General features: G+C 59.1%; 52 protein-coding genes (2 of these 52 cut by a window edge). 32 read left to right on the forward strand and 20 right to left on the reverse strand.

Features of this window, described 5'->3' with window-relative positions; all coding sequences use genetic code 11:
* The 8 genes from lptF to pdxJ all read left to right on the forward strand — a co-directional run.
* Positions 1-89, forward strand: the 3' portion of a protein-coding gene (gene lptF, locus ACA048_RS05055) for an LPS export ABC transporter permease LptF (RefSeq protein ID WP_497628191.1). Its footprint begins 1,030 nt before the window's first position; the window shows 89 of its 1,119 coding nt (coding positions 1,031-1,119); its start codon lies beyond the left edge, outside the window; its stop codon occupies positions 87-89.
* On the forward strand, positions 82-1,143 hold the full coding sequence (gene lptG / locus ACA048_RS05060; RefSeq protein ID WP_497628192.1) for an LPS export ABC transporter permease LptG: 1,062 nt from the start codon (positions 82-84) through the stop codon (positions 1,141-1,143). The genes lptF and lptG overlap by 8 nt, the downstream gene beginning before the upstream one ends.
* 171 nt (positions 1,144-1,314) lie before the next feature.
* The gene (gene lepA / locus ACA048_RS05065; protein ID WP_497628193.1) at positions 1,315-3,114 is read left to right on the forward strand and encodes a translation elongation factor 4; all 1,800 of its coding nucleotides are present in this window, start codon (positions 1,315-1,317) and stop codon (positions 3,112-3,114) included.
* Positions 3,115-3,119: 5 nt separating this feature from the next.
* Positions 3,120-3,974 carry a signal peptidase I gene (gene lepB, locus ACA048_RS05070; RefSeq protein WP_497628194.1) on the forward strand — a complete coding sequence of 285 codons (855 nt, stop codon included), beginning with the start codon at positions 3,120-3,122 and terminating at the stop codon, positions 3,972-3,974.
* Between the two features lie 184 nt (positions 3,975-4,158).
* Positions 4,159-4,848, forward strand: a complete 690-nt coding sequence (rnc, locus tag ACA048_RS05075) for a ribonuclease III (RefSeq protein WP_027924885.1) — start codon at positions 4,159-4,161, stop codon at positions 4,846-4,848.
* On the forward strand, positions 4,841-5,743 hold the full coding sequence (gene era / locus ACA048_RS05080; protein WP_007944847.1) for a GTPase Era: 903 nt from the start codon (positions 4,841-4,843) through the stop codon (positions 5,741-5,743). Before rnc ends, era begins: the two co-directional genes overlap by 8 nt.
* 175 nt (positions 5,744-5,918) lie before the next feature.
* A complete protein-coding gene (gene recO / locus ACA048_RS05085; RefSeq protein WP_497628195.1) occupies positions 5,919-6,608 on the forward strand; it encodes a DNA repair protein RecO in 690 nt (229 codons plus the stop codon).
* Between the two features lie 47 nt (positions 6,609-6,655).
* Positions 6,656-7,399: a pyridoxine 5'-phosphate synthase gene (gene pdxJ / locus ACA048_RS05090; protein ID WP_497628196.1), complete on the forward strand. Its 744-nt coding sequence runs from the start codon at positions 6,656-6,658 to the stop codon at positions 7,397-7,399.
* Positions 7,400-7,541: 142 nt separating this feature from the next.
* Here the strand turns inward: pdxJ and mltF are convergent, their stop codons facing one another.
* Positions 7,542-9,002 (reverse strand): membrane-bound lytic murein transglycosylase MltF, encoded by a 1,461-nt coding sequence (mltF, locus tag ACA048_RS05095; RefSeq protein ID WP_497628197.1) that lies wholly within the window; start codon positions 9,000-9,002, stop codon positions 7,542-7,544.
* Between the two features lie 274 nt (positions 9,003-9,276).
* Here mltF and purL point away from each other — a divergent pair, with 274 nt between their 5' ends.
* Together purL and ACA048_RS05105 are read left to right on the forward strand one after the other, a co-directional pair.
* Positions 9,277-13,173, forward strand: a complete 3,897-nt coding sequence (purL, locus tag ACA048_RS05100) for a phosphoribosylformylglycinamidine synthase (protein WP_497628198.1) — start codon at positions 9,277-9,279, stop codon at positions 13,171-13,173.
* Positions 13,174-13,193: 20 nt separating this feature from the next.
* Positions 13,194-13,505 carry an NGG1p interacting factor NIF3 gene (locus ACA048_RS05105; protein WP_497628199.1) on the forward strand — a complete coding sequence of 104 codons (312 nt, stop codon included), beginning with the start codon at positions 13,194-13,196 and terminating at the stop codon, positions 13,503-13,505.
* A gap of 567 nt (positions 13,506-14,072) precedes the next feature.
* Here ACA048_RS05105 and nagE read toward each other — a convergent pair.
* From nagE to ACA048_RS05140, 7 genes are all read right to left on the reverse strand, one after another.
* Positions 14,073-15,788: an N-acetylglucosamine-specific PTS transporter subunit IIBC gene (gene nagE / locus ACA048_RS05110; RefSeq protein ID WP_497628200.1), complete on the reverse strand. Its 1,716-nt coding sequence runs from the start codon at positions 15,786-15,788 to the stop codon at positions 14,073-14,075.
* Between the two features lie 46 nt (positions 15,789-15,834).
* A complete protein-coding gene (gene ptsP / locus ACA048_RS05115) occupies positions 15,835-18,351 on the reverse strand; it encodes a phosphoenolpyruvate--protein phosphotransferase (RefSeq protein WP_497628201.1) in 2,517 nt (838 codons plus the stop codon).
* A 136-nt stretch (positions 18,352-18,487) separates the two neighbouring features.
* Positions 18,488-19,510 (reverse strand): SIS domain-containing protein, encoded by a 1,023-nt coding sequence (locus ACA048_RS05120; RefSeq protein ID WP_497628202.1) that lies wholly within the window; start codon positions 19,508-19,510, stop codon positions 18,488-18,490.
* A complete protein-coding gene (gene nagA / locus ACA048_RS05125; RefSeq protein WP_497628203.1) occupies positions 19,491-20,597 on the reverse strand; it encodes an N-acetylglucosamine-6-phosphate deacetylase in 1,107 nt (368 codons plus the stop codon). Before nagA ends, ACA048_RS05120 begins: the two co-directional genes overlap by 20 nt.
* A 17-nt stretch (positions 20,598-20,614) precedes the next feature.
* The gene (locus ACA048_RS05130; RefSeq protein WP_497628204.1) at positions 20,615-21,346 is read right to left on the reverse strand and encodes a GntR family transcriptional regulator; all 732 of its coding nucleotides are present in this window, start codon (positions 21,344-21,346) and stop codon (positions 20,615-20,617) included.
* Positions 21,347-21,699: 353 nt separating this feature from the next.
* Positions 21,700-22,203 (reverse strand): L,D-transpeptidase family protein, encoded by a 504-nt coding sequence (locus tag ACA048_RS05135; protein WP_497628205.1) that lies wholly within the window; start codon positions 22,201-22,203, stop codon positions 21,700-21,702.
* Between the two features lie 46 nt (positions 22,204-22,249).
* Complete coding sequence (locus ACA048_RS05140) at positions 22,250-22,801, reverse strand: NUDIX hydrolase (RefSeq protein WP_497628206.1); 552 nt, start codon at positions 22,799-22,801, stop codon at positions 22,250-22,252.
* 304 nt (positions 22,802-23,105) lie between these two features.
* Here ACA048_RS05140 and ACA048_RS05145 point away from each other — a divergent pair, with 304 nt between their 5' ends.
* The 5 genes from ACA048_RS05145 (at position 23,106) to purT (ending at position 26,601) form a co-directional block, all read left to right on the forward strand.
* Positions 23,106-23,705: a CoA pyrophosphatase gene (locus ACA048_RS05145; protein ID WP_452625070.1), complete on the forward strand. Its 600-nt coding sequence runs from the start codon at positions 23,106-23,108 to the stop codon at positions 23,703-23,705.
* Positions 23,706-23,770: 65 nt separating this feature from the next.
* Complete coding sequence (locus ACA048_RS05150; protein WP_007954617.1) at positions 23,771-24,295, forward strand: gamma carbonic anhydrase family protein; 525 nt, start codon at positions 23,771-23,773, stop codon at positions 24,293-24,295.
* A complete protein-coding gene (locus tag ACA048_RS05155) occupies positions 24,292-24,507 on the forward strand; it encodes a DUF1289 domain-containing protein (RefSeq protein WP_497628207.1) in 216 nt (71 codons plus the stop codon). Before ACA048_RS05150 ends, ACA048_RS05155 begins: the two co-directional genes overlap by 4 nt.
* Before the next feature lie 187 nt (positions 24,508-24,694).
* A complete protein-coding gene (locus tag ACA048_RS05160) occupies positions 24,695-25,162 on the forward strand; it encodes a preQ0 transporter (protein ID WP_497628208.1) in 468 nt (155 codons plus the stop codon).
* A gap of 257 nt (positions 25,163-25,419) precedes the next feature.
* Positions 25,420-26,601 (forward strand): formate-dependent phosphoribosylglycinamide formyltransferase, encoded by a 1,182-nt coding sequence (gene purT, locus ACA048_RS05165; RefSeq protein WP_497628209.1) that lies wholly within the window; start codon positions 25,420-25,422, stop codon positions 26,599-26,601.
* Positions 26,602-26,691: 90 nt separating this feature from the next.
* Here the strand turns inward: purT and ACA048_RS05170 are convergent, their stop codons facing one another.
* From ACA048_RS05170 to ACA048_RS05180, 3 genes are all read right to left on the reverse strand, one after another.
* Positions 26,692-28,008, reverse strand: a complete 1,317-nt coding sequence (locus ACA048_RS05170; protein ID WP_497628210.1) for an MFS transporter — start codon at positions 28,006-28,008, stop codon at positions 26,692-26,694.
* A 162-nt stretch (positions 28,009-28,170) separates the two neighbouring features.
* The gene (locus tag ACA048_RS05175) at positions 28,171-29,406 is read right to left on the reverse strand and encodes a transporter associated domain-containing protein (RefSeq protein ID WP_497628211.1); all 1,236 of its coding nucleotides are present in this window, start codon (positions 29,404-29,406) and stop codon (positions 28,171-28,173) included.
* Between the two features lie 12 nt (positions 29,407-29,418).
* A complete protein-coding gene (locus tag ACA048_RS05180) occupies positions 29,419-30,231 on the reverse strand; it encodes a cytochrome C assembly family protein (RefSeq protein ID WP_497628212.1) in 813 nt (270 codons plus the stop codon).
* 195 nt (positions 30,232-30,426) lie between these two features.
* On the opposite strand from ACA048_RS05180, the gene ffh reads away from it, so the two are divergent.
* From ffh to ACA048_RS05235, 11 genes are all read left to right on the forward strand, one after another.
* A complete protein-coding gene (gene ffh / locus ACA048_RS05185) occupies positions 30,427-31,803 on the forward strand; it encodes a signal recognition particle protein (protein WP_034149000.1) in 1,377 nt (458 codons plus the stop codon).
* 250 nt (positions 31,804-32,053) lie between these two features.
* Positions 32,054-32,305: a 30S ribosomal protein S16 gene (gene rpsP, locus ACA048_RS05190; protein WP_045059142.1), complete on the forward strand. Its 252-nt coding sequence runs from the start codon at positions 32,054-32,056 to the stop codon at positions 32,303-32,305.
* A gap of 5 nt (positions 32,306-32,310) precedes the next feature.
* Positions 32,311-32,847 (forward strand): ribosome maturation factor RimM, encoded by a 537-nt coding sequence (gene rimM / locus ACA048_RS05195; protein ID WP_007944873.1) that lies wholly within the window; start codon positions 32,311-32,313, stop codon positions 32,845-32,847.
* A gap of 2 nt (positions 32,848-32,849) precedes the next feature.
* Positions 32,850-33,602, forward strand: coding sequence for a tRNA (guanosine(37)-N1)-methyltransferase TrmD (trmD, locus tag ACA048_RS05200; protein WP_123365748.1), 753 nt, complete (start codon positions 32,850-32,852; stop codon positions 33,600-33,602).
* Between the two features lie 45 nt (positions 33,603-33,647).
* Positions 33,648-33,998, forward strand: a complete 351-nt coding sequence (rplS, locus tag ACA048_RS05205; RefSeq protein WP_003175895.1) for a 50S ribosomal protein L19 — start codon at positions 33,648-33,650, stop codon at positions 33,996-33,998.
* A gap of 143 nt (positions 33,999-34,141) precedes the next feature.
* Complete coding sequence (xerD, locus tag ACA048_RS05210) at positions 34,142-35,038, forward strand: site-specific tyrosine recombinase XerD (RefSeq protein ID WP_497628213.1); 897 nt, start codon at positions 34,142-34,144, stop codon at positions 35,036-35,038.
* Between the two features lie 252 nt (positions 35,039-35,290).
* On the forward strand, positions 35,291-36,022 hold the full coding sequence (gene dsbC / locus ACA048_RS05215) for a bifunctional protein-disulfide isomerase/oxidoreductase DsbC (RefSeq protein ID WP_497628214.1): 732 nt from the start codon (positions 35,291-35,293) through the stop codon (positions 36,020-36,022).
* A 133-nt stretch (positions 36,023-36,155) separates the two neighbouring features.
* On the forward strand, positions 36,156-37,460 hold the full coding sequence (locus tag ACA048_RS05220; RefSeq protein WP_452625077.1) for a homoserine dehydrogenase: 1,305 nt from the start codon (positions 36,156-36,158) through the stop codon (positions 37,458-37,460).
* 67 nt (positions 37,461-37,527) lie between these two features.
* A complete protein-coding gene (gene thrC / locus ACA048_RS05225; RefSeq protein ID WP_497628215.1) occupies positions 37,528-38,937 on the forward strand; it encodes a threonine synthase in 1,410 nt (469 codons plus the stop codon).
* A 120-nt stretch (positions 38,938-39,057) separates the two neighbouring features.
* On the forward strand, positions 39,058-40,410 hold the full coding sequence (locus tag ACA048_RS05230; protein ID WP_497628216.1) for a transporter substrate-binding domain-containing protein: 1,353 nt from the start codon (positions 39,058-39,060) through the stop codon (positions 40,408-40,410).
* Between the two features lie 162 nt (positions 40,411-40,572).
* Entirely contained in the window at positions 40,573-40,860 is a 288-nt protein-coding gene (locus ACA048_RS05235) for a DUF3509 domain-containing protein (protein WP_497628217.1), read from the forward strand.
* A 248-nt stretch (positions 40,861-41,108) separates the two neighbouring features.
* On the opposite strand, the gene ACA048_RS05240 is transcribed toward ACA048_RS05235, so the two are convergent.
* A complete protein-coding gene (locus tag ACA048_RS05240; protein WP_497628218.1) occupies positions 41,109-42,308 on the reverse strand; it encodes a CaiB/BaiF CoA transferase family protein in 1,200 nt (399 codons plus the stop codon).
* Positions 42,309-42,455: 147 nt separating this feature from the next.
* Between ACA048_RS05240 and ACA048_RS05245 the strand changes: the two genes are divergently transcribed.
* The 3 genes from ACA048_RS05245 to ACA048_RS05255 all read left to right on the forward strand — a co-directional run bounded on the left by ACA048_RS05245 (position 42,456) and on the right by ACA048_RS05255 (position 46,133).
* Entirely contained in the window at positions 42,456-42,998 is a 543-nt protein-coding gene (locus ACA048_RS05245) for a YaeQ family protein (RefSeq protein ID WP_461996538.1), read from the forward strand.
* 66 nt (positions 42,999-43,064) lie between these two features.
* Positions 43,065-44,774: a single-stranded-DNA-specific exonuclease RecJ gene (gene recJ / locus ACA048_RS05250; RefSeq protein WP_497628219.1), complete on the forward strand. Its 1,710-nt coding sequence runs from the start codon at positions 43,065-43,067 to the stop codon at positions 44,772-44,774.
* Positions 44,775-45,026: 252 nt separating this feature from the next.
* On the forward strand, positions 45,027-46,133 hold the full coding sequence (locus ACA048_RS05255; RefSeq protein WP_497628220.1) for an NADH:flavin oxidoreductase/NADH oxidase: 1,107 nt from the start codon (positions 45,027-45,029) through the stop codon (positions 46,131-46,133).
* Between the two features lie 190 nt (positions 46,134-46,323).
* Here ACA048_RS05255 and ACA048_RS05260 read toward each other — a convergent pair whose 3' ends face one another.
* Positions 46,324-47,949 (reverse strand): glucan biosynthesis protein D, encoded by a 1,626-nt coding sequence (locus ACA048_RS05260; protein WP_497628221.1) that lies wholly within the window; start codon positions 47,947-47,949, stop codon positions 46,324-46,326.
* Positions 47,950-48,340: 391 nt separating this feature from the next.
* Between ACA048_RS05260 and ACA048_RS05265 the strand changes: the two genes are divergently transcribed.
* A complete protein-coding gene (locus ACA048_RS05265; RefSeq protein ID WP_497628222.1) occupies positions 48,341-48,526 on the forward strand; it encodes a hypothetical protein in 186 nt (61 codons plus the stop codon).
* A gap of 78 nt (positions 48,527-48,604) precedes the next feature.
* Here ACA048_RS05265 and ACA048_RS05270 read toward each other — a convergent pair whose 3' ends face one another.
* On the reverse strand, positions 48,605-49,114 hold the full coding sequence (locus ACA048_RS05270; protein WP_497628223.1) for a BRO-N domain-containing protein: 510 nt from the start codon (positions 49,112-49,114) through the stop codon (positions 48,605-48,607).
* 179 nt (positions 49,115-49,293) lie between these two features.
* Between ACA048_RS05270 and ACA048_RS05275 the strand changes: the two genes are divergently transcribed.
* Both ACA048_RS05275 and ACA048_RS05280 read left to right on the forward strand, forming a co-directional pair.
* Positions 49,294-50,031, forward strand: a complete 738-nt coding sequence (locus ACA048_RS05275) for a ComF family protein (protein WP_497628224.1) — start codon at positions 49,294-49,296, stop codon at positions 50,029-50,031.
* A gap of 5 nt (positions 50,032-50,036) precedes the next feature.
* Positions 50,037-50,594: a hypothetical protein gene (locus ACA048_RS05280; RefSeq protein WP_497628225.1), complete on the forward strand. Its 558-nt coding sequence runs from the start codon at positions 50,037-50,039 to the stop codon at positions 50,592-50,594.
* A gap of 110 nt (positions 50,595-50,704) precedes the next feature.
* Here ACA048_RS05280 and ACA048_RS05285 read toward each other — a convergent pair whose 3' ends face one another.
* From ACA048_RS05285 to ydcS, 6 genes are all read right to left on the reverse strand, one after another.
* Positions 50,705-52,189: an APC family permease gene (locus ACA048_RS05285; protein WP_497628226.1), complete on the reverse strand. Its 1,485-nt coding sequence runs from the start codon at positions 52,187-52,189 to the stop codon at positions 50,705-50,707.
* Between the two features lie 253 nt (positions 52,190-52,442).
* Positions 52,443-53,867, reverse strand: a complete 1,425-nt coding sequence (locus ACA048_RS05290) for a gamma-aminobutyraldehyde dehydrogenase (protein ID WP_497628227.1) — start codon at positions 53,865-53,867, stop codon at positions 52,443-52,445.
* Between the two features lie 176 nt (positions 53,868-54,043).
* Positions 54,044-54,868 carry an ABC transporter permease gene (locus tag ACA048_RS05295; RefSeq protein WP_497628228.1) on the reverse strand — a complete coding sequence of 275 codons (825 nt, stop codon included), beginning with the start codon at positions 54,866-54,868 and terminating at the stop codon, positions 54,044-54,046.
* Positions 54,858-55,805, reverse strand: a complete 948-nt coding sequence (locus tag ACA048_RS05300) for an ABC transporter permease (protein WP_452625090.1) — start codon at positions 55,803-55,805, stop codon at positions 54,858-54,860. Before ACA048_RS05300 ends, ACA048_RS05295 begins: the two co-directional genes overlap by 11 nt.
* 1 nt (position 55,806) lies before the next feature.
* Positions 55,807-56,844 (reverse strand): ABC transporter ATP-binding protein, encoded by a 1,038-nt coding sequence (locus ACA048_RS05305; RefSeq protein WP_497628229.1) that lies wholly within the window; start codon positions 56,842-56,844, stop codon positions 55,807-55,809.
* Between the two features lie 229 nt (positions 56,845-57,073).
* Positions 57,074-57,671, reverse strand: the 3' portion of a protein-coding gene (gene ydcS / locus ACA048_RS05310; RefSeq protein WP_497628230.1) for a putative ABC transporter substrate-binding protein YdcS. 554 nt of this gene lie beyond the right edge of the window; only the last 598 of its 1,152 coding nucleotides appear in the window; its start codon lies off the right edge, out of view; it ends in the stop codon at positions 57,074-57,076.

Genomic DNA, 57,671 nt, shown 5'->3' on the forward strand with positions numbered 1-57,671 from the left:
TGATCATCGGTCTCGGGCTGCTTTACTGGGAGCCGTTGCGCTTGAAAATGGCGAGTCGCCGCAGCGCACTGGAGGTGGCTCGTGGTTAAGCTCGATCGCTACATCGGTAGCAGCGTATTTATGGCAATCCTGGCGGTACTGGGGATTATTCTCGGCCTGGCGACGCTGTTCTCCTTCATCGACGAGATGAGCGAAGTCAGCGACACCTATACCCTGTTGGATGCGTCCAGTTACGTCTTGCTGACGGCCCCGCGCCGTCTTTACGACATGTTGCCAATGGCGGCACTGATCGGATGCCTGATTGGCCTCGGCAGTCTGGCCAGCAACAGTGAGCTGACCATCATGCGCGCCGCCGGCGTGTCGATCGGTCGAATCGTCTGGGCGGTCATGAAGCCGATGCTGGTCCTGATGGCAGTGGGGGTACTGATCGGCGAATACGTTGCGCCGGCCACTGAAGTCACTGCTCAGGCCAATCGCTCGCTGGCTCAGGGCAGCGGTGATGCGCAAAGCGCCAAACACGGCCTTTGGCACCGCCAGGGTGACGAGTTCATTCACGTCAACTCCGTGCAGCCCAATGGCCTTCTGTATGGCGTGACCCGCTATCGCTTCGACAATGAGCGACACATGCTGTCGTCAAGCTTTGCCAAGCGTGCCGAGTTCGACAAGGATCACTGGCAACTCAGCGACGTCACGACCACGGTGTTCCATGACAAGAGCACCGAAGTGGTCGTCACTCCCGTCGAGCGCTGGGAAATTGCCCTGAGCCCTCAGTTGCTGGACACCGTGGTAATGGCGCCTGAGTCGCTGTCAATCAGCGGTCTGTGGAGTTACATCCACTATCTGGCTGACCAGGGCCTGAGCAATGGCCGCTACTGGTTGGCATTTTGGGTCAAGGTGTTGCAACCTCTGGTAACTGCCGCGCTGGTACTGATGGCGATTTCCTTCATCTTTGGTCCCTTGCGCTCTGTGACCCTCGGTCAGCGTGTGTTCACCGGCGTTCTGGTGGGCTTCACCTTCCGTATCGTTCAGGATTTGCTGGGGCCTTCGAGCCTGGTGTTCGGTTTCTCGCCGCTGTTTGCGGTGCTCATTCCGGCTGGTGTTTGTGGCCTGGCCGGTGTCTGGCTGTTGCGCCGGGCCGGTTGATTAAGGGTTTTTCCTGGCCTTTCCGGTCACTCAAAACGCCCCTGTCGCAAGACCGGGGCGTTTTTGTACCTGCCGTCTGACCTGCAAACGTGACGCTTGCGCCGTGGATCAGGTACAATTCCCGGCTATTTTTCGGCGGGCTATGCCTGCAGCCTTTTTGAGTGTTGATCCGTGAGTGATTTGAGTCATATCCGCAATTTCTCCATCATCGCCCACATTGACCATGGCAAGTCGACGCTGGCTGATCGATTCATCCAGATGTGCGGCGGCCTTGCCGAGCGCGAAATGGAAGCCCAGGTGCTGGACTCCATGGACCTGGAGCGTGAACGCGGGATCACCATCAAGGCCCACAGCGTCACCCTTTATTACACCGCTCGCGATGGCATCAAGTACCAGCTGAACTTCATTGACACCCCCGGCCACGTTGACTTCACCTACGAAGTCAGCCGGTCGCTGGCGGCCTGTGAGGGTGCTTTGCTGGTGGTCGATGCCGGTCAGGGCGTTGAAGCGCAGTCGGTTGCCAACTGCTACACGGCGATCGAGCAGGGCCTGGAAGTCATGCCGGTCCTGAACAAGATCGACCTGCCACAGGCCGATCCGGACCGCGTTAAAGAAGAAATCGAAAAAATCATCGGCATCGATGCCACCGACGCGGTCGAGTGCTCTGCCAAGACCGGTCTGGGCGTCGATGAAGTGCTCGAGCGCCTGGTCGCCACCATTCCTGCACCGACCGGCAACTACGAAGATCCGCTGCAAGCGTTGATCATCGATTCGTGGTTCGACAACTACCTGGGCGTTGTTTCCCTGGTACGCGTGCGCCACGGTCGTGTGAAGAAGGGCGACAAGATCCTGGTCAAATCCACCGGCAAGATCCACCTGGTGGACAGCGTCGGTGTATTCAACCCGAAACACACCCCTACCGCTGACCTGAAGGCCGGTGAAGTGGGCTTCATCATTGCCAGCATCAAGGACATTCACGGTGCGCCAGTGGGCGACACCCTGACCTTGAACTCGACGCCAGACGTCGACGTGCTGCCAGGGTTCAAACGCATTCAGCCGCAGGTTTACGCCGGTCTGTTCCCGGTCAGCTCCGACGACTTCGAAGACTTCCGTGAGGCCCTGCAAAAGCTCACGCTCAATGACTCGTCCCTGCAGTACACCCCGGAAAGCTCCGACGCCCTGGGCTTCGGCTTCCGTTGCGGGTTCCTCGGCATGCTGCACATGGAAATCATCCAGGAGCGCCTGGAGCGCGAGTACGACCTGGACCTGATCACCACAGCGCCGACAGTAATTTTCGAGCTGTTGCTGAAAACCGGTGAAACGATTTACGTCGATAACCCGTCGAAGCTTCCAGACCTGTCCTCGATCGAAGACATGCGTGAGCCGATCGTGCGGGCCAATATTCTTGTGCCGCAAGAGCACCTGGGCAACGTCATTACCCTGTGCATCGAAAAGCGTGGCGTGCAGCACGACATGCTGTTCCTCGGTACTCAGGTTCAAGTGACCTACGATTTGCCGATGAACGAAGTGGTCCTGGACTTCTTCGACCGTCTGAAATCGACCAGCCGTGGTTATGCGTCGCTGGATTACCATTTCGACCGTTATCAATCGGCTAGTCTGGTGAAACTGGACGTGCTGATCAACGGTGACAAGGTCGACGCCCTGGCGCTGATCGTGCACAAGGATAACGCGCACTACAAAGGTCGCCAGTTGACCGAGAAGATGAAAGAACTGATTCCGCGCCAGATGTTCGACGTCGCGATCCAGGCCGCCATTGGCGGGCAGATCATTGCGCGGACCTCCGTCAAGGCACTCAGAAAGAACGTATTGGCCAAATGCTACGGCGGTGACGTTAGCCGTAAGAAGAAACTGCTTGAAAAGCAAAAGGCCGGTAAAAAACGCATGAAGCAAGTCGGCAACGTGGAAATTCCACAAGAAGCCTTCCTTGCAGTGCTCAGGTTGGATAGTTAGGTCCTATGTCACTAAATTTCCCGCTGTTGCTGGTCATCGCCGTGTTCGTCTGCGGCCTGTTGGCGTTGCTCGATCTGGTTTTCCTGGCACCGCGTCGGCGTGCTGCCATTACCTCCTATCAGGGCAGCGTCAGCCAGCCTGATGTGGTGGTGGTCGAGAAACTGAACAAAGAGCCGCTGCTGGTCGAATACGGCAAGTCGTTCTTCCCGGTGTTGTTCATCGTGCTGGTGCTGCGTTCGTTCCTGGTGGAACCGTTCCAGATTCCTTCCGGCTCGATGAAACCGACCCTGGATGTTGGCGACTTCATTTTGGTGAACAAGTTTTCTTACGGGATCCGCCTGCCGGTGATCGACAAGAAAGTCATCGAAGTGGGTGATCCACAACGCGGCGATGTAATGGTGTTCCGCTACCCGAGCGATCCGAACGTCAACTACATCAAGCGAGTCGTGGGCCTGCCGGGTGACAAGATTCGTTATACCGCTGACAAGCGTCTGTTCGTCAACGGCGAGTCGATTGCTGAGCAGATGATCGGCTCCGAGCCGGGCACGTTGGGCAGTGCTGAGCTCTATAAGGAAAAACTCGGCGCTGCCGAGCACCTGATCCGCAAGGAAATGAGCCGCTATCGCGCGACCCCGGATCATTCGTGGATCGTGCCGGCCGGGCACTACTTCATGATGGGTGACAACCGCGACAACTCCAACGACAGTCGCTTTTGGGATGATCCAAGTATTCCCAAGGATCTGCTGGGCATGGTTCCCGACAAGAATATCGTCGGCAAGGCCTTCGCAGTCTGGATGAGCTGGCCGGAACCTAAACTCAGTCACCTGCCGAATTTCTCGCGGGTTGGCCTGATCAAGTAATCACACACGGCGCTGTTGAACACAGCGCCGAATGCTTTTCTGGAGCCGACACAATCGGTACCGCAAGCATGAAGCCAATGATATTCAGGACGTTATTTTTGAACACAGCGTTAATTGTCCCAGGCCTGCGCCGACTCTCGGCGATGGCGGTGGAATCCAACCACGAACTCAGCGTGGGTAAACCGTGAGCGTCTCATTAAGCCGTCTCGAGCGTCAGCTCGGCTACACCTTCAAGGATCAGGAACTGATGGTCCTGGCCCTGACTCACCGCAGCTTTGCCGGGCGTAACAACGAACGCCTGGAATTCCTCGGTGATGCCATCCTCAATTTCGTCGCTGGCGAGGCGCTGTTCGATCGCTTCCCGCTGGCGCGTGAAGGCCAGTTGTCGCGTTTGCGCGCGCGCCTGGTGAAAGGCGAGACCCTGGCCGTGCTGGCCCGCGGTTTTGATCTGGGCGACTACCTGCGCCTGGGCTCCGGTGAGCTGAAAAGCGGCGGTTTTCGTCGCGAGTCGATTCTGGCCGATGCCCTGGAAGCGCTGATTGGTGCGATCTACCTCGATGCCGGCATGGACATGGCGCGCGAGCGCGTGCTGGCCTGGTTGGCCGGTGAGTTCGAAGGCCTGACATTGGTCGACACCAACAAAGATCCAAAAACCCGCCTGCAGGAATTTCTGCAATCGCGTGGTTGTGAGCTGCCACGTTACGAAGTGGTGGATATCCAGGGTGAGCCGCATTGCCGGACGTTCTTCGTCGAATGTGAAATCACCTTACTGAATGAAAAAAGCCGAGGTCAGGGTGTGAGTCGTCGTATTGCCGAACAGGTAGCGGCCGCCGCAGCACTGATTGCCCTGGGTGTGGAGAATGGCAATGACTGATTCAACTGCAACTCGCTGTGGCTATGTTGCCATCGTCGGCCGTCCCAACGTGGGCAAGTCCACGCTGCTGAACCACATCCTGGGTCAGAAACTGGCGATCACCTCGCGCAAACCGCAAACCACCCGTCACAACATGCTGGGCATCAAGACCGAAGGTGCCGTGCAGGCGATCTACGTCGATACCCCAGGCATGCACAAGGGTGGCGAAAAAGCGCTGAACCGCTACATGAACAAGACTGCGTCGGCGGCGTTGAAAGACGTTGACGTGGTGATCTTCGTCGTGGACCGCACCAAGTGGACTGACGAAGACCAGATGGTCCTCGAGCGCGTCCAGTACGTGACCGGCCCGTTGATCGTGGCGCTGAACAAGACGGATCGCATCGAAGACAAAGCCGAACTGATGCCGCACCTGACCTGGTTGCAGGAGCAGCTGCCGAACGCGCAGATCATGCCGATCTCGGCCCAGCACGGGCACAACCTCGAAGCGCTGGAGCGTGTGATTGCCGGTTACCTGCCGGAAAACGATCACTTCTTCCCGGAAGACCAGATCACCGACCGCAGCAGCCGCTTCCTCGCCGCTGAACTGGTGCGTGAGAAAATCATGCGCCAGATGGGCGCCGAGTTGCCGTACCAGATCACCGTGGAAATCGAAGAGTTCAAGCAGCAGGGCAAAACCCTGCATATCCATGCCTTGATCCTCGTTGAACGTGATGGCCAGAAGAAAATCATCATTGGCGACAAGGGCGAACGCATCAAGCGTATCGGCACTGAGGCGCGCAAGGACATGGAGCTGCTGTTCGACTCCAAGATCATGCTCAACCTTTGGGTGAAAGTGAAAGGCGGCTGGTCCGATGACGAGCGCGCATTGCGTTCGTTGGGTTACGGCGACCTGTAATCGCTTAACACTGGGTACACAAAGATCGAATGTGGGAGCGGGCTTGCTCGCGAATGCGGTGTGACAGACAACGAAGATGTTGAATGTTAAGCCGCCTTCGCGAGCAAGCCCGCTCCCACATTGGTTAGCGCTGTTTTCACTGGCTGTATTCTCCCTCTAGAGATACTCGACGCCCATGTCCCAAACCCCACCCACCGCCCAACCCGCCTACGTCCTCCACTCCCGCGCCTACCGCGAAAACAGTGCGTTGGTGGATTTCCTCACGCCTCAAGGTCGGCTGCGGGCGGTGTTGCGCAGTGCACGGGGCAAGGCCGGGACATTGGCGCGGCCGTTTGTACCCCTGGAAGTCGAGTTCCGGGGGCGCGGTGAGTTGAAGAACGTCGGGCGGATGGAAGCCGCCGGTGTTTCCACCTGGCTCAGTGGTGAGGCGTTGTTTAGCGGCCTGTACCTCAATGAGCTGTTGATTCGCCTGCTGCCCGCCGAAGACCCGCATCCCGCAGTATTCGATCACTACGCCGCCACCTTGCTCGCACTGGCCGAAGGCCGTCCGCTGGAGCCGTTGTTGCGCTCGTTCGAATGGCGCTTGCTGGATGACCTCGGTTACGGCTTTGCACTGACTACGGACATCCATGGCGAGCCTATTGCCCCGGACGGTCTTTACCGCTTACAGGTGGATGCGGGTCTGGAACAGGTCTATCTGCTGCAACCCGGTTTGTTCAATGGCACCGAACTGTTGGCCATGGCCGATGCCGACTGGACCGCACCCGGTGCGCTGTCCGCCGCCAAGCGTTTAATGCGCCAAGCGTTGGCTGTTCACCTGGGCGGTCGTCCGTTGGTCAGCCGCGAGCTGTTTCGCAAGCCGTAGTCTCCCCGTATGCTGTGCGCCGAATCTTTAAATTCAGGAGCGCTTCCGTGACCACCAGCAATCGCATTCTTCTTGGCGTGAACATCGACCACGTTGCCACCCTGCGTCAGGCCCGGGGTACTCGCTATCCGGATCCGGTCAAGGCAGCACTGGACGCGGAAGAGGCGGGCGCTGACGGCATCACCGTGCATTTGCGCGAAGACCGTCGGCACATCCAGGAACGCGACGTTCTGCTGCTCAAGGACGTGCTGCAAACCCGCATGAACTTTGAAATGGGCGTCACCGAAGAAATGATGGTGTTCGCCGAACGCATCCGCCCGGCGCACATTTGCCTGGTCCCGGAAACCCGTCAGGAACTGACCACAGAAGGTGGTCTGGACGTGGCAGGGCAGGAAGCGCGGATCAAAGCCGCCGTGGCTCGCTTGTCAAAGATTGGCTGCGAAGTGTCGCTGTTCATCGACGCGGATGAGCGGCAGATTGAAGCGTCCCGCCGTGTTGGCGCGCCGGCTATCGAACTGCATACCGGTCGTTACGCCGATGCCAAGACGCCAACTGACGTGGCTGAAGAGCTCAAGCGTGTGGCCGATGGTGTTGCGTTTGGCCTGGCTCAGGGGCTGATCGTCAACGCCGGGCACGGTTTGCACTACCACAACGTCGAAGCCGTGGCGGCGATCAAAGGCATCAACGAACTGAACATTGGCCACGCGCTGGTGGCGCATGCTTTGTTTGTTGGCTTCAAGTCGGCGGTATCTGAAATGAAAGCGCTGATCCTGAACGCCGCAAAAGCCTAAGCCGAACAAAAATCAAAATGTGGGAGCGGCGGTGCGACGATTCGACTTGCTCGCGAAAGCGGTGTGACAGTCGACATAAATGTTGAATGTTAAACCGCTTTCGCGAGCAAGCCCGCTCCCACATTTGATTTAGGTATTCCTGTTAGAGCGGCGCAGGTTCTTGAGCCGGCTTGGTCTTGTCGATCCCCGGCACATGCAGGTTGCCTTCGGCCACTTGATCACCTTCAAGCTGTGGCTGCGTGACCCACGTCAGGATGTCGTAGTAACGACGGATGTTCGCTACGAAATGCACCGGCTCGCCGCCCCGGGCGTAGCCATAACGCGTCTTGCTGTACCACTTCTTCTCAGACAGGCGCGGCAGGATCTTCTTCACGTCCAGCCACTTGTCCGGGTTCAGTCCTTCCTTCGTCGCCAGTTTGCGCGCGTCATCCAGGTGACCGCTGCCAACGTTGTAGGCCGCCAGGGCAAACCAGGTGCGGTCCGGTTCCTGAATCGACTCGTCCAGTTGATCCTTGATATAGGCCAGGTATTTGGCGCCACCCATGATGCTTTGCTTGGGGTCGAGGCGGTTGGACACACCCATCGCCTGCGCGGTGTTCTGGGTCAGCATCATCAGGCCGCGCACGCCGGTCTTGGACGTGACCGCCGGTTGCCACAACGATTCCTGATAACCGATGGCGGCCAGCAGGCGCCAGTCGACTTTTTCTTTCTTGGCGTATGCCTTGAAGTGCTGTTCGTACTTGGGCAGGCGCTGCTGCAAGTGCTGGGCGAACGTGGTGGCGCCCATGTAACCAAGAACGTCGACATGCCCGTAATAACGGTCTTTGAGGCGCTGCAGGGTGCCGTTTTTCTGCACCTTGTCGAGGTAGTCGTTGATTTCGTTTAGCAGGCTGTTGTCTTCGCCAGCGGCCACGGCCCAGCTCTGGTTGCTGGCGTCACCGAGGTCGAAGGCGACCCGTATGTTGGTGAAGTACACTTGGTTCATCGCGACTTCGTTGGAGTCGACCAGGGTCAGATCGATCTGGCCTTCATCGACCATGCGCAGCAGGTCGACGACTTCAACCGCGTCGGATTCTTCATACTCAATGCCGGGGTATTTCTTTTTCAGCTCCGCCAACTGTTCGGCGTGGGTGCTGCCTTTGAGCACCATGATCTTCTTGCCGACCAAATCACCGGCGTCGGTTGGCCGCGATTGGCCGTTGCGGTAGATGATCTGAGGGGTGACTTCCAGGTAGGAGTGGGAAAACCTGACCTGTTTTTTACGTTCTTCGCTGCCGACCAGACCGGCCGCAGCGAGTACCGGGCCGTTAGTCTTGCCGACCTGGCTGTACAGGTCGTCGAGGTTGTCGGCGGTCTCGATCTTGAGTTCCACCCCCAGATCGTCGGCGAAACGCTTCACCAGCTCGTATTCGAAGCCGGTTTCACCGTTGCGATCCTGAAAGTAGGTGGCGGGGCTGTTTCGGGTAACCACGCGCAGCACGCCATCCTCCTTTACGCGCTCCAGCGTGTTGGGTTTATCAACACAGCCATTGAGCAGCAGGAAGAGTCCGGTTGCGATCAGCCATTTGGCGTACCGCGGACGCAAAGCCGTTGGGGAAAACATCTGCGCAGTATACGCAAAGGACCACGAGCGCCATATCTCGACAGCGAAGGGCTTGTCTGCTAGGCAATTGAAAAGCGCTCCGGAGCCCGCAGGAATGGGCCTTGACAGCATTTTTTGAGCGGAAAAAATAACCCTTTTTGATTGCCGTTTTCAGGCCCGGATCTGCGGTCCGACACCCAGGTGCAGCCGCCTGTACCGTTTCGGGTGATGTCGCGGGCGGTTTAGGCTAGAATGCACGGCCTCAAAGCACACCCCTCCCGAGGCTGTCCCGAAGATGTTGATCCTGCGCGGCGCTCCTGCCCTTTCTGCCTTTCGCCACAGCAAACTCCTTGAGCAACTGAGCCAGAAGGTCCCGGCTGTCAGCGGCTTGTATGCTGAATTCGCTCACTTCGCCGAAGTTACCGGCGTCCTGACCGGCGACGAACAGCAGGTGCTCGCGCGCCTTCTGAAGTACGGCCCAAGTGTTCCGGTACAAGAGCCGACCGGTCGTCTGTTCCTGGTGTTGCCGCGTTTCGGCACCATCTCGCCGTGGTCCAGTAAAGCCAGCGACATCGCTCGCAACTGCGGCCTGAGCAAGATCCAGCGCCTGGAGCGCGGCATCGCCTTCTACGTCGCCGGCCAGTTCAGCGACGCCGAAGCACAGTTGATTTCCGATACCCTGCACGACCGCATGACGCAGATCGTTCTGGCCAACCTTGAACAAGCCTCCGGCCTGTTCAGCCACGCCGAACCGAAGCCGCTGACTGCAATCGACGTGCTGGGTGGCGGTCGCGCCGCGCTGGAAAAAGCCAACACCGAGCTGGGCCTGGCCCTGGCCGAAGACGAAATCGATTACCTGGTCAACGCCTTCGTCGGCTTGAAGCGCAACCCGCACGACATTGAACTGATGATGTTCGCCCAGGCGAACTCCGAGCACTGCCGTCACAAGATCTTCAATGCCAGTTGGGACATCGACGGTCAGAACCAGGAAAAAAGCCTGTTCGGCATGATCAAGAACACCTACCAGATGCACAGCGAAGGTGTTCTGTCGGCTTATAAGGACAACGCTTCGGTGATCGTCGGCAACGTCGCCGGCCGTTTCTTCCCGGACCCTGAAACCCGCCAGTACGGCGCGGTGCAGGAACCGGTGCACATCCTGATGAAAGTCGAAACCCACAACCACCCGACCGCGATTGCCCCGTTCCCGGGCGCATCCACCGGCAGTGGCGGTGAGATTCGTGACGAAGGCGCGACCGGCCGTGGTGCCAAGCCAAAGGCTGGCCTGACCGGTTTCACCGTGTCCAACCTGCAAATCCCTGGGTTCGAACAGCCGTGGGAGGTGCCGTACGGCAAGCCTGAGCGCATCGTGACCGCGCTGGACATCATGATCGAAGGCCCACTGGGTGGCGCCGCGTTCAACAACGAATTCGGTCGCCCGGCCCTGACCGGTTATTTCCGCACCTTCGAACAGTCGATCACCACCCCGCGTGGCGACGAAGTTCGCGGTTACCACAAGCCGATCATGCTGGCGGGCGGCATGGGTAACATCCGTGCCGAACACGTGCAGAAAGGCGAGATCACCGTTGGCTCCAAGCTGATCGTGCTGGGCGGCCCGGCGATGCTGATCGGTCTGGGCGGCGGCGCAGCTTCCTCCATGGCCACCGGCACCAGTTCGGCCGACCTGGACTTCGCTTCCGTACAGCGCGAAAACCCTGAGATGGAACGTCGCTGCCAGGAAGTCATCGACCGTTGCTGGCAGTTGGGTGATAAAAACCCGATCAGCTTCATCCACGACGTCGGCGCGGGCGGTCTGTCCAACGCTTTCCCGGAACTGGTCAACGACGGCAACCGTGGTGGCCGCTTCGAATTGCGCAACATTCCAAACGACGAGCCGGGCATGGCCCCGCACGAAATCTGGAGTAACGAATCCCAGGAACGCTACGTTCTGGCAGTCGGCCCGGCGGACTTCGAACGCTTCCAGGCGATCTGCGAACGTGAGCGTTGCCCGTTCGCCGTGGTCGGCGAAGCCACTGCCGAGCCGCAACTGACCGTCACTGACAGCCACTTCGGCAACAGCCCGGTGGACATGCCGCTGGAAGTGCTGCTGGGCAAAGCCCCGCGCATGCACCGTTCGGCCGTTCGCGAAAACGAACTGGGCGACGATTTCGATCCGTCGACGCTTGAGATTGCAGACTGCGTCGAGCGCGTTCTGCATCACCCGGCCGTGGCGAGCAAAAGCTTCCTGATCACCATCGGCGACCGCACCATCACCGGCCTCGTGGCCCGTGACCAAATGGTCGGCCCGTGGCAGGTTCCGGTAGCCGACGTTGCCGTCACCGCCACCAGCTTCGACGTCTACACCGGTGAAGCCATGGCCATGGGCGAGCGTACTCCGCTGGCACTGCTGGACGCCTCGGCGTCGGGCCGCATGGCCATCGGCGAAACCCTGACCAACATCGCCGCTTCGCGCATCAACAAGATCTCCGACATCAAACTGTCGGCGAACTGGATGTCCGCTGCCGGTCACCCGGGTGAAGACGCGCGTCTGTACGACACCGTGAAAGCGGTCGGCATGGAGCTTTGCCCTGAGCTGGGCATTACCATTCCGGTGGGCAAGGACTCCATGTCCATGGCCACGCGCTGGAGCGACGAAGGCGTCGACAAGACTGTCACTTCGCCGATGTCCCTTATCGTGACCGGTTTCGCGCCAGTGGCTGACATCCGTCAGACCCTGACCCCGGAACTGCGCATGAACAAGGGCACCACCGACCTGATCCTGATCGATCTGGGCCGCGGCCAGAACCGCATGGGCGCCTCGATCCTGGCCCAGGTGCACGGCAAGCTCGGCTCGCAAGCGCCGGACGTTGATGATTCCGAAGACCTCAAAGCGTTCTTCGCAGTGATCCAGGGCCTGAATGCCGACGGTCACCTGCTGGCGTACCACGACCGTTCCGACGGTGGTTTGCTGACCAGCGTGGTGGAAATGGCCTTCGCCGGCCACTGCGGTCTGAGCCTGAACCTCGATGGCCTGGCAGAAACTTCCGCCGACATCGCGGCGATCCTGTTCAACGAAGAACTGGGTGCTGTGATCCAGGTTCGTCAGGACGCCACCCCGGACATCCTCGCGCAATTCAGCGCTGCCGGTTTGGGCGAGTGCGTGTCGGTGATCGGTCAGCCAATGAACAACGGCCAGATCAACATCACCTTCAACGGCGAAACCGTGTTCGAAGGTCAACGTCGTCTGCTGCAACGTCAGTGGGCTGAAACCAGCTATCAGATCCAGCGTCTGCGTGACAACGTCGACTGCGCCGAACAAGAGTTCGACGTGCTGCTGGAAGAAGACAACCCGGGCCTGAGCGTCAAGCTCAGCTTCGACGTCAACCAGGACGTCGCCGCGCCTTACATCAAAAAAGGCATCCGCCCACAGGTTGCCGTTCTGCGTGAGCAGGGCGTCAACGGTCAGGTGGAAATGGCGGCCGCTTTCGACCGCGCCGGTTTCAACGCAATCGACGTGCACATGAGCGACATTCTGGCCGGCCGTGTCGACCTGAATGAGTTCAAAGGTCTGGTGGCGTGCGGTGGTTTCTCCTACGGCGACGTGCTCGGTGCCGGCGAAGGCTGGGCCAAGTCCGCGCTGTTCAACAGCCGCGCTCGCGATGCGTTCCAAGGCTTCTTCGAACGTAACGACAGCTTCACCCTCGGCGTGTGCAACGGTTGCCAGATGATGTCCAACCTGCACGAGCTGATCCCGGGCAGCGAGTTCTGGCCGCACTTCGTGCGTAACCGCTCCGAGCAGTTCGAAGCGCGCGTGGCGATGGTGCAGGTCCAGGAGTCGAACTCGATCTTCCTGCAAGGCATGGCCGGTTCGCGCATGCCAATCGCCATCGCTCACGGTGAAGGCCATGCCGAATTCGCCAGCGAAGAAGCGTTGCTGGAAGCCGATCTGTCGGGTTGCGTGGCGATGCGTTTCGTCGATAACCACGGCAAGGTCACCGAAAAATACCCGGCCAACCCGAACGGCTCGCCGCGCGGGATCACCGGTTTGACCAGCCGCGACGGTCGCGTAACGATCATGATGCCGCACCCGGAACGTGTGTTCCGCGCCGTGCAGAACTCGTGGCGTTCGGAAGAATGGAACGAAGACGCACCGTGGATGCGTATGTTCCGTAATGCGCGGGTGTGGGTAAATTAAGAGCGGGTGAACTAAGCGTCGTGTACAAGCTCAGCTTTTTTGTTCCAATCAGTCACGTCGAAGACGTGAAGAGTGCCGTATTCGCCGCCGGTGGCGGACGGATCGGCGCTTACGATCATTGCGTCTGGCAAGTGCTCGGCCTTGGCCAGTTTCGCCCGTTGGATGGCAGTCAGCCGTTCATTGGTGAAGCGGGGCAGGTCGAACAGGTTGAGGAATGGAAGCTTGAGCTTGTGGTCAGCGATGAGTTGATTCGGGCGGTGGTGGTGGCTTTGAAAGAGAGTCATCCCTACGAGACACCGGCATACGAAGTGTGGCGGTTGGAGGATTTTTGATCTTCTGGCTGCTGAAATGAGAAACCCGCTGAATTTGCGTTCAGCGGGTTTTTTGTTGGCTGCGATGGCGGCCTTTGGGCCGACCATGCTGTTTTTTTGTATACATATCCGTTGCTGCGGTAACGGCCGCTAATGGTTTCGCTCTTACAGCGACTCCCTTTGGCAAACGCCCCAAAGGAAGCAAAGGTCTCGCCCCGAGCGTCCGGCCCCTCGCTAAGGCTCGGCGTTCCTTCGCTCCGGTATCCATCCGGGGACACTGCCCTCCGGTCTGCTTCGCTACGACCTACATGCAGCGTGTTCGACTGCGTCGAACGGCGCTACGCGCCACTCCCCGGATGCACACCTCCACTCAGCTTCCCGAAGGGGCGGGCAGATCAAGATCAAGAGCTGCAGGCGAGCTAACGCTCGGCCTGATGAGTGGTGAGAAGCAACGGCTATATGCCGATCTATTGTAGGAGCCTGGCTTGCCAGCGAAGGCGGCCTAACAACCGACCAATCGCCATCAGATGTACCCAACTTAAAATGTGCGAGCCTGCTCGCGAAGACTGACTATCAGGCGCCAACGATCTAAACCTTGGCACTCACCTCACTACGATTCACCAACGCCTCCAGCGCATCACTCAAACTCGATGCCTTGTCGCCAATCAGCAGATGCCAAATGCCGCCTTCAAGTTGGCTGACACCCTGACACCCCAGCGCCTTCAGATCACATTCCGACAACGCCTTGCCATCCGCCAGTTGCAACCGGATCCGGGTCATGGCGATGCAGTCCATCTGCAACACGTTCTCGCCGCCACCCAACGCATTCAGCCATTGCTGCGCTTCCAGCGTGGCCACCGCCGCAGGTTTCGGCGCATCAATAACAGCAGCAGGGGAAGACACGATCGCGCGCCCCAACGCCGGCATTGCCAGGCGAATATCATCGGCAATGCTGTCCGCCATCGGCCCGACCACCACCTGCAAACTCCCGCCTTTACCTGGACGCACTACTGCCATCGCCCCCAGCGCTTTCAACTCGGCATCGTTGGCTTTGTTGCGATCCACCATGTCCAGCCGCAACCGAGTGGTGCACGCACCCACCGTGATCAGATTCTGCGCGCCACCCAGCGCCTTGATATAAGCCCCGGCGCGTTCGTTCTCGGCGATCACAATCTTGTCGCCCGCTGGCACTTCTTCACGCCCCGGCGTCTTGAGGTTGAAACGGCGGATACAGAAATCAAACACCACGTAGTAGATCACCGCATACGCCAACCCCACCGGAATCACCAACCAGCCATTGGTGGATTTGCCCCAGCCGAGAATCATGTCGATGAAGCCGCCAGAGAAGGTGAACCCGAGGTGGATATTCAGCGCGTTGGTGATCGCCATCGACAACCCTGTCAACAGTGCATGCAGCAAAAACAGAAACGGCGCGAGGAACATGAAGGCGAATTCAATCGGCTCGGTCACACCGGTCAAAAACGACGTCAGGGCCATCGACAGGAAGATCCCGCCCATGACCTTGCGCCGTTCCGGCAGGGCGTTGCGGTACATCGCCAGGCAGGCGGCGGGCAGGCCGAAGATCATCATCGGGAACATGCCGGTCATGAACTGGCCGCCCTTCGGATCACCGGCGAAGTAGCGTGACAGGTCGCCAGTGACTAAGGCTCCCGTGGTCGGGTCGGTGAAGTTGCCGAAGACGAACCACGCCATGTTGTTGAGGATGTGGTGCAGGCCGGTGACGATCAGCAGACGGTTGAACACGCCGAAGACGAAAGCGCCGAAGCTGCCGCTCTCCATCATCAATGCGCCGAAGCTGTTGATGCCTTGCTGGATCGGTGGCCAGATCAAGCCGAAGATCACGCCCAGGCCGACAGCGGCAAACCCGGTGACAATCGGCACAAAGCGCCGACCGCCAAAGAACGCCAGATACTCCGGCAGCTTGATGTCCTTGAAGCGGTTGTACAGCGCGCCGGCCATCAAGCCGCTGACGATCCCGGCGAGCATGCCCATGTTGATGCTTGCATCCAGCACCTTGAGGGTGGAGGTCATCACCAGGTAACCAATCACCCCGGCAAGGCCAGCGGTGCCGTTATTGTCCTTGGCGAACCCGACCGCGATGCCGATGGCGAAGATCATCGCCAGGTTGGCGAAGATGACCTGGCCGGCATCGTGGATGATCGCGATGTTCAGCAGGTCGGTGTCGCCCAGACGCAGCAGCAACCCGGCAATCGGCAGGATCGCGATCGGCAGCATCAGTGCGCGGCCGAGGCGCTGCAGGCCTTCGATGAAGTGTTGGTACATGGCGGTTCTCCCTGTGTTCTTTTTGTTTTAGAGCTGTAGTTGTTGTTCAGCTCAGAGGCCATTGCTGGTGACAGGCATGACGCACTGCCGCCGCGCTGCTCAGCTTGAGCAGGTCGTGGCTGATGCGTCGGCATTCGGCAGCGTCGAGGTGGCGCACGCGGTCTTTGATTTCGCCGATTTGCACCGGGCTCACCGACAACTCGCTGACCCCCAGGCCGATCAACACAGGCGTCGCCAGCGGGTCGGAGGCAAGTGCACCGCAGACGCCAACCCAACGGCTATGCACCGCCGCACCCGCGCAGGTCTGTGCGATCAAACGCAGCAGCGCCGGGTGCATGGCGTCGACGCGTGAAGCGAGGCCCGCGTGGTCGCGGTCCATGGCCAGGGTGTATTGCGACAAGTCGTTGGTGCCGATGGACAGAAAGTCTGCGTGTTCGGCCAAGTGCTCGGCCATTAATGCGGCGGCCGGAATTTCGATCATCACGCCCAACTCCGGGCGTTCACTCACGCCGAGTTCTGAACACAACGCCTCGAGGCACTTGCGAATGTGCAGCAGCTCGTCGACCTCGGTGACCATTGGCAACAGAATCCGGCAGCGCGACAGCGGGCTGACGTGTAGCAGTGCGCGCAGTTGCTGATCGAGCAGTTCCGGGCGCACTTGAGCCAGGCGAATGCCGCGCAAGCCAAGCACCGGATTGGCCTCGACCGGCAGGGGCAGGTAGTCGAGTTGCTTATCGCCGCCGACGTCGATGGTGCGGATGATCACTGATTTGTCGCCCATGGCATCGAGCACGGCCTGATAGGCGAGGCGTTGTTCCTCTTCATCTGGCGCGGTGTTGCGATCCACGAACAGAAACTCGGTGCGCAGCAGGCCAACACCATCGGCGCCATTGGCCAGCGCGTCGGTGGCTTCAACGCTGGAAGCGACATTGGCGGCCACCTCGATGTGCAAGCCATCGAGTGTCAGCGCTCGGGTGTGCGCTTGAGACTGTTGAAGCGCGCGACGTTGCTGATGGTTGAGTTGCGCCTGATGCACGTCGACCAGACGTTCGGCAGTCGGCGTCAGTTCGAGGCGACCACCGTCAGCGTCCAGCACCACCGATTGACCTTGCTCCAGATTCAGCAGCGCCGAGCCCAGTGCAACCACACAGGGCAAGCCTTTGCCGCGCGCAAGAATCGCCACGTGAGACGTCGCGCCACCCTCGGCCATGCACAACCCTGCGACGCCTTGCTGGCTGAGTTGCAACAGGTCGGACGGGGTCAGTTCATGCGCGGCGACAATGGCGCCGGCGGGCACATCGTAATGCCAGGCTTCGCCGAGCAAGGCGCGCAATACGCGTTGTTTGAGGTCGCGCAGATCATTGGCACGCTCGGCCAACAAGGGGCTGCCGAGTTGTTGCAGCACTTCGCACTGGGCGTCGATCGATTGGCTCCAGGCATGGGTCGCGGCGATGCCCTGATCGATGGACGTGTTTGCCGCGTCCAGCAGCGCCGGGTCTTCAAGCAGTGCCAGATGCGCAGCGAAAATCGCTTCTTCGTCGGTGTTCTTGTGCTTTTTTGCCTGAGCCAGGGTCTGGCCGATTTCGCTGCGCACGAGGGTCAGCGCGGTATCGAGGGCCTGCTGTTGGTGCTGGGGATCATGACTGCCTGCATCAACCGGCAGACTGATGGCGTTCAATCGAAACAGTGGCCCGCCAACTAGACCCGGCGCGGCGCAAACTCCGTGCAACACGCCGACTTCGGCGGGACGATTGCGTTGGGCAATCGGCGTTGGCGCGGCGGCGTGACTGTCTTCGGCCAGGGCGGTGGACAGCGCGGTCAACAAGGCTTGCAACGCCGCTTCGGCGTCCGCGCCCCGGCAACTGACTTGCACTTCATCCCGCTCGCCGACAGCCAGGCCCATCAGCCCGATCAGGCTGTCACAGGTCGCCGATTTACCGCCGAAATGCAGCTGCGATTTGCTTTTGAAACCTTGCGCGGTCTGACGAATCAACGCCGCAGGGCGCGCATGTAAACCGCCGCGAAAGGCGACGTGGGCATGTCCGTGAACTTCGATACCCGTGGCGTCGGTTTCGACCTGCGCACCGCAGGCCTGCCGGCGAATGATGTGCAGCAGCGGCTCGCCGACTTTCACCGATTTGAGGGTGATCGGCCGTGCCTGAAATTCCTCGCTGTTGGTCAAAATCATCAGGCTGACCAGGCTTTTGCACTGCTGCGCAACCTTGTCCAGGTCATAGCGCAACAGCGGCTGGCCATTGCTGACCCGCGCGCCTTCCTTGACCAGCATCGAGAAGCCTTCGCCCTGCAACTCGACCGTGTCGAGGCCCAGGTGCAGCAGCAATTCGGCGCCGTTGTCGGCACGCAAGGTGATCGCGTGCCCGGTTCGGGCCACATGCACGACGACGCCTGCGCAAGGGGCATGAAGGGTGTCGTTCAGTGGGTCGATGGCAATCCCGTCGCCCATCGCGCCGCTGGCGAACACCGGGTCCGGGACCTTGGCGAGCGTGAGCACCGGGCCGCTGAGCGGGGCGCTGAGGGTCAGCTCTTTATTGTTGTTATGCATGGCTCGGTCTCATGAATAAAAAACGACGGTTCGGATCAACTCGCCCCCCGGTGGGAGCTGAGCTTGCTCGCGATTGCGATCTGACATTCAACATTGATGCCGACTGAAACTCAGTCATCGCGAGCAAGCTCGGCTCCTACACGGTGCGCGTGACTTTGCTCAAATGACGCGGTTGGTCCGGGTCCATGCCACGGGCGACCGCCAAACCGGCGGCCATGACATAGAAGCTCTGGATCGCCAGAATCGGATCGAGGGCCGGGTGTTCGGCGCGGGTCAGGGTGAGGTCGCGTTCGGCGATGTCATCCGGCGCGGCCAGTAAAACGCGGGCGCCGCGTTGGCGCATGTCGGCGGCGAGGCTCAGCAAACCGGCCTGCTCGGCACCGCGAGGGGCGAAGATCAGCAGCGGATAGTGTTCGTCGATCAAGGCCATCGGGCCGTGGCGGACTTCGGCGCTGCTGAACGCTTCCGCCTGGATTGCCGAGGTCTCCTTGAATTTCAGCGCCGCTTCCTGGGCGATGGCGAAACCAGCGCCGCGACCAATCACCATCAAGCGCTGGCAATCGCGAAGGGCGTCGATGGCCACGCTCCAATCCTGTTGCGCGGCGTCACGCAGACCTTCCGGCAGGGCGTTGCCGGCTTCGAGCATCTCCACGTCTTCTTTCCAGTGCGCGATCAGACGGGCGCTGGCGCTGAGCGTGGCGATGAAACTCTTGGTCGCGGCGACGCTGCTTTCCGTTCCGGCCAACAACGGCAGGCTGAATTCACACGCTGCTTCAAGTGGCGAACCTTCGGCATTGACCATGGAGATGCTCAAGGCGCCACGTTTGCGCAGCAGGCGCAGGCTGTTCACCAGATCCGGACTTTGCCCGGACTGCGAGAAGGCAAACGCCACCTGACCGCTGACCTTCAATGGCGCTTGCTGCATGGTCACCACCGACATTGGCAACGACGCCACCGGGATGCCCAACAGTTGCATGGTCAGGTAGGCGAAGTAACTGGCGGCGTGGTCGGAGCTGCCGCGCGCGACGGTCATCGCCACTTGCGGTGGCTGACGGCGCAGGCGTCCGGCGATCTCGACCATCTGCGGGTCGAGCTGTTGCAATTGGGCTTGCACAGCCTCGAACGAGGACAGCGCCTCTTCAAGCATTTTTGAAGTCAATGTCTTCTCCTTCGACCATGACGGCGGTCAGTGTGAGTGAGCGGTCCAGCCGCACGCAGTCGGCCCAACTGCCCGGTGTGAGGCGGCCACGTTCTTCAAGGCCGAGGTAATCGGCGGGGAATTGCGAAAGACGTTGCGAGGCCTCGGCAATCGGCAAACCGATCTTCACCAGATTGCGCAACGCCTGATCCATGGTCAGGGTGCTGCCAGCGAGGGTGCCGTCGGGCAAGCGCACGCCGCCCAGGCATTTGGTGACGGTGTGGCTGCCGAGCTTGTATTGACCGTCGGGCATGCCGGCGGCGGCGGTGGAGTCGGTGACGCAATACAGACACGGAATCGAGCGCAGGGCCACGCGGATTGCGCCGGGGTGTACGTGCAATAAATCCGGAATCAGCTCGGCGTACTTGGCGTGAGCCAGCGCCGCGCCGACGATGCCCGGCTCGCGGTGATGCAGCGGGCTCATGGCGTTATAGAGATGAGTGAAACTGCTCGCGCCGGCGGCCAGCGCCGCGACGCCTTCCTCGTAGCTGCCGAGGGTATGGCCGATCTGCATGCGCACGCCGCGAGCGCTGAGAGCGCGGATCAAGGCGTCATGGCCGGCGATTTCCGGGGCGATGGTGATCACCCGGATTGGCGCCAGCGTCAGGTATTCCTCGACTTCGGCCATCAACGCGGTGTGCGCGAAGTTCGGTTGAGCGCCGAGTTTTCCGGGGTTGATGTACGGGCCTTCGAGGTGTACGCCGAGTACCCGGGCGCTGCCTTTGGGGCGCGTCTCGCAGAACTGGCCGACGGCTTTGAGTACGCTGGAAATCTCTTCGCTCGGCGCGGTCATGGTGGTCGCCAGCAGCGACGTCGTACCGAAGCGCACGTGGGTTCGGGTGATGGTCTCGAAGGCGGTTGCGCCTTCCATGATGTCTTTGCCACCGCCGCCGTGAACGTGCAGGTCGATGAATCCCGGCAGTAGATAAGGCAGGTCATTGTCCGCCGGATCACAGGGCACGCCTTCAATCGACACGACTTTGCCGTGTTCGTGAATCAGCCGGCCGCGAACCCAGCCGTGGGCGGTGAGGATGTTGTCTTCGGTCATGATCGTTTTCCTGGCGCTTAGCGGCGAAGCTCTGCAACAAAGTCGTAGTAGTCGTTGCGGCAATAGGTGTCGGTGACTTCGATGGGCGTGTTGTCTTCCAGATAACCGACCCGGGTCATCAGCAACATGGCGGTGCCGGGGGCGATGCCGACCAGCGCGGCGAACTCGTCCGAGGCGTTGATTGCCTGGATGTGTTGCAGGGCGCGGACAATCGGTTTGCCGATGCCGTCGAGGTATTCGTAGAGGGAATCGCCTACGGCTTGCGGCTTGGGAATGATTGAGGCGGGCAGGGTGCTCATCTCGATCGCCATCACCGTGTCGTCGGCTTTGCGCAGACGTTTGAGCCGCGCGACCTTGTCGTTCGGCGAGAGGCCCAGGCGAATCAATTCTTCGTGGGTTGGCGGGGTGATTTCCCGTTCCAGCCATTGCGACCCCGGAACGAAGCCCTTGAGTCGCAGCATTTCGCTGAAGCCGGAGAGGCGCGACAGCGGTTGTTCCAAGCGTGGGGTGATGAACGTACCGGAACCCTGGTTGCGGCGGATCAGGCCTTGATCGAACAACACCTCCAACGCCTTGCGTGCGGTGACACGGGAGATGCCGAGCATTTCGCTGAGGCTGCGCTCTGACGGCATGGCTTGTTCGGCTTTCCACTGGCCGGCATGGATAGCCGCTTGCAGATTGCGCGCCAGTTGCAGGTACAACGGCGTGGGTTGAGTGTCGTCGGGGCGTAGGGCCTGGAGGTCATTCATGTAGGTTTGGTCCGATGCGGATGTAGGATTATTGTCGCCCGGTTGTGCGATGAAAACTAATACCACTTAAATACCATGTCAATGCCAGCGCTTTGTCGTGAGTGTGCACGGGCCCGTCCTGGTGAGCGGGTTCACAGGCTGCTGGATTGAAGTGGTATTAACGATGGCGGTTTTGAACGCAAAGATCGCAGTCTGTGGTGACGCTCGCTCGGGGAATTGGTATCACCCCGGCAGGCGTTGTCACAGCTGCGATCTTTTGAAATTATTTTTTTAGCTGGCGACCGAAGGTAGCGGTCAGGGACCAAATTTAGGGCAATGCCTCTGTGGCGAGGGAGCAAGCTCCCTCGACACCGTTACGGGCGGATTTCGATCATCGTGCCGTCCGGCACCAGGTTCCAGACTTCGCGCATGTCCATGTTGCGCATGGCGATGCAGCCGTCGGTCCAGTCCAGGGTGTGGAACAGGTCCTCAGGGTTGTCCTCGGTGTCCGGTGTTCCGTGGATCATGATCATGCCCCCGGGCTCGACACCCTCTCGGCGCGAACGGGCGGAGTCGCTGATGTTCGGGTAGGAGATGTGCATCGCCAGATTGAAGCGGTCGCTGACCTTGCGCCAGTCCACCCAATAGAGGCCTTCTGGCGTGCGTTTGTCACCTTCCATCAGTTTTGGGCCTTGGGGATGCTTGCCCAAGGATATGCGATAGGTCTTGAGCGGCTTGCCGTCATTGATCAATTGCAATTGGTGGGCGGATTTCAGGACCAGGATTTTTTCGATGACTCTGCCATTCAGTGTTTCCGCAACGGAAGCCTGTGACATGGCAACGAACGACAAGCAAAACAGGGCAAGCAACCAGCGCATTGAAACGATATCCCTAGAGGTGTCGGCTATTTTAGTTATAGATGTTTTAAGTGATGGCAAGCTGAGCAAGCGGCGGGATCGATTCGGACCGCACGGGGTAGAACTCGGTCCTCCGGTCAGCAAAGAAGCATTCTAGGGTACGGCCCACCGTGCGGAAAGCCAGGTCGGACCAAGGGATGTCAGCTTCTTCGAAAAGCTGCACTTCGAGGCTTTCGGGGCCGGCTGAAAAGTCCAGGTCCGCCAGCTCTGCGCGAAAGAATACATGCACCTGGCTGATGTGCGGCACGTCGATCAACGTATAGATACTCAGGTTGCGTACCCGGGCGCAGGCTTCTTCGGCGGTTTCGCGAATGGCCGCCTGCTCGATGGTTTCACCGTTTTCCATGAAACCGGCAGGCAGGGTCCAGTAACCGAGCCGTGGCTCGATGGCGCGTCGACACAGCAACACTTTCGAGCCCCAGGTTGCGACACAACCGGCGACGATGTTGGGGTTCTGGTAGTGAATCGTATGGCAGCTGTCGCAGACAAATCGCAGGCGCGAATCGCCTTCGGGAATGCGCTGGGTCACCGGGTTGCCGCACTGACTGCAAAATTTCATGCTTGGGTTCCTGAATGCTGCGCCTATCTTGGCGTGCAGCGGTGTCTGTCGGCAAGTTGTCGTTTAGCGACATGCAGTGGTTATGGGGTTGGGCGGTCGGTTCGATTGGTGCATGATGCATAGGGTCTGTTGACGTTTGCTGGCGAGCCGCGTTGCAGTGCCAACGTGTGCGAGGCAAGGCGCGGGATGCAGTGAATGGCTGTTCCCTTAGCAAATCCCGCAACGCAGCATCGCGCGCGTTGGCGCGCAACGCGGTCGTCAGTAAACGTCAACAGACCCTACGGCTAATAAATCGAGAAGTCTCATGCTGGACGAGCTACTGCATCGAGTAAGCAACCACACTCCACGCACGCTGGAAACCGACAAACGTTTCCCTGAAGCCGCGGTACTGGTGCCCATCACTCGCAGTGATGAACCGGAACTGGTTCTGACCCTGCGCGCCAGCGGGCTCTCGACCCATGGCGGTGAAGTGGCCTTTCCCGGCGGTCGACGCGATCCCGAGGACCCCGACCTGATTTTCACCGCGCTACGTGAGGCCGAAGAAGAAATCGGCCTGCCGCCGGGTCTGGTTGAAGTGATCGGCCCGCTTAGCCCGCTGATCTCATTGCACGGCATCAAGGTCACGCCTTATGTCGGGGTGATTCCGGATTTTGTCGAGTATCGGGCCAACGATGCCGAGATCGCTGCCGTCTTTAGTGTGCCGCTGGAATTCTTCCGCAAGGACCCGCGCGAACACACCCATCGCATCGATTATCAGGGCCGTAGCTGGTACGTGCCAAGTTACCGTTATGGTGAATTCAAAATCTGGGGCCTGACGGCGATTATGATCGTCGAGTTGATCAATCTGCTCTATGACGCGAAAATCAGCCTGCATCAACCGCCCAAGAGTTTTATCAACACCTGAAGCCATCGTTCGTATGGCGTGAACCGAGCTTTGTATGAGCCTGCCTGGCCTTGAGGACAACAAGAATGAAATATCGCCTGGGCGACGCCCGCGTCGAAACCCATCCGCAGAGCTGGGTCGCACCCAATGCCGTGCTGGTGGGCAAGGTCAAACTGGAAGAGGGCGCCAATGTCTGGTTCAACGCCGTGCTGCGGGGCGACAACGAACTGATCCTGATCGGCAAGAACAGCAATGTTCAGGACGGCACAGTGATGCACACCGACATGGGCTACCCGCTGACCATCGGCACCGGCGTAACCATTGGCCATAACGCCATGCTGCATGGCTGCACCGTGGGTGATTACAGCTTGATCGGTATAAACGCGGTCATTCTGAACGGCGCGAAAATTGGCAAAAACTGCATCATCGGCGCCAATTCGCTGATTGGCGAAGGCAAGGAGATTCCCGATGGTTCGCTGGTCATGGGCTCGCCGGGCAAAGTGGTGCGTGAACTGACTGAGCCGCAGAAAAAGATGCTGGAGGCCAGTGCCGCCCACTATGTGCATAACTCGCAGCGCTATGCCCGTGATCTGGTCGAGCAGGAAGAATGAGCACCACTGAACGACCGGTGCTATCGCCCTGCGTGAATATTTGCGCATTGGATGACGATGACATTTGCACCGGGTGTCAGCGCACGGTGGAAGAGATTACCCGCTGGAGCCGGATGACCAACGACGAGCGCCGCGCGGTGTTGGGGTTGTGCCATGAACGGGCCAAGTCCAGCGGCCTGGTCTGGATGATTGGAGCAAAATCGGATAAATGAGGTGCGGCCTTCGCGAGCAGGCTCGCTCCCACATTGACCGATGTTGTCCACGTTATTTGTGGCCGGCACTGAGCCAGTGTGGAAGCGAGCCTGCTCGCGAAAAGGCCATCACTGCCACCTCCGCTCTTGGTCCATCCTGTCTCCTGAAGTAATCTGTGCGCCAAATTGACAGGTATCCTCACGCCCCATGCTCTTCCTGATCGCCTACATCAGCAGCGTCGTGTTGATCAACTACGCCTTTTCCACCGCTCCTCACCTCGACATCATCTGGTCGGCCTGGGGTGGTCTGGTGTTCGTGCTCCGCGACATGGTGCAAACCCGCTTCGGCCACGGCGCCATAGTCGCGATGCTGGCCGCGCTGGTGCTGTCCTACGTCACCTCCGATCCGTCCATCGCGTTGGCCAGCGCCACCGCGTTCGCGGTGTCTGAGTGCATCGACTGGCTGGTATTCAGCATCACCAAACGCCCGTTGCACGACCGCCTGTGGATAAGTTCGGCGTTGAGCATTCCCCTCGATACCTTCATTTTCTTCGGCATGATCGACGCCTTCACCCCGGGTGTGATCCTCACCGCGATGGGTTCGAAGTTCGCAGGCGTGACCGCCGTGTGGCTGATCATGGCCTGGCGCTTGCGCAAACAGGCCATCGTCAGCTGAGCCAAACCCCTCGGTTCATGTAAAATGCCGCGCTTTCTCCCCATGGGAAGCGCGCATGTAGCCTGTACGGCCAGTTCGTTAGTTCAAGTTCGGATGCAGGAAGTCCATAGCCAAGGCGCTGTGGCGAGTCATAGCTTGCTATGGCGAGGAACAGCAACGCAGGAAATGGGCTTCCTGCGCCGAAATTGACTAACAGAACTGGCCACACAGGTTACTTTCGTCGCATCCCTCGATGATCCGCTTCTTGAGGACCTGAGATGACCCGTATCGGAACTCCATTGTCGCCAACCGCGACCCGCGTATTGCTGTGTGGCTGTGGTGAGCTGGGTAAGGAAGTGGTAATCGAGCTGCAACGCCTGGGCGTTGAAGTAATTGCCGTGGATCGTTATGCCCACGCGCCAGCCATGCAAGTCGCCCATCGCAGCCACGTGATCAACATGCTCGACGGCGCCGCCCTGCGAGCAGTGATCGAAGCCGAGAAGCCGCACTTCATCGTGCCGGAAATCGAGGCCATCGCCACCGCCACCCTGGTCGAACTGGAAGCCGAAGGCTTCACCGTGATCCCGACCGCGCGTGCCGCACAGCTGACCATGAACCGCGAAGGCATCCGTCGCCTGGCCGCCGAAGAGCTGGATCTGCCGACTTCGCCGTACCACTTCGCTGATACCTTTGAGGATTACAGCAAAGCAGTCGAAGACCTCGGTTTCCCGTGCGTGGTCAAGCCGGTGATGAGTTCCTCGGGCAAAGGCCAGAGCCTGTTGCGTAGCGCTGATGACGTCAAAACCGCGTGGGACTACGCGCAAGAGGGCGGTCGCGCCGGTAAAGGGCGTGTGATCATCGAAGGCTTCATCGACTTCGATTACGAAATCACCCTGCTGACCGTGCGTCATGTCGGTGGCACCACGTTCTGCGCGCCGGTCGGTCACCGTCAGGAGAAGGGCGATTATCAGGAATCCTGGCAGCCGCAAGCCATGAGCCCGATTGCTTTGGCTGAGTCCGAGCGCGTGGCCAAAGCTGTCACCGAGGCGTTGGGCGGTCGTGGTTTGTTTGGCGTCGAGTTGTTCATCAAAGGTGATCAGGTGTGGTTCAGCGAAGTCTCGCCGCGCCCGCATGACACTGGCCTGGTGACCCTGATCTCTCAGGACCTGTCGCAATTCGCGCTGCACGCGCGGGCGATTCTGGGCCTGCCGATTCCGTTGGTCCGCCAGTTCGGGCCTTCGGCTTCAGCGGTAATTCTGGTGGAAGGACAGTCGACCCAGACCGCTTTCGCCAATCTGGGTGCTGCGTTGAGCGAGCCGGACACGGCGTTGCGTCTGTTTGGCAAGCCAGAGGTGAATGGTCAGCGCCGGATGGGTGTGGCGTTGGCGCGGGATGAATCGATTGAATTGGCTCGCGCCAAGGCTACCCGTGCTTCTCAGGCTGTCGTGGCAGAGCTGTAACCGAGGCGCGGCTATCGCGGGCAAGCCCGGCTCCTACAGGGACGGAATGCGGTTCCTGTGGGAGCCGGGCTTGCCCGCGATGGCGATCTATCAGGCCACCCGATTCAAATCGTTGTTGCGGGTCTCTTTCAGGCACAGCACCGCAATCAAGCTCAGCACCGCAGCCCCCGACACATACCCGCCGACATAACTCAGCCCCCCCATCGCCACCAGTTTCTGCGCGAAGAACGGCGCCGCCGAGGCCCCGACGATCCCGCCCAGGTTGTACGCAGCCGATGCTCCGGTATAGCGAACATGGGTCGGAAACAGTTCAGGAAGCAACGCACCCATCGGCGCAAACGTCACGCCCATCAGAAACAATTCGATGCACAGGAACAGCGCCACGCCCCAGGTCGAACCTTGGGTCAGCAGCGGTTCCATCAAGAACCCGGACAGAATCGCTAACACGCCACCGATGATCAGCACCGGTTTGCGCCCGTAACGGTCGCTGGCCCACGCCGACAGTGGCGTGGCGGCGGCCATGAACAACACCGCGAAGCACAGCAAGGCGAGGAAGGTTTCACGGGTGTAGCCGAGGGTCGACACGCCATAACTCAGCGAAAACACCGTCGAGATGTAGAACAGCGCATAGCACACCACCATCGAGCCTGCGCCCAACAGCATTGGCGCCCAGTACTGGCTGAACAGTTCGACCAGCGGGATTTTCACCCGTTCCTGGCGGGCCATGGCATTGGCGAACACCAGGGTTTCGTGGAGCTTGAGGCGCACGTACAACCCGACCATCACCAGTACGGCACTGAGCAGGAATGGAATCCGCCAGCCCCATGAGCGGAATTGTTCGTCACTCAGGGTCATGGCCAGAGTCAGGAACAGCCCGTTTGCCGCCAGAAAACCAATTGAAGGGCCAAGCTGCGGGAACATGCCGAACCAGGCGCGTTTGCCTTTGGGCGCGTTCTCCGTGGCCAGCAGCGCCGCACCACCCCATTCACCGCCCAGCCCCAGGCCTTGGCCAAAGCGCAGCACGCAGAGCAGGATCGGCGCCCAGGCGCCAATGCTGTCGTAACCCGGTAACACGCCGATCAACGTGGTGCAGACGCCCATCAGCAGCAGCGAGGCGACGAGTGTTGATTTTCGCCCGATGCGGTCACCGAAGTGGCCGAACAGTGCAGAACCCAGCGGTCGCGCAAGAAAGGCGATGCCGAAGGTGAGGAACGCCGACAACATTTGAGCGGTGCCGGAGGTCTGCGGAAAGAACACCGGCCCGATCACCAGTGCAGCGGCAGTGGCGTAGACGTAGAAGTCGTAAAACTCGATGGCGGTGCCGATGAAACTCGCGGTGGCCACCCGGGTGGCGGAGTTCGTCGGTTGCGCAGGCGTGGTTTCGGTATAAGTCGTGCTGGTCGTCATGCGGTTATCCCTGACAGTCATGTGCCCCAGTGGAGCGAATTATTATGGTCGAACACCCAGGGATGTGGGTTTTGATGCGGAGTGCGGGTAGCACTGTGGTGCGGCGGGGCTTGGGTAAGCAAATCGATTATAGGAAGGTGCCTAACGATTCAACAAGGGGCTTTAGATAACGACTGGAAGCGAGCTGGTATGCCAGATCAGCACCCGTGTGACGCGGTTATCTTCCGTTTCCAGAATCTCCAGGCGATAGCGACCGATCTTCAGGCATACCGCGCTGTCCGGAATCGTCTCAAGGGCTTCGGTCACCAACCCGTTAAGGGTTTTCGGGCCATCGCTGGGCAGATGCCAGCCCAGGCTCTTGTTCAGTTCGCGAATCGACGCCGCGCCCTCGATCACCAGGCGTCCGTCGGCCTGAGGATGGATGTGCGGGTTGTCCAGGCTGTGCTGGCTTTCGAATTCGCCGACGATTTCTTCAAGAATGTCTTCCAGGGTGACGATACCGAGCACTTCACCGTACTCGTCGACCACCATGCCCAAGCGCCGCTGCTGCTTGTGGAAATTCAGCAGTTGCAGCTGTAGCGGAGTGCTTTCAGGGACGAAATAAGGGTCATGACTGGCCGCCCGCAGCGCTTCCAGGGTCAGGCTTGCATCAGGCAGCAAATGACGGATGTGTCGGGTGTTGAGGACCGCTTCGACCTGGTTGATGTCGCTGTGGAATACCGGCAGACGCGTGCGTTTGTTGTGGCGCAACTGCTCGATGATTTCTTCAATCGGGTCGTCGAGGTTGATGCCATCGACGTCACTGCGCGGCACCAGAATGTCGTTGACCGTGATGTTGTCCAGCGCGTGGATGCCGGACAGTGGGTGCGGGCGGCAGACGCTGTGGTCCTGATCGTCGTGCCGATCCGCCGGTGTTTCGTCTTCGCTCTGCTGCACCACTTTGACTTTGCGGGCGAACGGTCGCATCAGCAACTGGCTGAGGCCATTGAGCAGCCAGGCGGCCGGGTAGATGATTTTCAGTGGCGCGCCGAGCAAGGTGTTGCCCAGGTTCAGCACCGCGTCAGGATAGCGAGAGGCGAGGGTGCGCGGCAGGTAGTCGGCGAACACCAGAAGCGCGACGCCGGCGCCGAGGCAGGCGACCCATGGGCCGTTGCCCGCCCAGGTGAAAATCGCCAGTAACGTGCTGATGACCATGACCAGCGCACGGCACAGGGTATTGCAGAAGATCAGGCTGTTGAGTGGAAAGCTCAGCTTTGCCACCGGCTTGTCGCTCGAACGCGAGGCAGTCCGCTGGGCCAGCAACTGCTGTTGTGCCACTTCGATGGCGGTAAACAGCCCCGACCATAAAATCAGCAGGGCCAGTACCGCGAGCATCGGCCCTATGGGCAAGTCGTCCATTAATGCCGCTCGTCAGATATGGAGGATGTATTCACGAACCAGCTTGCTGCCGAAATACGCCAGCATCAGCAGGCAGAAACCGGCGAGGGTCCAGCGAATCGCCTTGTGTCCACGCCAGCCGAGGCGGTTACGGCCCCACAGCAGCACGCTGAAGACAATCCAGGCCAGGCACGCCAGCAGGGTTTTATGCACCAGGTGCTGGGCGAACAGGTTGTCGACAAACAGCCAGCCGGAGATCAACGACAACGATAGCAGGGTCCAGCCGGCCCAAAGGAAACCGAACAACAGGCTTTCCATGGTTTGCAGCGGCGGGAAGTTCTTGATCAGCCCTGACGGATGCTTGTGCTTGAGTTGGTGGTCTTGAACCAACAGTAACAAGGACTGGAACACCGCAATGGTGAACATGCCGTAAGCGAGGATCGACAAGAGTATATGGGCGAGGATACCCGGCTCTTCGTCGATGATCTGTACAGTGCCGGCCGGGGCGAACTGCGCCAGCAGCACGGTCGCGGCCCCCAGCGGGAACAGTAATATCAGCAGGTTTTCCACCGGGATCCGCGAGCAGGCCAGCAGGGTCAGCCCGATAACCGCAGCAGCAATCAGACTGGCGGCGCTGAAAAAGTCCAGGCCCAGACCGATCGGTGTCAGCAGGTGGGTAAACAGGCTGGCGCTGTGAGCCAGGACGGCCAGCACGCCGAGCGTGACAAGCAGGCGCTTGTTCGCCTTGGCGCCGGTGGCCAGACGAGAGCCCTGATAAAGAGTCGCAGCGGCATATAAGCAGGCGGCGGCGAGGGTGGTAAGCAAACTGGGTGACAAGGGGAGCATAAATCCTGTTAGGCAAGCCCGAAAGGCGCTGAGTTTGGCATAGAACCCCCGCCGCACGAAAGTGTGAGGTGTCCGCCAGACGCAGTCTTCGCTATAATCCGCGACCTGCCCACGCCGCAGGCTCGCCGAGCACATGTTTATTCCGGTCTGGGCCGCCATTATCCCGGTCTACACAGGGCCTGAAAGGATCGCGCAATGTTTGAAAACTTAACCGACCGTCTCTCGCAGACGCTGCGCCATGTCACCGGCAAAGCCAAGCTGACCGAAGACAACATCAAAGACACCCTGCGTGAAGTGCGCATGGCGTTGCTCGAAGCCGACGTCGCCTTGCCAGTGGTCAAAGACTTCGTCAATTCGGTCAAGGAACGCGCTGTCGGCACCGAGGTGTCGCGCAGCCTGACGCCGGGCCAGGCCTTTGTGAAGATCGTCCAGGCCGAACTCGAAAGCCTGATGGGCGCGGCCAACGAAGACCTTAACCTGAGCGCCGTTCCACCTGCCGTGATCCTGATGGCCGGTTTGCAGGGGGCGGGTAAGACCACCACCGCCGGCAAACTTGCGCGCTTTCTTAAAGAGCGCAAGAAGAAGTCGGTCATGGTCGTGTCCGCGGACGTTTACCGTCCGGCGGCAATCAAACAGCTGGAAATGCTCGCGGGTGAAGTCGGTGTTACTTTCTTCCCGTCCGACCTGAGCCAGAAGCCGGTCGACATCGCGCAAGCGGCTATTAAAGAAGCAAAACTGAAATTCATCGACGTGGTCATCGTCGATACCGCCGGTCGTTTGCACATCGACGAAGAGATGATGGGTGAGATCAAGGCGCTGCATGCCGCGATCAACCCGGTCGAAACCCTGTTCGTAGTTGACGCCATGACCGGCCAGGACGCCGCCAACACCGCCAAGGCGTTTGGTGATGCGCTGCCGCTGACCGGCGTGATCCTGACCAAGGTCGACGGCGATGCCCGTGGCGGTGCCGCCCTGTCGGTTCGCGCCATCACCGGCAAGCCGATCAAGTTCATCGGTATGGGCGAGAAGAGCGAAGCGCTCGATCCGTTCCACCCGGAGCGTATTGCTTCGCGCATCCTCGGCATGGGCGACGTGCTCAGCCTGATCGAACAAGCCGAAGCGACCCTCGACAAAGACAAGGCCGACAAACTGGCCAAGAAACTGAAGAAGGGCAAGGGCTTCGACCTCGAAGACTTCCGCGATCAGTTGCAACAAATGAAGAACATGGGCGGCCTCGGCGGCCTCATGGACAAACTGCCGAACATGGGCGGTGTGAACCTGGCGCAGATGGGCAATGCCCAGGGTGCGGCAGAAAAGCAATTCAAGCAGATGGAAGCCATCATCAACTCCATGACCCCGGCCGAGCGCCGCGACCCTGAGATGATCAGCGGTTCGCGCAAACGCCGGATCGCCATGGGTTCCGGCACTCAGGTGCAGGACATCGGTCGCTTGATCAAGCAGCACAAGCAGATGCAGAAGATGATGAAGAAATTCTCCGCCAAAGGCGGAATGGCCAAAATGATGCGCGGCATGGGCGGTATGTTGCCCGGCGGCGGCATGCCCAAGATGTAAAGAATTCGCGCAAGGGCTTGCTCTTGCGCAACCCCACAAGGAAGTGGGAACTCCAGCAAACCCGCACTTGGCGGGAGCTGACTGGCCGTTTTCAACGACGGCTCTATAGCAAATCTGGATGGCGTCCGATAGGCCGCCGGAAAAAGACATTTGCAAAAGTCCGGATATTCCTTAGAATATGCGGCCTTTCGGGCACCTATGCCCGCTGTGCCTTTAGATTTGCAGCACCGACTACAGGAACGATGTTCACATGCTAACAATCCGTCTTGCCCTTGGCGGCTCCAAAAAGCGCCCGTTTTACCACTTGACCGTAACCGACAGCCGCAACCCGCGCGACGGTTCGCACAAGGAACAGGTTGGTTTCTTCAACCCTGTTGCTCGTGGTCAAGAAGTCCGTCTGTCCGTGAACCAAGAGCGCGTAGCCTACTGGCTGAGCGTTGGTGCACAACCTTCTGAGCGTGTTGCTCAGTTGTTGAAGGACTCGGCTAAGGCTGCGGCCTGAGCAATATGAACGCGACGCCAGCTGTTGCTGATGATTTGATCGTTATCGGCAAAATTTATTCGGTTCATGGCGTTCGCGGCGAAGTGAAGGTGTATTCCTTTACTGATCCGACAGAAAACCTGTTGCAGTACAAAACCTGGACGCTCAAGCGCGAAGGCAATGTGAAACAGGTCGAGCTGGTCAGCGGACGCGGGAACGACAAGTTCCTGGTCGCAAAGCTCAAGGGTCTTGATGACCGTGAAGAAGCTCGTCTTCTGGCCGGTTATGAGATCTGCGTGCCGCGCAACCTGTTCCCTGAATTGACCGACGGCGAGTACTACTGGTACCAGCTGGAAGGTCTGAAGGTTATTGATCAACTCGGGCAACTGCTCGGGAAAATCGATCATCTTCTGGAAACCGGCGCCAATGATGTAATGGTGGTCAAGCCTTGCGCTGGCAGCCTGGATGATCGCGAACGCCTGTTGCCCTATACGGAGCAATGCGTGTTGGCTGTCGATCTGGCGGCAGGCGAGATGAAGGTGGATTGGGACGCGGACTTCTAAGCGTGGCTAACTTGCGCGTAGAAGTGATCAGTTTGTTTCCCGAGATGTTCTCCGCCATCAGCGAGTACGGCATCACCAGTCGGGCGGTGAAACAGGGGCTCTTGCAGCTCACCTGTTGGAACCCGCGAGACTACACGACGGATCGACATCACACTGTGGATGATCGCCCATTTGGCGGTGGTCCGGGCATGGTGATGAAGATCAAGCCCCTGGAAGATGCACTGGTTCAGGCCAAGGCAGCAGCCGGGGAGGCGGCGAAGGTAATTTACCTGTCCCCCCAAGGCCGTCAACTGACTCAGTCGGCGGTACGCGAGTTGGCGAATCTGGATGCATTGATCCTGATTGCCGGCCGCTATGAAGGCATTGACGAGCGATTTATTGAAGCTCATGTCGATGAAGAGTGGTCGATTGGCGACTATGTACTGTCTGGCGGCGAGCTGCCGGCGATGGTCCTGATCGATGCGGTTACACGACTGCTGCCTGGAGCTTTAGGGCATGCGGACTCCGCCGAGGAAGATTCCTTTACGGATGGTCTGCTGGATTGCCCGCACTACACCCGACCGGAGGTGTATGCGGATCAGCGTGTTCCCGACGTGTTGCTAAGTGGCAATCACGCGCATATCCGGCGTTGGCGTTTACAGCAGTCCCTTGGTAGGACCTTTGAACGACGCGCCGATCTTCTGGAAAGCCGCTCGCTTTCTGGAGAAGAGAAGAAGCTGCTCGAGGAATACATCCACGAGCGGGACGATAGTTAACAACGTATCGATGGTAGATCCGACGATTTACCTTAGGAGCACAGCATGACTAACAAAATCATCCTTGCACTCGAAGCAGAGCAGATGACCAAAGAGATCCCTACCTTTGCCCCGGGCGACACCATTGTCGTTCAGGTGAAAGTGAAGGAAGGCGACCGTTCGCGTCTGCAAGCGTTCGAAGGTGTTGTTATCGCCAAGCGTAACCGCGGCGTAAACAGTGCTTTCACCGTTCGTAAAATCTCCAACGGTGTTGGCGTAGAGCGTACTTTCCAGACCTACAGCCCGCAAATCGACAGCATGGCCGTTAAACGTCGCGGTGACGTACGTAAAGCCAAGCTGTACTACCTGCGTGACCTGTCCGGTAAAGCAGCTCGCATCAAGGAAAAACTGGCTTAAGTCCAGCTTCCGATGCAGAAAAAAGCAGCCTGCGGGCTGCTTTTTTGTTGCCTGCGATTTATGCCGGCAATGGTTCCGCGAGTGCGCGTGCTATGAAAGACTGTCCACCACTTTTTAGTCGTTCCCTGCCTGCCTGAGCCTGTATGCCTGCCATTGATCATCCACTGATAGACCAATTCCTCGACGCCCTCTGGCTGGAAAAAGGCCTTTCCGACAACACTCGCGATGCCTATCGCAGCGACCTGGCCTTGTTCAACGGTTGGCTGCAGGAGAGGGGGTTGGAACTGGTCAACGCCGGACGGGAGTTGATCCTCGATCACTTGGCCTGGCGTCTGGAGCAGAACTACAAACCCCGTTCCACGGCGCGATTCCTCTCTGGTGTGCGTGGGTTCTATCGCTACTTGCTGCGGGAAAAGTTGATCGCCGTAGATCCGACCTTGCGCGTAGACATGCCGCAGCTGGGTAGGCCGTTGCCAAAATCCCTGTCGGAAGCCGACGTCGAAGCCTTGCTCAAGGCGCCGGATTTGAGTGAGGCCATCGGCCAGCGTGACCGCGCCATGCTCGAAGTGCTTTATGCCTGTGGTTTGCGGGTGACAGAGCTGATCAGCCTGACGCTCGAACAGGTCAATTTGCGCCAGGGTGTGCTTAGGGTTATGGGCAAGGGCAGCAAGGAGCGGCTGGTGCCGATGGGTGAGGAGGCGATTGTCTGGGTCGAGCGCTACATGCGCGACGCCCGTGGCGAGTTGCTCGGCGGGCGTCCCAGCGATGTACTGTTCCCCAGCCTGCGGGGCGAGCAGATGACCCGCCAGACCTTCTGGCATCGCATCAAGCACCAGGCCAAAGTCGCCGGGATCGGCAAGTCGCTGTCGCCGCACACCTTGCGCCACGCTTTCGCGACGCACCTGCTCAACCACGGCGCCGACTTGCGTGTGGTGCAAATGCTGCTTGGCCACAGTGATTTGTCGACGACCCAGATCTACACTCATGTCGCCCGTGCACGCTTGCAGGACCTGCATGCCAAGCATCACCCCAGAGGCTGAACAAAATCCCTGTAGGAGTGAGCCTGCTCGCGATGGCGGTCTGTTAGTCACCGCTGTGTTGTCAGGACTACCGCTATCGCGAGCAGGCTCACTCCTTGTTCTTCGGTGCTCTCAAAATCTCTGGCGACAGGCGCATTCGGCCACAAGGACCATATGTGGTAGGCTTTGCCGGTTTGCACGATGGGCGGTTATGACCCGGTGTTTCGGTACGGGCGTTCTGATCGTTTCATTTGTCCGCCTTCAGGAGTTCTCATGCGTCTGACCCAGATTTTCGCCGCCGCTGCCATTGCGTTGGTCAGCACCTTTGCCGTCGCCGATGACGCGGCCGACAAAGCCATTCGTAAAAGCCTGGAAAACCTCCAGCTCGACGTGCCCGTCGAAACCATCACGGCCAGCCCGCTGCCAGGGATGTATGAAGTCAAACTCAAGGGCAGCCGCGTGTTGTATGCCAGCGCCGACGGCCAGTACGTGGTTCAGGGCTACCTGTTCCAGCTCAAGGATGGTAAACCGGTCAACCTGACCGAGAAGACCGAGCGTCTTGGCGTTTCCAAACTGGTCAATGACATTCCTGTCGCGGAAACCGTGGTGTATCCGGCCATCGGCGAAACCAAGTCGCACATTACCGTGTTCACCGACACCACCTGCCCGTACTGCCACAAACTGCACGCCGAAGTGCCTGAGCTGAACAAGCGCGGCATCGAAGTTCGTTATGTTGCGTTCCCGCGCCAGGGCCTGGGCTCGCCGGGTGACGAACAGCTGCAAGCGGTCTGGTGCTCGAAAGACAAGAAAGCGGCCATGGACAAAATGGTCGATGGCAAGGAAATCAAGGCCGCCAAGTGCGATAACCCGGTATCCAAGCAGTTCGCCCTCGGTCAATCGATTGGCGTGACCGGCACACCGGCCATCGTTTTGGCCGACGGTCAGGTCATTCCGGGCTACCAGCCTGCGCCACAAGTCGCCAAACTGGCACTGAGCGCGAAGTAAATTCGTATCGTCACGGTCAGCCGTTGACGATCATGGTCCGGCAGCATCATCGCCGTGCCATTAATAGGGAACCGCGAGCACGCGGTTGTTTTCACGGCCGACCTTGAGTCGGCCGTTTTATGGGGAGTTCACAGTGAAACCGGTCAAAGTAGGCATCTGTGGGTTAGGAACCGTCGGTGGCGGTACCTTCAACGTACTTCAGCGCAACGCCGAGGAAATTGCTCGTCGTGCCGGGCGTGGAATCGAAGTGGCACAAATTGCCATGCGCACGCCAAAGCCTCAGTTCCAGACGACCGGTATTGCGATTACCAACGATGTCTTCGAAGTGGCCACGAACCCTGAGATCGACATCGTTATAGAGCTGATGGGCGGCTACACCGTTGCCCGCGAGCTGGTACTCAAGGCCATCGAGAATGGCAAGCATGTGGTCACCGCGAACAAGGCACTGATTGCCGTTCACGGTAATGAAATTTTCGCCAAGGCTCGCGAGAAAGGCGTGATTGTGGCGTTCGAAGCGGCTGTGGCCGGCGGCATTCCGGTGATCAAGGCGATCCGCGAAGGCCTGTCTGCCAACCGCATCAACTGGGTCGCCGGGATCATCAACGGCACCGGCAACTTCATCCTCACCGAAATGCGTGAAAAGGGCCGAACCTTCGAAGACGTGCTGGCCGAGGCGCAAGCCCTGGGTTACGCCGAAGCCGATCCGACCTTCGACGTTGAAGGCATCGACGCAGCCCACAAGCTGACGATCCTGGCCTCCATTGCGTTCGGTATCCCGCTGCAATTCGACAAGGCCTATACCGAAGGCATCACCAAGCTGACCACCGCTGACGTGAACTACGCCGAAGCGCTGGGCTACCGCATCAAGCACCTCGGCGTGGCACGCAGCACCGCGGCCGGTATCGAACTGCGCGTACACCCGACGCTGATCCCTGCCGATCGCCTGATCGCCAACGTCAACGGCGTGATGAACGCGGTCATGGTCAATGGCGACGCTGCCGGTTCGACCCTGTTCTACGGCGCGGGTGCTGGCATGGAGCCAACCGCTTCGTCGGTGATCGCCGACCTGGTGGACGTGGTTCGCGCCATGACCTCCGACCCGGAAAACCGCGTACCGCACCTGGCCTTCCAGCCGGATTCGCTGTCGGCGCACCCGATCCTGCCGATCGAATCCTGCGAAAGCGCCTACTACCTGCGCATTCAGGCCAAGGACCATCCGGGCGTGTTGGCCCAGGTGGCGAGCATCCTGTCGGAGCGTGGCATCAACATCGAATCGATCATGCAGAAAGAAGTGGAAGAACATGACGGTCTGGTGCCGATGATCCTGCTGACTCATCGTGTGCTGGAACAGCACATGAACGACGCGATAGCCGCCCTTGAAGCGTTGACCGGTGTTGTCGGTCCGGTTGTACGGATCCGCGTCGAGCACCTGAACTAAGTCGTTTTTGTTCACCGGGCGTTGTTATAGCGCCCGGGTTTTCGAACACTGTCCATTGGAGCCAGTCATGCGTTATATCAGTACCCGCGGCCAGGCACCGGCCCTGAATTTCGAAGATGTCCTGCTGGCCGGTCTCGCCACCGACGGCGGTTTGTACGTCCCGGAAAACCTGCCACGTTTCACCCAGGAAGAAATAGCTTCCTGGGCTGGCCTGGCGTATCACGAACTGGCCTTCCGGGTGATGCGCCCGTTCGTGACCGGCAGCATTCCCGATGCCGATTTCAAAAAGATTCTCGAAGAAACGTACGGTGTGTTCTCGCACAACGCCGTCGCGCCACTGCGTCAGTTGAACGGCAACGAATGGGTGCTGGAGCTGTTCCACGGCCCGACCCTGGCGTTTAAAGACTTCGCCCTGCAACTGCTCGGTCGCCTGCTCGACTACGTGCTGGAAAAGCGCGGCGAGCGTGTGGTGATTGTCGGCGCTACTTCCGGTGATACCGGTTCGGCCGCCATCGAAGGCTGCAAGCATTGCGAAAACGTCGACATCTTCATCCTGCACCCGCACAACCGCGTGTCCGAAGTGCAGCGTCGGCAGATGACCACCCTTTTCGGCGAGAACATCCACAACATCGCCATCGAAGGCAACTTCGATGACTGCCAGGAAATGGTCAAGGCGAGCTTCGCTGACCAGAGCTTCCTCAAAGGTACGCGACTGGTCGCGGTGAACTCGATCAATTGGGCGCGGATCATGGCCCAGATCGTCTACTACTTTCACGCAGCCCTGCAGCTTGGTGGCCCGGCACGTTCGGTATCGTTCTCGGTGCCAACCGGCAACTTCGGCGATATCTTCGCCGGTTACCTGGCGCGCAACATGGGCCTGCCGATCAACCAGTTGATCGTCGCCACCAACCGCAACGACATCCTGCACCGCTTCATGAGCGGCAACCAGTACGTCAAGGAAACCCTGCACGCCACGCTGTCGCCGTCGATGGACATCATGGTGTCGTCGAACTTCGAGCGCCTGCTGTTCGACCTGCACGGTCGCAACGGTGCCGCGATTGCCGGGCTGATGGACAGCTTCAAGCAAGGTGGCGGTTTCAGCGTCGAAGAGGAGCGCTGGACCGAAGCCCGCAAACTGTTTGATTCGCTGGCCGTGGACGACGAGCAAACCTGCGAAACCATCGCCGAAGTGTACGAGCAAACCGGCGAGCTGCTGGACCCGCACACCGCCATCGGCGTGAAAGCGGCGCGCGAGTGCCGTCGCAGTCTGGATATTCCAATGGTGATTCTCGGCACAGCGCATCCGGTCAAATTCCCGGACGCGGTGGAGAAGGCTGGCGTAGGAAAAGCGCTTGAGATCCCTGCACATCTTTCTGATTTGTTTGAGAGAGATGAGCGTTGCACCGTGTTGCCAAACGACCTGAAAGCCGTGCAGGCCTTTGTCAGTCAGCATGGCAACCGCGGCAAGCCCTTGTAACCGGTAAAAGCTGTCACATTTTGAAGCCCGTCTCCTGACGGGCTTTCTCATTTCTGCGTGCCACACTTGTCGCGTTTTCACCCATGAGGAAAGGGTGAGTTGATCACGAAGGAAGTGGCAATGCGGTTTTGTAGAGGGTTCAAACCAGCCGTGTGCTGGGTGTTTTTGGTAAGCGCCATCGGCTTGGTTCAAACGGCGCTGTCAGCACAATTGGCGATTCCCGAGGCAAAGGGCTCTGTCACTGGCGCGATGATCGAGCTGGATGCCCAAGAAAAAAAATGGATGGCCGAACACCCCCAGGTTGTCGTCGCATCGACGCAATACCCGCTGTATCTGTTCAAGGATGAGCACGGCCAATGGAGCGGTTTGAACAATGATGTCCTCAACCGCATCAGTGCGATGACGGGGTTGCAGTTTGTCCACGAAGAGTCGTTCTCCAACGCCCAGTTGCTTGAAAGACTGGAGAGCGGCGCGGCGGACATGAGTACGACGCTGGCGATGAACGACGAGCGCAAGACGTTCCTGGATTTCAGTCATGCATTCGGTGGGGCGGGGTGGGTGTTTGTCGGGCAGGCGGGAGTGCCTGAGGTCCAGTCTCTGGAGCAACTGATGAAAAGGGTGCTGGTGCTGCCGGCCAGGCACGCGCTGGAGTCGATGATTCTTCGTGACTATCCGTCCATCGAGCTACGTTCTGTCAAAACGTATGCCGAGGCCCGTGCGCTAGTCGAGAGCGGCGAAGCTTACGCGACCATCGAAAACGAAACCGGCGCGCAGCTCTTTCCATTGGGGCAGCTTAAGGTGGGGCGTACGATTGAGGGCAAATGGGAAGCGGACTACCTGACGATACGCAAAGGTCAGCCGCAGTTGCTGAGCATCCTCAACAAGGCGCTTGAGGCATTTCCGCCTGCCGAGTTACGCGCCATTCGCTTGAAGTGGCTCAACGGAATCGGCCCGGTGCGTGCGCCGACTGCCTGGCAACGGTTTACCCAGTGGGGTTGCTGGGGCGCTTGCATCGTCAGCGTGTTCGGTCTGTTGTCCTTGCTCTGGAATCGACGTCTGGCGGTGTTGATCCAGCAACGTCTGAAGGCCGAGAAAAGTCTCAGCGATCAACTGGCCTTCCAGCACGCGTTGATGGACGCGATGCCCGATCCGATGTTTGTGCGTGATCTGGAAGGGCGGATGGTCATGTGCAACAAGAGTTATGAAGAAGGCTTGTCGACCCGTTTCGATCAGGTTCAGGGGCGACAGTTGATCGAACTCGACCTTCTGCCCAAAGCGACCGCCGAACAGTTGCATGCCGAATTTATCGCCCAACTTGCCACGCGCAAGCCCCAATTCATTGAACGTCAATTGATGTTCCACAATGGCGTCAGGAACGTTTACCAATGGACGGTGCCGTTCTACAGCGCCGACGGCCAATTGCGAGGTTTGTTGGGAGGCTGGACCGACAGAAGCCGGCGAAGAGGAGAATGAAGCCGTTGTTTTCTCCTTGTCATCTTCGCGGTGCATGCTCTATCAACCAGAGGCGCCGACGCGCCTGCACCTGAAATCCAGAACTTTCTTCTCGGACCAGTGGTCATTAATTGTGAGCAGGCCCCAAGCACTTTGTTTTCGGACTATTGAGTGGTGATCGAGATGGAAAGTATCAGTCTATTGCTCGGTGAGGCGCTGAGCCCCTATCAGGTCACACTGACCCCGTCGGGCGCCCTGGGTGAATGCCTGGTGACACTGAAGAATACGACGGGCGCGATTGTCGTCGAACGGGCCTTCAATCAGGATCAGCTGACCGATAAACGTCTGCTGACCGACGTCGTCGATGGATTGCACCGCGACGTGCTCATTGCCGAAGGACGGCTGGAGCCCTGTGTCATCGCGGCGTTGCGCAATGCGGCCCAGGACAAAATCCTGGCCAGCCGAAATTGAAGTGATTTTTGTGGGAACCTTCCTGCGCCAAGGTCAGTCAGACCCCATAACGGCAAGATCAAGCATTGTGCTCCGGTGCTTGTAGCTTGCTGCTACGGGTCTTTATGTAGGCTACGTTTGACCCCGAGTCGTCTTCCCACTTCTCGGGGTTTCTTTTTGCCTGCGATTGGCTAATGCTCGGCCTGTGCCACGAATCGATAGAAGGGCCATTCATCCTCCGCGATCCCTTGCAGAGTCAGCACTTGGGCTTAGATAGCCCCGTCTTTGCGCAGTTGTTCGATTTGCAGCGCGTCATAGCCAAGTTCCTGGAGCACCTGTGCGTTGTGCTCACCCAGTTGCGGCCCGACCCATTCTGAAGTGCCGGGTGTCTCTGAGAGTTTCGGCACAATGCCCGGCATCTTGAAATCCTTGCCATCTGGAAGCTTGGCCTGCAGGAACATTTCCCGGGCCAGGTACTGTGGATCGCTGAACATGTCTTCGGCGCTGAAGATCCGGCTGGCCGGCACGTCGGCCTGATTCAATTGTTCGATGACCGTGTCCAGCGGCAGTGAGTTGACCCAGCGGTCGATCACGCCATAAATCTCGTCGCGGCGGCTGTCACGCCCGTCGTTGCTGGCCAGCACCGGGTCATTGGCCAAGTCTTCGCGGCCGATGATCAGCATGAACCGTTTGAAAATCGCATCGCCATTGGCGCCGATCTGCACATGTTTGCCATCGGCGCTGGTGTGGATCGAGGAGGGTGTAATACCCGGCATGATGTTGCCGGTACGTTCGCGAATGAAACCAAACACATCGAACTCCGGCACCATGCTTTCCATCATCGCGAAGATCGCTTCGTACAGCGCCACATCGACCACTTGGCCGAGGCCGCCGTTCACTTCGCGATGACGCAGGGCCATCAGCGCGCCTATGACACCCCAGAGCGCCGCAATCGAGTCGCCGATGGAAATCCCGGTGCGCACCGGTGGCCGGTCCTCGAACCCGGTGATGTAGCGCAGGCCGCCCATGGATTCACCGACGGCGCCAAACCCTGGCTGATCTTTCATCGGCCCGGTCTGACCGAAACCGGAGAGACGCACCATCACCAGCTTCGGGTTCAGCGCGTGCAGGACGTCCCAGCCCAGGCCGAGCTTTTCCAGGACGCCAGGCCGAAAATTCTCAATCAGGATGTCCGCTTCACTGAGCAGTTTTTTCAGAATCGCCAGGCCGTCCGGGTGTTTCAGGTTCAGGGTCAGCGACTTTTTATTGCGCGCCTGTACGAACCACCACAGCGAGGTGCCTTCGTACATTTTTCGCCATTTGCGCAACGGATCGCCGCCGTCGGGGGATTCGATCTTGATCACGTCGGCGCCAAACTCACCGCAAATGCGCGAGGCAAACGGCCCGGCGATCAGCGTACCCAATTCAATGACTTTCAGACCTGAGAGCGGTTTTCCGGAGAGCGGCATGCGGGATCCTGTAGGACAAAGGCTGAGCGAATACAGCGTTTTAACATAGCCGAACGTCAGACGACCAAGCAGAATCGCCTTCAGTTCGATGATTGCCTACAGCATCGGTTAGACTTGCCGCCTTTCCTCGTATCAAGAAGCCCGTTCATGGCCCAGCCGTCCACGACCTACAAGTTTGAACTGAACCTCACCGACCTCGACCGCAGCGTTTACGAGACCGTGAAGCAGACCATCGCCCGTCACCCTTCGGAAACCGAAGAACGCATGACCGTACGGTTGCTGGCCTACGCCTTCTGGTACAACGAGCAGCTGTCATTCGGTCGTGGTCTGTCAGACGTGGATGAACCCGCCTTATGGGAAAAGAGCCTGGACGACCGTGTCCTGCACTGGATTGAAGTCGGTCAGCCAGACGCCGATCGCCTGACCTGGTGCTCGCGTCGCACCGAACGCACCAGCCTGCTGGCTTACGGCAGCTTGCGCGTCTGGGAAACCAAAGTGATCCCTGCCATCAAAAACCTGAAAAACGTGCACATTGCCGCCGTGCCGCAGGACGTCCTGGAAACCCTGGCCAAAGACATGCCACGGGTGATCAAGTGGGACGTGATGATCAGCGAAGGGACGATTTTCGTCACCGACGACCGTGGTCAGCACGAAGTCCAGTTGCAATGGTTGAGCGGCGAACGCGGCTGATTATTCGCTGCGGGCCCGTTTCACCCGGTTTTATCCTACGTATTCAAGAGAAGCACCTGTCACCCCATGCGCATCGAACCTCGCCTGTTGCCCGACACTCTGCCATTTCTCGGTGATCTGCCGCCGCTGCTGACCCGCCTTTACGCGGCGCGGGGCGTGCTGACCGAGGCTGAACTGGACAAGAGCCTGGCGCGGCTGATTCCGTACCAGCAACTCAAGGGCATTGATGCCGCCGTGGATCTGCTGGTGACGGCGTTGGAGCAGCGGCAGAGGATTCTGATTGTCGGCGACTTTGACGCCGATGGTGCGACGGCCAGTACCGTGGGCGTGTTGGGATTGCGCCTGCTGGGTGCTGCTCACGTCGATTATCTGGTGCCGAACCGGTTTGAGTATGGCTACGGCTTGACGCCGGAAATCGTCGACGTGGCGTTGACCCGTGACCCTCAACTATTGATCACCGTGGACAACGGCATCTCCAGCGTCGAAGGCGTGGCGGCAGCGAAAAAGGCCGGCCTCAACGTGCTGGTCACTGACCACCACTTGCCTGGCGATGAACTGCCGCTGGCCGATGCAATCGTCAATCCGAACCAGCCAGGGTGCGACTTCCCGAGCAAGGCCCTGGCCGGCGTCGGGGTGATTTTCTATGTGCTGATGGCCCTGCGCGCCCGCCTGCGCAGCCTCGGTTGGTACGAGAGCACGCCGCAACCGAACATTGGCGAGTTGCTGGACCTGGTAGCGCTGGGCAGCGTCGCTGACGTGGTGCCGCTGGATGCCAACAACCGGATTCTGGTGCACCAGGGCCTGGAGCGGATTCGCGCCGGACGTGCCCGGCCGGGGATCAAGGCAATCCTTGAAGTGGCCAAACGTGACCATGCTCGCATCACTTCCACGGATTTGGGCTTCATTGTCGGCCCGCGCCTGAACGCGGCAGGACGCCTGGACGACATGAGCCTGGGCATCGAGTGCCTGCTCACCGACGACGCGGGTCTGGGGCGGGAAATGGCTGTGCAACTCGACGGTATGAACCAGGACCGCAAATCCATCGAGCAGGGCATGCAGCGTGAAGCGCTGGCGCAACTGAAGGATTTGCCGGTCGAGTCGATGCCATTCGGTTTGTGCCTGTTTGATCCCGAGTGGCACCAGGGGGTCATCGGCATCCTCGCTTCGCGTATGAAAGAGCGCTATTTCCGGCCGACCATCGCCTTCGCCGACGCCGGCGATGGTTTGCTCAAGGGCTCGGGGCGTTCGGTTCAGGGGTTTCACATTCGCGACGCGTTGAGCGTGGTGGCGGCGCAGCATCCCAACCTGATCAGCAAATACGGCGGCCACGCCATGGCGGCTGGCCTGACACTGCCGGAAGCGAATTTTCCGCTGTTCGCCGAGGCCTTCGACGCTGAAGTGCGTCGGCAATTGCGCGAAGAAGACCTGACCGGGCGCCTGCTGTCGGACGGTACGCTGGCGGTCGAAGAGTTCCACCTCGAACTGGCCCGTGCCCTGCGTCATGCCGGTCCTTGGGGGCAGCACTTCCCGGAGCCGTTGTTCCATGGCGTGTTCCAGTTGGTTGAACAGCGCGTCGTCGGTGAACGCCACCTGAAAGTAGTACTGAAAAGCGAATGCGGTTCGGTAAAACTGGACGGTATCGCCTTCGGCATCGACCGCGAAATCTGGCCGAACCCGACGATCAAGTGGGTGGAATTGGCCTACAAACTCGACCTCAACGAGTTTCGCGGTAACGAAACCGTGCAGCTGATGATTGCCCACATCGAACCGCGTTGACCCCATCGCGGGCAAGCCTTGCTCCTACAGGAGCATGGCTTGCCCGCGATAGCGATCTCCCTGACGCCAAATATCCCCTGAACCCTCCCTCATCTCCCCGATGTCGACTAGGCTCTAATCACTGCTTGATTATCCTTGTGACGTCTTGTCGAATTTTTTGCCCGCGGGGGCGGGAGCTGCGCCTTTTTCCTGTCACTCGTCGACTTTTCAAACAGAACCCTGGAGCCTGCCCACTGATACGAGAGGTGACCCATGAGTCTGCTGCTTGAACCCTATACCCTGCGTCAATTGACCCTTCTCAACCGTATCGCGGTATCCCCAATGTGCCAGTACTCCAGTGTCGATGGGCTGGCCAATGACTGGCATCTTGTTCACCTCGGCAGTCGCGCGGTCGGCGGCGCCGGCCTCGTGTTTACCGAAGCCACGGCGGTCACCGCCGACGGGCGCATCACCGCCCAGGACCTTGGCCTGTGGAACGACGAACAGATTGAACCCCTGCAACGCATTACGCGCTTTATCGCCGCTCAGGGCGCTGTGGCCGGCATCCAGTTGGCGCACGCCGGGCGTAAAGCCAGCACCCATCGGCCGTGGCTCGGCAAACATGGCAGCGTTAAACCCGAAGACGGCGGCTGGGTGCCGGTGGGCCCGTCGACGATTGCCTTTGACCCGCAGCACTCCCACCCACGGCAACTCGATGAAAGCGAGATTGCTGACGTTGTTCAGGCCTTTGTTGACTCGGCCAAGCGGGCACTGACAGCCGGTTTCAAAGTGGTCGAAATACACGCCGCCCACGGTTACCTGCTGCATCAATTTCTGTCGCCCCTGAGCAATCAGAGACGCGATCAATATGGTGGATCGTTCGAGAACCGTATTCGGCTGGTGCTGCAAGTTACCGACGCGGTGCGTGCGGTGTGGCCTGAAGAGCTGCCGCTGTTCGTGCGGGTGTCGGCCACCGATTGGGTGGAAGACGGCTGGAATCCGGATGAAACCGTGGAGCTGGCGCGACGTCTCCAAGCGTTGGGCGTGGACTTGATCGACGTTTCGTCGGGCGGTACGGCGGCCAATGCCGAAATTCCGACAGGCCCCGGTTATCAAACCCGCTTCGCTGAGCGTGTGCGCAAGGAGTCGGGCATTGCCACTGGCACGGTCGGTATGATTACCGAGCCGGCCCAGGCCGAACACATCTTGCGCACGTGCCAGGCAGACATCATCTTCCTGGCGCGAGAACTGTTGCGCGATCCGTATTGGCCGCTGCATGCCGATGATGATCTGGGTGGGCGCAAGGCTATCTGGCCGGCGCAGTACCAGCGGGCGACCCATCGGGAACAACCGATACATGAGTCGGATTTGCGTGACTGAGTGAGGCTGTGAAAACAAAAAGCCCCGATCGTTGTGATTGGGGCTTTTGTGTTTCTGAGCCGGGATTTTTGTTATCTGTCCGGCCGCCTTCGCGAGCAAGCCCGCTCCCACACTTGATTTGTGCACGACGCAGAACCAGTGTGGGAGCGGGCTTGCTCGCGAAGGGGCCATTTCAGGCCCCGACTAACTCTCAGGGGTACTTACGCTTATCCGGCGCCGGCGGGAAGTACTGGTACAACCAGGTCTCACTCAACGTCCGGTCATTGGTACGAATGAACAACCGCAGCTCCACCGGTTCCACGCTGTCATTGGTCGGGAACCAGTCGAAGGTAATGCGGTAACCCTTGATGTCATCCAGTACCAGGACGTTGAAATCCTTTACCTGTCCATTCGAACACGTCACCACCGGTTCAATCCCGGCGCCTTCCGGCAAGCGATCCAGACCACCACCGGTGAAGTCCACGGCAAAGCGCCGCGCCCACACCTCCGGGTAATGCTCGCCCGGCGCCCAGCCCTCGGTGAAGCCGCCCATGCCCGAACGGGTTGCGTTGACTCGCGCCAGCGGCGTGCCGACCGGTGGCAGCGCGCTCCAGTAGAGCTTGTAGCCGTAATTCAGGGAGTCACCAGCCGCGACCGGTTTTTTCGGAGTCCAGAACGCGACGATGTTATCCAGCGTCTCGCCGGTTGTAGGAATCTCCAGCAGGTCGATAGAGCCTTCGCCCCACGCGGTTGTAGGTTCTACCCACAGGCTCGGGCGCTTGCTGTACCAGTCGACCGTGTCTTGATAGCTGGCGAACTCATGGTCGGTCTGTACCAGGCCGAAACCTTTCGGATCGGTGTCGGCGAAGGCATTGAATTGCAGGGTCGCCGGGTTGTTCAGCGGACGGCAGATCCACTCGCCGTTACCGCGCCACATCGCCAGACGATCCGAGTCGTGGATTTGCGGGTGAATGGTGTCGCACATGCGCCGCTCATGGGTGCCGCAGCTGAACATACTGGTCATCGGCGCGATGCCCAGTTGCTCGATGGCGGTACGCGCGTTGATATGGGCATCGACCCCCATGACGACCTGGTTGGCCTGGCAATCGATGTCGAAACGGTAAGCGCCGGTGGCACTCGGCGAATCCAGCAGGGCATAAACCACAAAGCGGGTGCTGTCCTTGTCCGGCGTCTCGAACCAGAACTTGGTGAAGTCCGGAAACTCCTCGCGCTTCTTGCCGTACGTATCAATCGCCAGCCCGCGCGCCGACAGCCCGTACTGCCCGGTGTTATCCACCGCACGGAAGTAACTTGCGCCGAGGAAAGACAACACATCGTGCCGGTCCAGCTCCGGGGCCTTGAACAGCTTGAACCCGGAAAACCCCAAATCGCCTGTGAGCTGTTTGGTGTCGACCGTGGTTTTTTCATAGTTGAACAGGGAAGGGCGGAAATGCACCTCTCGCGCCTGACGCGTCTTGGGATCGACGCTGTACATGCGCACCGGCTGCTTGAACCCCATGCCGACGTGGAAAAACTGCACGTCCAGCTGACCGTTCAGATCCTTCCACAGCGAGTGATTCGCGTCGTAGCGGATCGCGTTGAAGTTCTGCGGCGTCATAGTCGCCAGCGTCGGCGGCAGCACCTGCTTGGTGTCCTGATAGCGGTTGTTGGCGAGTTGCTTGGCCTGAATTTTCAGCGCTTCGAAATCGAACGCCTGGGCCACGCCATCCGCCGTATCGTTGCCCGCCCAGGCACGGGCGGCCAGCAGTCCGGTAGCCGACAAACCGGTGTAGGCCGCGATGGCCATGGACGCTTTGAGCAAATTCCTGCGGTGCATAAGTACAACCTGTCGTGAGCAATCCCGCGCCGTTCCTGGCACTACTGGATCAAAAATAACGGTTCGGACATGCCTTCGACCAAACGCAACGGACTTTAAACAGATGCCAAATAGCTTAAACCGTTCGGTTGCAGACAAAAATTGATGGATAGCATTTTGGCAGAGCGGCAATGAAACAAGAAATGTCGGTTAACAATTCCGACAGTACTTTCTGATTTATAGGGCATTTCTGCTTTTTTTGACTAATTACTCTAAAAACCGCTTTTCAGCGCGCGGATAGTTTCTATTCTGTGGTCATGACCGGTTTCTGCCCTTCAGGCCGGCAACCCATAAAAAGGAAAGGGCTATGCGGTTTTTGAAATTTTCTCGAGCTTATAGAAGGACATCGTCCATGACGAAAGTACAAGGCATCACCGAAATGTTAGGCCTCTTCCCTTGCCTGGCAAGCGGCCGTCGAAGGCGCCGGCTCAGTCCGGACGAAATGAAGTTGCTGGAAAGGTATCGAGAGCTGTCGGAGAGCGACCGGATTGCGATGCGGTATCTGGTGGATGCGATGCGGACTGTTTCGCGGTTTTGATGGTTTGAGATTAAGTTTTGTTGGAACGCCAAGGGGCGGACTGTGAAGTCTGCCCCTTTTTCATCTTTTACCCTGCCTTCAACTGCAAGTGCCCATGATCGTGAATGGTCGTTGTGCTTGCATCAGGTCGGGCATGTCCCGCCATTTGATCCAGGCTTGATGCTGCCAATGCAACAGCGGCACCGAGATGCCAGCCCACTGCAATGAACTCAGGCTTGGCACGTTATCCACAGCCGCTTTCGATTCGCGCAGCACAGGTATGACTTCGTTGCTTAGCCATTGACGCAGATTTCGGTTTTCCGGAATGAAATGGTGAACCAGAAGGGCGTACATTCCTGATTCGCTGACCATCAGCGATTCGATGGTTTTGCCGTCTTTCAGCAACCAGACGTATCGGCGTTGATCGGGGTCGAGCTTGAGGGTGAGGCGTTGATCCAGAGGGCGGCCCATCAAGCGACCGAGATCCTGGACGCAGAACCAGGCTTGGTTGTCCTGCATGAAGGCGTGGAGGAAGCGGTTGTGGCGGGTGAAGACGGTTGGGGTGAAATGAGGATGGATTTCGGACAGATTTAGCGTGTATTCAAGCATTTTTCGACTCCAAGTTGAAAAGGGAGCCGCCACTCGGAGGAGCGCGGTTGCGCCGTGTTGATGATGTACCGGCTTCGACCCCGGGTCGCTGATGTTGCAGCGACGAGGTAAAGCCTATCGTTCAGGCGCTCGCGGCGCCAAGTCTACTCTGGCGCCGTGTGTTGTAGGAATTGGTGCTTTTGCCGGAAGGTTCGGTCTGTAGGAATTTCCTGTTTTTGCATGAGAGTCAGCGTCACGCGGCGTTCGACTGGAATCTCTATTTTTCATTGCCTATGGTCAAAAAGCGCCAAGGACATTTCGGTGCTGAACGGACAGGCTTAAAAATGGAGAATGCCTTGAAAGTATCCCTCAAACAGATAAACGGCCCTTGGGACCTGGGATGGGTGCTGGACAAGCACATGATAAGTAGTACCTTTCTAGGGGAAGATGAACACGGAAATCCACGCTTCGATAACCACCGTACCGAGGTAGGACAGGCCACCTATCAGCTCAAATACCAGAAGGATTGGAGTCAGGTGGGCCCTCTCGCTCAAGCCGTAGCTACGAATGTTTTACCTAAGCTTGCTCAAGTAGGGTTCGTAGTCCCTATGCCGGCTTCGAATGTACGTGTACGACAACCCGTTACTGAGGTCGCCGTGGAGTTAGGACGAATATTAGGAAAGCCTGTATTCTCGGATTTACTCCGAAAGGCCGCTACGGGACACTCACTTAAAGATTTGCATTCCAAGGCTGAAAAAATTGCTGCTATTGGCGCTAGCTTCAGTGTGAATGATCAAATTACCAATACAGGCTGTTGGAACGTTTTGGTCGTTGATGATTTGTTTGACAGTGGGGCTTCAATGGATGCCGCCTGTGCTGCTTTACGCAAATATCCAAAAGTGGGAAAAATCTACGTCGCGGCATTAACCTGGAAATGAGATAGATGACAACTGTATTTATTGCGGGCTCTATTAATATCAAGCACCTTGATCCGAAGGTTAAAGAGCGCATCAATAATATTGTTGAATCAGAGTTTGATGTCGTGGTCGGTGATGCAGGCGGAGCCGATACATCTATTCAAGAGTATCTGTTAAGCCTGTCTCGATCTAAAACTACTATTTATTGCAGTGGCGTGGTGCCGCGAAATAATCTTGGAGAATGGCCAGCTAGAACGGTGGAAACCAAGCACTCCAAAGGGTCGCGAGCTTTTTTTACGGCGAAGGATGTTGTCATGGCCGAGGCCGCGGATTACGGCTTGATGATATGGGATGCCAAAAGTACTGGAACATTGAGTAACGTTATTGAACTGTTGTCCAGGAAGAAAAAGTCGCTCGTTTTCGTCAATAAAGAAAAAGCCTTCAAAGTAGTAGGTAATGTTAGCCAGCTTGAGGAACTTGTTGCATTTATGTCGGACCACGCTAGACAAAGGGCAGATGAAAAAATCAAGCTTTTCGATCGCATAACTTTGCTGAAGCACGATCAAACAGAGCTGTTGCTTTGATGGTTTTCTCTTCAGTCAATAGCTGTCACTAACTCCCCTTTCTCCTTGAGTGTGAGAAAGGGGATATTTCAATGCCGGCACCGCTAACGGTGCCGAGTGGGCAAAAAACCTTACCGACTAACCTTCCACGCATCCCCTGCAGGCGCAGTCCCGTGGTCATACGGTTTGGCAATCCACATATAGAGCAAGCCCAAACCAATCACGATCGCGGTGCTCAGCACCATCGCATAGTTGATGTACCACGCAGCATCCGGCGTGCGTGGCCAGGCCATGTTGATGATTGCGCCGACGCCGTAGACTAGCGCGCCGATGTTCACCAGCCAGCCCCATGCACCGAGGGTGAATTTGCCGCTCGGTTTCCAGCCTTTCATGCGGGCATAGAGTGCCCCGAGCACGATCATCTGGAAGGCCAGGTAGATGCCGATGGCGGCGAAGCTGACGATGGTTGCCACGGCATCCTGCAGGAAGAAGCCGAGGATGATGATCAGCGCCGGCAGGACGCCGGAGACGAACAGCGCCGCTACCGGCACCTGAGTGGTAGGGGAAATCTTCTTCAGCAGGGAGCTGCCGATGACCATTTCGTCACGAGCGTAGGAATACAGCAGACGACTCGCCGCCGCTTGCAGGCTGATGACGCAGGAGATGAAGGAAATCATCACCACGCCCATCACCACTTTCGAACCGACCGGGCCGAAGGCGTTGTTGAGGATGGTGGTGACCGGGTCTTTGTCGGTGCCGTTGATCACGGCTTGCATATCCGGCACGGCGAGGATCAGCGCCAGGCAAGCAAACATCGCTGCGATGCCACCGATGTAGATGGTCATGCGCATGGCCACCGGGATTTTCTTGCTCGGGTTCGGGGTTTCCTCGGCCACATCGCCGCAGGCCTCGAAGCCGTAGTACAGGAACATCCCCGCCAGCGAAGCCGTGAGGAAGGCTGGCAAGTATGAGCCGTCGACGCTGATGTCGAAGGTGTTGAACAACACGCTGAGCGGTTGATGACGCTCGAAGACCAGCAGGTAAACACCGACGATCACCGCGCCGACCAGTTCGCACAGGAAGCCGAACATGGCGATGCGTGCCAGTACCTTGGTGCCGCTGAGGTTGACCAAGGTGGCGAACAGCGTGAGGAACAGGGCGATGATGATGTTGGTGTTGTTGCTCGGTTCGAAGCCCATCATGGCCGCCAGGTACGGACCGGCACCCACTGCAACGGCGGCGATGGTGACGCACAGGGCGATGGAGTAGATCCAGCCGACCATCCACGCCCAGCGTTTGCCCACCAAGCGGCGAGCCCATGGATAAACGCCACCGGAAATCGGGAACTGCGAAACCACTTCACCGAAGATCAGGCACACCAGCAACTGGCCGCAACCGACCAGCAAATAGGCCCAGAACATTGGCGGCCCGCCTGCGGCGAGGCACAGGCCAAAGAGGGTATAAACCCCTACGACCGGTGAGAGGTAAGTGAAGCCCAGGGCGAAGTTTTCCCACAGGCTCATGCTGCGATTGAAGTTGGACGTGTAACCCAGTTTGCGTAGCTGCTCGGCGTCGCTGTCGGCGACGGCTGCAGCGAGTTCGGGTGTTGTACTCATGGTGTGTAAGCTCCGGAAAATCGGCAGATTTCGGATGTCCGAAACCGTGGCGGGGCCGTGAGGCGCTGCCCGGATCGGTGGTTATTGTTTTGACTTCTTTGGGGTGGAACCTGGGTGGTGCTCAGTACCGGTTTCTTCCTTGGGTTTGCGGTGACGCCATCGCGGGCAAGCCCGGCTCCTACAGGTTTTGTGGTGCGCACCCATCATGTGAACGACATCAATCCTGTAGGAGCAAAGCTTGCTCGCGAAGCTTTTAATGCTTGAACATCACATGCCGGACCACGGTGTAGTCCTCCAGCCCATACATCGACATATCCTTCCCATAACCGGACAGCTTCTGACCGCCATGCGGCATTTCGCTGACCAGCATGAAGTGCGTATTCACCCAGGTGCAGCCGTACTGCAAGCGGGCAGACATGCGATGCGCGCGACCGACATCCGAGGTCCAGACCGACGACGCCAGGCCGTAGTCCGAATCGTTGGCCCAGCCCAACACCTGCGCTTCATCAGTGAACTTGGTCACCGACACCACAGGCCCGAACACCTCGCGGCGAACGATTTCGTCATCCTGCTGCGCATCGGCCAAAACGGTCGGTTCGAAGAAGAACCCGTTGCCGTCCACAGCCTTTCCGCCGGTGATCAAGCGAATGTGCGGTTGCGCGATGGCGCGCTCGACAAACCCGGCCACACGGTCGCGGTGTTGCGCGGTGATCAGCGGCCCCAGCTCGGTCGACTGATCATCCTGCATGCCGTACTTGATGCTGCTGACCGCCTCGCCGAGTTTCTCGACGAATTTTTCGTAGATGCCGGCCTGCGCATAGATGCGGCACGCGGCGGTGCAATCCTGGCCGGCATTGTAGAAACCGAAGGTGCGGATGCCTTCCACGGCGGCATCGATGTCGGCGTCGTCGAAGATGATCACCGGGGCTTTGCCGCCCAGTTCCATGTGCATGCGTTTGACGCTGTCGGCGGTGCTGGAAATGATGTTGGAACCGGTGGCAATCGAACCGGTCAGCGACACCATGCGTACTTTCGGGTGGTTCACCAGCGGGCTGCCCACGCTAGGACCACGGCCAAACACCAGGTTAAGCACGCCGGCCGGGAAGATGTCCGACGCCAGTTCGGCCAGACGCAGGGCGGTCAGCGGGGTTTGTTCCGACGGCTTGAGCACCACGGTATTACCAGCGGCGAGGGCCGGGGCGATTTTCCAGGCGACCATCATCAGCGGGTAGTTCCACGGTGCGATGGAGGCGATCACGCCGACCGGATCGCGGCGGATCATCGAGGTATGGCCCGGCAGGTATTCGCCACCCGCCGAACCACTCATGCAACGGCTGGCGCCAGCGAAGAAACGGAACACGTCGGCAATCGCCGGGATCTCGTCGTTCAGTGCGGCGCTGTAGGGTTTGCCGCAGTTGTCCGATTCCAGTTTGGCCAGCTCTTCGCCATGGGCTTCGATCGCGTCGGCGAGTTTGAGCAGCAGCAGCGAGCGTTCTTTCGGCGGGGTTTGCGACCAGCCTTCGAAGGCACTGTCGGCGGCGCGCACCGCGGCATCAACCTGGGCTTCGCTGGCTTCGTTGATTTCCACCAGCACGCGGCCCAGGGCCGGGTTGAACACGGGTTGGGCGGGGCCTTCGCCGTCGATCAGTTGGCCGTTGATCAAGAGTTTGGTTTGCATGGCATTTGTCCTCTTCAAAACTGTTGTTTGTTCTCTGTGGAAACCGGTTCCTTGTAGGAGCTGGCTTGCCAGCGAAGGGGGTATCATTTTCAACAACGATGTTGGCTGATCCACCGCATTCGCTGGCAAGCCAGCTCCTACACAAGCCCATTTCCACAGTAAGAAAGAGTTGTCAGTTACTTACCGCCACTGCCCGCAACACTCTCGCCACCCCGGGTCAGGTAATAGGCGCCAAGGATCGGCAGCATGGTCACTATCATCACCAGCATCGCGACGACGTTGGTCACCGGCACGTCCCGTGGGCGGCTGAGCTGGTTGAGCAGCCACAGCGGCAGGGTGCGTTCATGGCCAGCGGTGAAGGTGGTGACGATGATTTCGTCAAACGACAGGGCAAACGCGAGCATGCCGCCGGCCAGCAATGCCGAGCCGAGGTTCGGCAGGACGATGTAGCGGAAGGTCTGCCAGCCGTCGGCCCCGAGGTCCATCGAAGCTTCAATCAGGCTGTGCGAAGTGCGACGCAAGCGGGCGATGACGTTGTTGTAGACGATCACCACGCAGAAGGTCGCGTGGCCGACGATGATGGTGAACATCCCTGGCTCGATCCCCAATGTCTTGAAGGTCGCCAGCAACGCGATCCCGGTGATGATCCCCGGCAACGCAATCGGCAGGATCAGCATCAGCGAGATGCCTTGCTTGCCGAAGAAATCCCGGCGGTACAACGCCGCCGAGGCGAGCGTGCCAAGGACCATGGCAATCAAGGTCGCGATGGAGGCGATCTGCAGCGAGAGCTTGATCGCTTCCAGCACGTCCGGCCGTGAGAACGCCACACCGATCCACTTCAGGGTGAACCCCTTGGGCGGAAAGCTGAACGCCGCGTCTTCGGTGTTGAAGGCGTACAGGAAGATGATCAGGATCGGGAAGTGCAGAAACACCAACCCGCCCCAGGCTGCGATTTTCAGGCCTATAGAAGCCTGCCCCTGTGAAGAAGAGTCAGAGTGCATCGAAGGCCCCCAGTCGTTTGACGATAGTCAGGTAGATGGCGATCAACACAATCGGCACCAGCGTGAAGGCCGCGGCCATCGGCATGTTGCCGATCGCGCCTTGCTGGGCGTACACCATGCTGCCGACGAAGTAGCCCGGTGGGCCCACCAGTTGCGGCACGATGAAGTCGCCCAAGGTCAGCGAAAAGGTGAAGATCGAACCCGCAGCAATGCCCGGAATCGACAACGGCAGAATCACCTGCATGAAAGTCTGGTGCGGTTTGGCACCCAGGTCGGCCGAGGCTTGCAACAGGGACGGCGGCAGACGTTCCAGCGATGCCTGAATCGGCAGGATCATGAACGGCAGCCAGATGTAGACGAACACCATGAAGCGGCCCAGATGCGAAGTCGACAAGGTGCTGCCGCCCACGCCCGGAATGCCCAGCACGAACTGCAAAACCGGCTCCAGTCCCAAGTGCTGAACGAACCACTGCGCGACGCCGCCCTTGGCCAGCAGCAAGGTCCAGGCATACGCCTTGACGATGTAACTGGCCCACATCGGCATCATCACTGCGATGTAGAAAAACGCCTTGGTCTTGCCGGTGGTGTAGCGCGCCATGTAGTAGGCAATCGGGAACGCGACGATGGCGCTGGCGATGGACACGACAACGGCCATGCTCAAGGTGCGCAGGATGATGTCGAAGTTCGACGGTTGGAACAGCGCAGCAAAGTTCGCCAGGGTCAGGTCAGGCGTGACCGCCATGGTGAAGTCATCGAAGGTGTAGAAACCTTGCCACAGCAGCACCAGCAACGAGCCGAGATAAATCGCGCCGAACCACAGCAGCGGCGGCACCAGCAGCATCGACAGGTACAGGTTGGGCCGGCGATACAGCAGGTTGGAAAACCTGCGCAACGGCGAACCGCTGGCTGGAGTTTGAGGGATAGCCACGGTGTTCATCTCACACCCCGCCGACAACGGTGTCGTGCAGCGGGATCATTGCTTCCCGTGCCCAGCGAGCGCTGATGCGTTGCCCGGTCTGGTGCTGGGCGCTGACGTCCAGCCATTGGCTGTTGGCCTGGCTGATGTTCAGGGTCTGGCCGTTTTCCAGTTTCATCTCGTAGCGCGTGGCGCTGCCCTGGTACTGGATGTCGTGCAGCAAACCGCTGACTTCGATTTCGTGGCTGGCCAGCGGACCTTCGGCAAATCGCACGTGTTCCGGGCGAATCGAAAACGGTTGTGGATTGCCGCTCAACTGCTTGGCCAGATCGCCGCGAATCACATTGGAAGTGCCGACGAATTCGGCGACAAAGGTCGTCGCCGGTTTCATGTAGAGGTTGCGCGGCGTGTCGACCTGCTCGATGCGCCCCTTGTTGAACACGGCCACGCGGTCGGACATCGACAGTGCTTCAGTCTGGTCGTGGGTGACGAAGATGAAGGTGATACCGAGTTGGCGTTGCAGTTTCTTCAGCTCACTTTGCATTTGCTCGCGCAGCTTCAGATCGAGAGCGCCCAACGGTTCGTCGAGCAGCAGCACACGCGGGCGATTGACCAGAGCGCGGGCCAGTGCCACGCGTTGGCGCTGACCGCCGGACAGTTGCACCGGTTTGCGCTCGCCGTAACCGCCGAGGGCGACCATGTCGAGGGCTTCTTCGGCGCGTTTGTGGCGCTCGGCTTTGCCGACGCCTTTGACTTTCAAACCGTAAGCGACGTTGTCGAGTACGTTCATGTGCGGGAACAGGGCGTAATCCTGAAACACGGTGTTGACGTCACGTTCGTACGGCGGGAGCCCGGCGGCTTCTTCGCCATGAATGCGGATCGAGCCTGCGCTCGGTTGTTCGAACCCGGCGATCAGGCGCAAACAAGTGGTTTTGCCCGAGCCTGAGGGGCCCAGCATGGAGAAAAACTCGCCGTCCTGGATATCGATGGAAACCCGATCTACGGCTTTCACTTCGCCGAAAAGACGGGAAACGTTGGTGAACTGGACTGCAAGCGTCATGGTGCGGTGCTCCAAAAAGGCGAGGGCCGTCGCGGCGGCCCTGCCTGGACTTCTGAAAAACGAGGTATCGGTTGTTTTTAAAGTCGAGCTCATCAGCGGCAACAGCGCCGATCAAATGTGGGAGCTGGCTTGCCTGCGATAGCGGTGTGTCAGGCAACACATCTGCCACTGACACTCCGCTATCGCGGGCAAGCCCGGCTCCCACTTGGGCTCTGTGTCACTTCACAAGTTATCTACCGCCCATAATCGCGATGTAGTCCTGGGTCCAGCGGCTGTACGGCACGAACTTGCCGCCTTCAGCCTGAGGGGTTTTCCAGAACGCGATTTTTTCGAATTGGTCGAAACCGTTGGTTTTGCAGCCTTCAGCGCCAAGCAGTTCACTGCCGGTGCACGCCGCCGGCACTGCCGGCAACGAACCAAACCAGGCCGCCACATCACCCTGGACTTTCGGTTGCAGCGACCAGTCCATCCACTTGTAAGCGCAGTTCGGGTGCTTGGCTTCGGCGTGCAACATGGTGGTGTCGGCCCAACCAGTGGCGCCTTCTTTCGGAACGGTCGAAGCAATCGGCTGCTTCTCGTTAATCAGGCCGTTGACTTGATACGGCCAGGCACCGGACGCGACCACGCCTTCGTTTTTGAAGTCGCTCATCTGCACGGTGGTGTCATGCCAGTAGCGATGGATCAGCGGCTGCTGGGCACGCAGCAGATCCAGCACAGCTTTGTACTGGGCTTCGCTCAGTTCGTACGGGTTCTGGATACCCAATTCCGGCTTGGCGGTTTTCAGGTAGAGCGCTGCGTCAGCGATGTAGATCGGGCCGTCATACGCC

It is taken from the genome of Pseudomonas sp. LBUM1659 (genome assembly GCF_059716045.1).

Coding starts and splice junctions, on each gene's coding strand:
- ACA048_RS05300 (WP_452625090.1), bottom strand. CDS start 55,805: ATGAACACCGTGGCTATCCCTCAAACTCCAGCCAGCGGTTCGCCGTTG.
- rplS (WP_003175895.1), top strand. CDS start 33,648: ATGACTAACAAAATCATCCTTGCACTCGAAGCAGAGCAGATGACCAAA.
- mltF (WP_497628197.1), bottom strand. CDS start 9,002: ATGTTTTCCCCAACGGCTTTGCGTCCGCGGTACGCCAAATGGCTGATC.
- ACA048_RS05295 (WP_497628228.1), bottom strand. CDS start 54,868: ATGCACTCTGACTCTTCTTCACAGGGGCAGGCTTCTATAGGCCTGAAA.
- recO (WP_497628195.1), top strand. CDS start 5,919: ATGTCCCAAACCCCACCCACCGCCCAACCCGCCTACGTCCTCCACTCC.
- ACA048_RS05230 (WP_497628216.1), top strand. CDS start 39,058: ATGCGGTTTTGTAGAGGGTTCAAACCAGCCGTGTGCTGGGTGTTTTTG.
- rimM (WP_007944873.1), top strand. CDS start 32,311: ATGAACGCGACGCCAGCTGTTGCTGATGATTTGATCGTTATCGGCAAA.
- nagA (WP_497628203.1), bottom strand. CDS start 20,597: ATGACCGAAGACAACATCCTCACCGCCCACGGCTGGGTTCGCGGCCGG.
- ACA048_RS05280 (WP_497628225.1), top strand. CDS start 50,037: ATGACAACTGTATTTATTGCGGGCTCTATTAATATCAAGCACCTTGAT.
- ptsP (WP_497628201.1), bottom strand. CDS start 18,351: ATGCATAACAACAATAAAGAGCTGACCCTCAGCGCCCCGCTCAGCGGC.
- ACA048_RS05130 (WP_497628204.1), bottom strand. CDS start 21,346: ATGAATGACCTCCAGGCCCTACGCCCCGACGACACTCAACCCACGCCG.
- purL (WP_497628198.1), top strand. CDS start 9,277: ATGTTGATCCTGCGCGGCGCTCCTGCCCTTTCTGCCTTTCGCCACAGC.
- ACA048_RS05240 (WP_497628218.1), bottom strand. CDS start 42,308: ATGCCGCTCTCCGGAAAACCGCTCTCAGGTCTGAAAGTCATTGAATTG.
- ACA048_RS05170 (WP_497628210.1), bottom strand. CDS start 28,008: ATGACGACCAGCACGACTTATACCGAAACCACGCCTGCGCAACCGACG.
- ffh (WP_034149000.1), top strand. CDS start 30,427: ATGTTTGAAAACTTAACCGACCGTCTCTCGCAGACGCTGCGCCATGTC.
- ACA048_RS05235 (WP_497628217.1), top strand. CDS start 40,573: ATGGAAAGTATCAGTCTATTGCTCGGTGAGGCGCTGAGCCCCTATCAG.
- ACA048_RS05160 (WP_497628208.1), top strand. CDS start 24,695: ATGCTCTTCCTGATCGCCTACATCAGCAGCGTCGTGTTGATCAACTAC.
- purT (WP_497628209.1), top strand. CDS start 25,420: ATGACCCGTATCGGAACTCCATTGTCGCCAACCGCGACCCGCGTATTG.
- ACA048_RS05285 (WP_497628226.1), bottom strand. CDS start 52,189: ATGAGTACAACACCCGAACTCGCTGCAGCCGTCGCCGACAGCGACGCC.
- ACA048_RS05245 (WP_461996538.1), top strand. CDS start 42,456: ATGGCCCAGCCGTCCACGACCTACAAGTTTGAACTGAACCTCACCGAC.
- ACA048_RS05150 (WP_007954617.1), top strand. CDS start 23,771: ATGAAATATCGCCTGGGCGACGCCCGCGTCGAAACCCATCCGCAGAGC.
- era (WP_007944847.1), top strand. CDS start 4,841: ATGACTGATTCAACTGCAACTCGCTGTGGCTATGTTGCCATCGTCGGC.
- xerD (WP_497628213.1), top strand. CDS start 34,142: ATGCCTGCCATTGATCATCCACTGATAGACCAATTCCTCGACGCCCTC.
- ACA048_RS05180 (WP_497628212.1), bottom strand. CDS start 30,231: ATGCTCCCCTTGTCACCCAGTTTGCTTACCACCCTCGCCGCCGCCTGC.
- ACA048_RS05265 (WP_497628222.1), top strand. CDS start 48,341: ATGACGAAAGTACAAGGCATCACCGAAATGTTAGGCCTCTTCCCTTGC.
- recJ (WP_497628219.1), top strand. CDS start 43,065: ATGCGCATCGAACCTCGCCTGTTGCCCGACACTCTGCCATTTCTCGGT.
- ACA048_RS05175 (WP_497628211.1), bottom strand. CDS start 29,406: ATGGACGACTTGCCCATAGGGCCGATGCTCGCGGTACTGGCCCTGCTG.
- nagE (WP_497628200.1), bottom strand. CDS start 15,788: ATGTACCAACACTTCATCGAAGGCCTGCAGCGCCTCGGCCGCGCACTG.
- ACA048_RS05270 (WP_497628223.1), bottom strand. CDS start 49,114: ATGCTTGAATACACGCTAAATCTGTCCGAAATCCATCCTCATTTCACC.
- ACA048_RS05145 (WP_452625070.1), top strand. CDS start 23,106: ATGCTGGACGAGCTACTGCATCGAGTAAGCAACCACACTCCACGCACG.
- ACA048_RS05155 (WP_497628207.1), top strand. CDS start 24,292: ATGAGCACCACTGAACGACCGGTGCTATCGCCCTGCGTGAATATTTGC.
- ACA048_RS05290 (WP_497628227.1), bottom strand. CDS start 53,867: ATGCAAACCAAACTCTTGATCAACGGCCAACTGATCGACGGCGAAGGC.
- dsbC (WP_497628214.1), top strand. CDS start 35,291: ATGCGTCTGACCCAGATTTTCGCCGCCGCTGCCATTGCGTTGGTCAGC.
- ACA048_RS05255 (WP_497628220.1), top strand. CDS start 45,027: ATGAGTCTGCTGCTTGAACCCTATACCCTGCGTCAATTGACCCTTCTC.
- ACA048_RS05305 (WP_497628229.1), bottom strand. CDS start 56,844: ATGACGCTTGCAGTCCAGTTCACCAACGTTTCCCGTCTTTTCGGCGAA.
- rpsP (WP_045059142.1), top strand. CDS start 32,054: ATGCTAACAATCCGTCTTGCCCTTGGCGGCTCCAAAAAGCGCCCGTTT.
- lepB (WP_497628194.1), top strand. CDS start 3,120: ATGTCACTAAATTTCCCGCTGTTGCTGGTCATCGCCGTGTTCGTCTGC.
- ACA048_RS05135 (WP_497628205.1), bottom strand. CDS start 22,203: ATGCGCTGGTTGCTTGCCCTGTTTTGCTTGTCGTTCGTTGCCATGTCA.
- ACA048_RS05260 (WP_497628221.1), bottom strand. CDS start 47,949: ATGCACCGCAGGAATTTGCTCAAAGCGTCCATGGCCATCGCGGCCTAC.
- thrC (WP_497628215.1), top strand. CDS start 37,528: ATGCGTTATATCAGTACCCGCGGCCAGGCACCGGCCCTGAATTTCGAA.
- ACA048_RS05140 (WP_497628206.1), bottom strand. CDS start 22,801: ATGAAATTTTGCAGTCAGTGCGGCAACCCGGTGACCCAGCGCATTCCC.